Genomic DNA, 57,671 nt, shown 5'->3' with positions numbered 1-57,671 from the left:
AGCCGCCCCGGGGGCACGCCCGAGCCGCCCCGGGGCTCCGGGCCGAACCCGTCCGTACCTTGCCTCGCTCCCCGCCCCGGCCGCATCCGCCGTACCGTCCGGCGAGGCCACGGCGACGCCGGGGCGCGTCAGCCGGGGGCGGCCGCCACCAGGACGCTGTCGGAGGTCCGGGCCACCACGTAGGGCGCCCCGCCGGGGAGGGGGACGCGGTGCTCCCCCGGCTCCAGGACCTCGTCGAGGACCTCGTGGACGCGCGGGCGCCGCAGCCGGTCCACGCGGTACGCCGTGAGGCGGACCCGGCACGGGGACGTGACCCGCGCGACCGCCGCCCCGTCCGCGACCGCGAGCCGGGCGAGGCGGCGCCGTCGTACCGATCCCCGGTCCAGGGCGCACTCGGTCTGCGCGACGAGCAGCGGCACGATCGGCGCGAGCCCGTCGACCTGGGCGGCCTCGACCCCGGCCCGCTCGAACGCGTCGAGCACGCCCCGCCGCACCCGCTCCGGCACCGCCCGGCCGAACACCACGGCGCCGTACGTGCGCAGCTCCTCCGCGGGGACGTCCGCCGCGTCCGCGGCGATCTCCGCGCCGATGCCGATGCCGCGCAGCGCCGCCGCGAGCCGCGCGAGCAGCGCGACGCGCGCGCCGATGAGCAGCGCCCGGCGCCGCTCGGCCCCCGGGTCGTCACCGGTGAGCAGCCGGCCGAGCTGCTCGCGGTACTCCCCGCCGCGGAAGCGGAACGGGCCCATGCCGTGGTAGCCGTTCAGCGCCAGGTCGGCGTGGTCGGACGTCTGCCAGGCGAAGTCCCGCCACACGTAGTCGTCCCCGGCGCGCTCGATGACCGCGGTGACCGCGCCGCACTCCAGGCTCTCGCACTCGGGGCAGCCGTAGATGACGTGCCGCCCGTCGCGCAGCGGCGGCTCCGCCTCCAGGAGCAGCCCGCGCACGTGCGCGGTGAAGATGGCGGGCGGGACGTCGGACGCGAGCGGGGACACGGCGTCGAGGTCGGCGAGCCGGAACAGCAGCGGTCGCCCGTCCACGACGAAGTCGACGAAGTCGCGGTGCGCTTGGCGGGCGCCGTCGGCGAGGACCCCGCCGGCGCGCATCGCCGGTGCCAGGCCGAAGGTCGCGTACTCGGCGGACATGCTGTGAGTATCCCCGGTCGCGGGGGGAGTGCGCGCGGGGCGTGACGTGTTCCGCTACGTTGCCGGGATGACGCAGGGCGATGACACGGATGTGATCGTGGTGGGCGGCGGTGTCGCCGGACTGACCACCGCCATGGTGCTCGCACGGCGCGGTGAGCGCGTGCGGGTGTGGACGCGGGAGCCCGCGGAGCGGACGACCTCGGCCGTCGCGGGGGGCCTGTGGTGGCCCTACCGCATCGAGCCGGAGGACCGCGTCGGCGACTGGTCGCTGCGATCCCTGGAGGCGTACGGGGAGTTGGCGGCGGACGGCCCGCACACGGGCGTACGCCTGGTCGAGGGCGTACACGCCGAGACCCGCCTGGACACGCTCGGCCCCTGGGCGGGGCGCGTACCGGGGCTGCGGGCGGCGACGGCCGCCGAGACGCACGGGTACCCGGGGCCCGGCGTGTGGGGGCGGCTGCCGCTGATCGACATGCCGGCGCATCTGGCGTGGCTGCGCGAGGAGTTGCGCGCGCTGGGCGTGGCCGTCGAGGTGCGGACGGTGGCGTCGCTCGCCGAGCCGCTCGCGCGGGCGCCGCGCGTCGTCAACTGCTCGGGGCTCGGCGCCCGGGACCTGGTGCCGGACGACTCGGTGCGGCCGGTGCGGGGGCAGCTCGTGCTGGTGGAGAACCCGGGGATCCGTACGTGGTTCACGGCCGCGGACGGCGCGTCGCAGGAGACGACGTACTTCCTGCCGCAGCCCGCCGGCCTGGTCCTGGGCGGCACGGCCGACGACGGCGACTGGTCCCTCACCCCGGACCCGGCGGTGGCGGAGGCGATCGTGGCGCGCTGCGCCCGGGTGCGCCCCGAGATAGCCGGGGCCCGGATCATCGGCCACCGGGTGGGACTGCGCCCCGTGCGCCCCGCCGTACGCCTGCAACGGGAGCGCGCGCACGGCGGCTGGGTGGTGCACAACTACGGGCACGGCGGAGCAGGCATCACGGTCGCCTGGGGCTGCGCCCAGGAGGCGGCCCGCCTGGTCACGGAGGCTGACGGGGCTTGAGGCGGTCCCTGCGGGGCCTGGCGGGGAGCGGGGCCGACGCGGGACGGGCCACGCGGCCGGGGCCCCGGCACGGAACGGTCCTGCCACGATTCGGCCCCCTCCCCCAGCACACCTAGGACGGTGAGCCGGGCGGGGTCAGACACGCGAAGGGCGGGGTGCGCCGCACGGCACACCCCGCCCGAACCCTGCTCCTGCTGAGTCCCGCCGGGCCCCGCCCGGCGCGCGGCTCAGCTCACGGGTCAGCGCACGGGATCAGGCTGCGGCGACGCGCCGCCCCCCGGACCCGTGCCGCCGTCGGCACCGCCGCCACCGGCACCGCTGCCGGGGTCGCCGTCAGCACCGCTGGAGGGGCCACCGCCCCCGGCGCCGGGCCCCCCGGGGCCGCCGGGCCCCCCGGAGTCGCCGGGGCCCCCGAGGCCAGGGCCCCCGCTGCCGGGGCCGCCCCCCTCCATGCCGTCGTCGACGTCCTCCGCCGGCTTGATCTGGATCTCGAACTCGCCCTCGTACTGCTCGTGGCCGGCGATGACGGCGCGTTCCACGGCCTCGATGCCGTGCTCGCCGCGCACGATGAGCGGGTCGTGCCGCAGGTCCCGCATGAGGGCCACGCACATGCCGATCATCACCAGGGTGAAGGGCGCGGCCACGAGGATCGTCAGGTTCTGCAGGCCGGTGAGGGCGTTGTCCTTGCCGTCGCCGATGAGCAGCATGATCGCGGCGACCGCGCCGGTGACCACGCCCCAGAAGATCACGACCAGGCGGCCGGGCTCCATGGAGCCCTTCTGGGAGAGCGTGCCCATGACGATGGACGCCGCGTCCGCGCCGGACACGAAGAAGATGCCGACGAGGATCATCACGAGCAGGCTCGTGACGGTGGCGATCGGGTACTCGTGCAGCAGGCCGAAGAGCTGGGCCTCCGGGGTGTCGTCGCCCTTGAGGCCGCCGTCCTGCTTCACGTGCATCGAGCTGCCGCCGAAGACGGCGAACCACAGCAGGCTGACCGTGCTCGGCACCAGGATGACGCCGCCCACGAACTGCCGGATCGTACGGCCCCGGCTGATGCGGGCGATGAACATGCCGACGAACGGCGTCCAGGAGATCCACCAGGCCCAGTAGAAGACCGTCCAGCTCCCCAGCCAGTCCGAGACGCCTTCCCCGCTGGACGCCTCGGTACGGCCGATGAGCTGGGGCAGTTCGTTCAGGTAGGAGCCGATGGAAGTGGGCAGCAGGTCGAGCATGATGACGGTCGGGCCCGCGACGAACACGAAGAGGACCAGGAGCAGCGCGAGCACCATGTTGATGTTCGACAGCCACTGGATGCCCTTCTCGACGCCGGACACCGCGGACGCCACGAACGCGACCGTGAGGACCGCGATGATGGCGACGAGCAGGCCCGTGCCGGCGTTGTCCATCCAGTCCAGTTCCTCGAAGCCGCTGCCGATCTGGAGCGCACCGAGGCCCAGGGAGGCGGCGGAGCCGAAGAGGGTGGCGAAGATGGCGAGGATGTCGATGACCCGGCCCCACGCGCCGTGGGCGTGCTTCTCGCCGATGAGCGGGACGAAGACGGAGCTGATGGTCTGCCGCCGGCGCCGCCGGAACGTGTTGTACGCGATGGCGAGGCCCACGACGGCGTAGATCGCCCAGGGGTGGAGCGTCCAGTGGAACAGCGTCGTCGCCATGGAGATCTCCATGGCGGCGGCGTCGTCGGCCGGGTCGGTGCCGGGCGGTGGCGTGGTGAAGTGGGCGAGCGGCTCGCTCACGCCGTAGAACATCAGGCCGATGCCCATGCCCGCGCTGAACATCATCGCGACCCAGGACACGGTGCGGAACTCGGGCTCCTCGCCCTCCTGGCCCAGCGTGATCTTCCCGTACCGGCTGACGGCGAGCCACAGGGCGAAGACCACGAAGCCCGTCGCGGCGAGCATGAAGGCCCAGCCGCCGTTGTGGATGAGGCCTTCGAGCATGTCCGTGGAGACGCTCTCGAGGCTGTCCGTCGCGACGCCGCCCCACACCACGAAGGCGAGGGTGAGCACGGCCGTGACGCCGAACACGATCCGGTCGGTCTGGGGTGAGCGGCCGCCGGAGTGGCCCCCCACCGACAGTGGCGGGCCTCCTCCGACGTCCGGCTTCTGGGGTTCCTGCGTCACAAGTGGCACCTTTCGCGAGGCGGTCACGGACTGACTGATCGTCGGTTTCTTGTTTCCGCTAACCCCCTACCACATGTGACATGCCGGAAGAGGGCTCAACAGTCGGTGTCGGGCTGCCCGCTGACGAGGTGGTAGGGCGCCCGGCCGTCGAGCAGCAGCGGGACCAGGGCGCGCGCGGACTGCCGCAGCGGTACGAGCACACCCCCGTCGCCTCCGCGGCGCACGGTCACGCCGTGCAGGCCCAGCTCGTCCCCGACCTCGGCGTACTGCTGCTTGGTGAGCCGGTAGCCGCAGGCCGGGTCCTGGAGGGTCTCGCCGGGCTCGGCCGGGTCGTTGTCGGCGCCGCCGAGGTAGACCGGGCCCCGGTCGCGCAGGCCCGCGAGGCGCGCGGCGGTCGTGGCGGCCTCCAGGCGCCACCGGTGCTCGTCGGCGTAGCGGAACAGGCCCTTGAGCGCGGAGAGCTGGGAGTGGACGCGGCGGCGGTTGTTGAGGGCCGGGTCGTTCTTCTCGGCGTCCGTGAGCGGGTCGACGCGGCTCTCGATGAGCAGGCCCGCGGCGTGCTTGATGCCGGACATGTTGCGCAGGATGCGCTCCTGGCCGTCGCCCGCGACCTGTCTGATCGGCTCGCCCGTGACGGGGTCGGTCCAGATGCCGTACGTGCCGACGGTGTGGCCGTCGGCGGTCGCGGCGGGACGGACGTAGGACCCCGACAAGGTCTTGGCCTCCCGGTGCACCGCGTCATGGGTGTTGAGGTTGCGCGGCCACAGGTCGAACAGGTCCTTGTCGTAGTACCGGGGCGTGGCCCCGTACTCGTGCAGGTCGTAGATCGCGTCGGGCTTCCGGTCGCGGATGACGGCGGCCATGGCGCGGCCCTCGGCGGTCTTCAGGGCGAGGTGGTCGCGGTTGACGTCGACGCCGTCGGCGTTGCCGCGGGTGTCGGCGGCGCGGCCGTCCGGGTTGGCGGTGGGTATCACGAGCAGCGTGGTGCGGGACAGGAACCGGCGGGTGGCCTTGTCCCGGGCGTAGGCGAGGTCGCGGACGGTGCTGAGGCAGGCCTCGCGTCCTGAGGGCTCGTCGCCGTGCTGGCTGCACACGAGCAGCACGGTGCTCGCGGTGCGGCGTTCGCCGACGCGGACGAGCTGGAGGGGCCGGTTCTGCGCGGTGGTGCCGATGCGGGAGACGGTGACCCGGTCGCTCGCCTTGTCGACGGTCGCGAGCAGCCGCTGCTCCTCGGGCTGGCTGGTCCAGCGCGCGCCGTCGCTCTCCTCGAAGCCGGTGCGCGGCGGGGCCGGGGCCGCGGGCGCGGCCTGGGCGGGGGCCGTCAGGAGCGGGGCGGCGAGCGCGGCGCAGGCGGCGGCGAGGGCGAGGGCGCGGATGCGGGGTGTCATGAGGTACGGCCTCCCGGTACGGGGACGATCGGGCGTGCGGGGGCGACGCCGTCGAGGCGGGACGTGCCCGGCGCGGTGGCGTGCGGGGTGGTGGCGAAGGCCTTGGCGCCGCCGACGAGCGGCAGCCGGGCGGCGGTCCTGGCGAGGTCGACGGTGAGCGTCGGGGTGTCGGCGGGCGGGGTGATGAGGTTGCGGTCGGTGCCGCCGATGACGAGCGCGAGCCGGTGGCCCTTCGGTACGACGTGGTCGCTCGCGGCGAGGTCGAGGGTGATCGTGACGGGCTCGCCGGGGGTGAGCGGGCGGCCGTGGCGGGGGTCGGCGTGGTGGCCGAGGTCGGCCCAGCCGCGGCTGAAGACGGTGAAGTCGACGTCGGCGGTCCTGGCGACGGTGTCCTTGAAGCAGGAGCTGTCGCCGGGGGTGCTCGCGCCCCAGCAACTGCGCCCGGGCAGCGTGGTGATGCCTTCGTCGTCGTGCGCGTAGTCGCGGATGGTGGCGGGGCCGATGTCGGCGAGGACGGCGGTCAGGTGCGCGGTGGGGGTCGTCGGCGTCACGGTGACGGTGACGGTCGAGGAGCCGGACAGGCGCAGGTCGCGGGCGAGCGGCCGGGTGGTGAAGCCCGCTTTGGACGACGTGGGGACGTCGATGGCGGAGGCCCATGCGATCTCGCCGATGCGCCGGTCGTCCGTGAACGTCTCGGTGCCCTTGCCGCGGCGGGTGCCGAGGGTGCCGACGCCGGGGGCGGCGCCCTTGGCCGGGCGCAGGGTGACGGTGTCCGTGGCGCGCGGCGGCCAGGTGCGGTCGGTGGTCCAGCGGTCGGGGGCGCGCTCGATGTCGGCCATGGGTTCGCGGTCGACGCCGTTGGCGTAGCCGAGGAGTTCGTGGTCGAACCAGCGGTGCAGGGTGCGCACCCAGTGGGCGCGGCGGAAGTCGAAGGGGTCGACGTGTCCTGCCTGGCTCAGCCACAGCTTGCGCTGCATGCCCGCTTCGCCGAGGGCCTGCCACCACTGCCCGAAGTGCTTCATGCGCACGTTCAGGTCCTGCGCGCCGTGCACGGCGAACACGCTGGCCCGCACCTTGCGGGCGTCCGGCACGTGGTCGCGCTCGGTCCACAGCGGGGTCCAGTCGCCGCTGCGGGGCGCGCCCTCGACGAGCCGCTGCTTCACGTGGCCGCAGCGGGCGCGGCCCTCGGGGCTCTCCACCGCGCGGGCGAGGCCGTCGGGGCCGCTGTTGAACAGCGGGGCGCCCTTGGCGAAGTAGTAGTCGTACCAGGAGGAGATGGCGCCGATCGGCACGATGGTCTTCAGGTTCCTGACGCCGGTCGCGGCGACGCCGTTGGCGACGGTGCCGTCGTAGCTCTTGCCGATCATGCCGGTGCGGCCGTTGGTCCAGGTGGCGCGCACGCGTTCGCCGCCGGTGGGCGCGGTGTACGCGCGGGCCCGGCCGCCCAGCCAGTCCACGACGGCCTTGGCGGACCGGACGTCGGAGCGCCCGCCGACGTCGACGCAGCCCGTGGAGCGGTTCGTGCCGGCGAGGTCGACGGCGACGTACGCGTAGCCGCGGGGCACGAAGTAGTTGTCGTAGTACAGCGGGAACTGCACCGGCCGGCCCTGCGCGTCGTACGTCTTCTTCTGGCTCTCGTTGCCGCGGCCGCAGCAGGCGTAGTACGGGCTGGCGTCCATGATGACGGGGATCTTCCGCCCCTGGGCCGCGGGTTCGCGGGGCCGGACGACGTCGACGGCGACGCGGTCGGCCGTGCCGTCCGCGTCGCCGTCGAGGCCGGTGTCCACCCACACGGACTCGCGTATCGCGTCCGCGTAGGAGTGGACGGGTCTGCTCTCCCGGGGCGTGTCGTACGCGGCCGGGGCGCCGGGCGCGGACCGCGCGGCGCCCGGGGACAGGAGGGTGGCGAGCAGGGCGGTGAGGGCCGCCGTCGAGAGCGTTCTCCACATCGGCGGGCGGGTGCGCGCGGGTATCGGCATGGCGCGGAAGGTACACCGGTCAACAGCGGCCGGAAAGAGGGCCGTACGGGGCTCGCGGCGCGGGCCGCGCACGGTGGTGAAAGGTGCGTCGGTCATGGTCGCACATGTCGGCCGAATGGCGATCGTGTGACATATGCGGCCATGGACATGACCGGGAGTGGCGGGGCTCAATAGGGTCGACCGCATCGCGAGGTGCCCGGCACCCCGGCCCCCGACCGGGGCCGGGTGCCGGGCGCAACGACCCGCACCGCCTACCCACTTGGAGATACACGTGCACCGCAGCAGACTCATCGCCCCGGGCGCGCTCGCCGCCTCCCTCCTGCTGGCGATCCCGGCGACGGCGGCCGACTTCACGCCCGGGGCCCCCGGCGTGGGCGACTCCTACTACCCGGACCACGGCAACGGCGGCTACGACGTCTCGCACTACGACCTGCGCCTGAAGTACCAGCCGACGACCGACCTGCTGGAGGGCACGGCGACCATCACCGCCACCACCACGCAGGACCTGTCGCGCTTCAACCTCGACTTCGGCCTGAAGGTGAGCGAGGTGCGCGTCAACGGCAAGAAGGCCGCGTTCGCGCGCTCCGGCGAGCAGGAGCTGGAGATCACGCCCAAGTCGGGGCTGCCGAAGGGCAGTTCCGTGACGATCGTCGTGCGGTACGCGGGCAAGCCGTCCGAGGTGAAGATACACGGCTTCACCGCCTGGCAGCGCACGCCCGACGGGGGCGTCGCCGCGCAGGAGCCGGAGTCGGCGGCCTGGTGGTTCCCCGCCAACGACCACCCGCGCGACAAGGCCACGTTCGACGTGTCGGTGGCCGTGCCGGACGGCTCCCAGGCCATCTCCAACGGCGTGCTCCAGCGGCAGACCTCGCGCCTCGGCTGGACCCGCTTCGACTGGCGCTCCAACAAGCCGCAGGCGCCGTACCTGGCGACGCTCGCCGTCGGCAAGTTCGACATCACGACGGACAAGACCGAGAACGGCCTGCCCGTCCTGAACGCCTACAGCAAGGACCTCGGCGACAACGCGGGCGCCGCCCGCGCCAGCATCGAGCGCACCACCGAGGTGGCCGAGTGGCTGGAGGAGGTGTTCGGCCCCTACCCCTTCAACGCGCTCGGCGGCTACGTCCCGAACGTCCCCGCGAGCTACGCCCTGGAGACCCAGACGCGCCCGTTCTACGGCCCCCGGGCCTTCGCCAACGGCTCGAACGTCTCCATCGTCGTGCACGAGATCGCCCACCAGTGGTACGGCGACAGCGTCTCCGTGGAGAACTGGAAGGACATCTGGATCAACGAGGGCTTCGCGCGCTACAGCCAGTGGCTGTGGTCCGAGAAGGAGGGCGAGGGCACGGCGCAGGAACTCGCCGACTACGCCTACGCCTCCCGCCCCGCGACCGACCCCTTCTGGCAGGTCAAGCCGGGCGACCCGGGCCCCGACAACCAGTTCCACGCCGCCGTCTACGACCGCGGGGCCCTCGCCCTGCAGGCGCTGCGGAACAAGGTCGGCGACAAGACCTTCTTCAAGATCCTGAAGGGCTGGCCGACGGAGCGGGCGCACGGCAACGCGTCCGTGCGGGACTTCGTGTCCTACGCCGAGGAGGTCAGCGGCAAGCCGCTGAGCGGCCTCTTCGACACGTGGCTGTACAAGGCGGGCAAGCCGGGCGCTCCGGCCGCGCGGGGGGCGGGGGTCGCTCGGGCCGCGGGGGAGAAGGCTCCGGCGAAGCCGAAGTCCTGGAAGAAGATCACCGCGACGAACACCCTCCACGACCACCACTGACCACCTCCGGCGAGCCCGGGCGGAACCGCTCCGCCCGGGCTCGCGCGGGTTGGTCTGGCTTTCCGCCCGGGCTGGTCCGGCTCCGCTTGGCCTGCGGCTGGGCTCGGGCGGGTCGGCTTGGCCTGGGGCCGGGCTCGGGCTTGGTCGCCGCTTGGCCTGGGCCCGGCCGGCCTGGCTCCGCTTTGGCGCTTGGGCTCGGGGGCGTCTTTGTCCGTCGCTGGGGTGGTGGTTCGCTGATCCGCCGCTTCGCGACGGATGTTCCCCCGCCCGCCCGCCCCCTCCGGGGCGGACCGGCCGGGGGGGTCTGGTTGGCCTCACCCGACGCGGGCTCGGGCCCATCCAGCTTCGCTTGGCCTGGGCCCGGGCTTGGTTGGCTCCGCTCGGCCCGAGCCTGGGCTCGCGCGGCTCCGCCTGTCCTGGGCCCGGGCCCATCTGGCACCGCTTGGCCCTGGCTCGGGCTTGGTCGGCTTCGCTTGACCCGCGCGGCTCCGCTCGGCCTGTGCTCGGGCCCACCCGGCTCCGCTTGGCTCCGCTCAGGCTTGCTCGCTCCACTTGGCCTGCGCTCGGGCCTGGTCGGCTCCGTTTGGCCTGAGCCTGGGCTCGCGCGGCTCCGCCTGGCCTGGGCCCCGGGCACATCTGACGCCGCTTGGCCCTGGCTGGGGCTTGGTCGGCTCCGCTTGACTTGGGCCCGGGCTCGCGCGGCTCCGCTTGGCCTGGGCCCGGCTCGGTTTCATCTGGATCTGCTTCGGCGCCTGGGCTTGAGGTCGTCTTCGTCCGTCGCTGCGGTGATGGTTCGCTGATCCGCCGCTCCGCGACGGATGTACCCCCGCCCGCCCGCCCCCTCCGGGGCGGACCGGCCGGGAGGGTCTGGCTGGCCTCACCCGGCGCGCGCTTGGTTGCCCCACGTGGCCATCGCATGAGCCCGCCCGCCCCTTCTTCGGCGCCTGGGCTCAGGTTTCGCGTTCGTCCCTCGCCGGGATGGCGGTCCCCTGAGCCGCCGCTTCGCGACGGATGTTCCCCCCCCACCCGTCCGCCCCCTCCGCGGCGGACCGGCCGGGGGGCCGGTGGGGGCGGGGGATCTCGCCGCCGGGAGGCTGGGAGCCAAGGGCCCGAGCGCGGGGCCGAGGAGGTCTGGGTACTGCGGCGAGCCGGGCAGGGGGCTGAAAGCTCGCCGACCGAGCCCGGTCACCAGGGTGGTACGGGCGGGCGGGTCAGCAGGTTTGGCTCGCTGCCGCGCGGAGTGGTGGCCAGGGTGCTTACGGGTCGGACGGGAGGGCTCGCCTCGCTGCCGCGAGAGTTGTCGGCTGGGGCTCAAGGTCCACCACGCCCGGTCGAACCTGGCCACCAGGGCGGCACGGGCGGGCGGGTGGGAAAGCCCGGCTCACTGCCGCCAGAGGTGTCGGCCAGGGCTCAAGGTCCACCACGCCCGGTCGAGCCTGGCCACCAGGGCGGCACGGGCGGGCGGGTGGGAAAGCCCGGCTCACTGCCGCGAGAGGTGTCGGCCAGGGCCCAACGGCCACCAAGCCCGACCCAGCCCGGTCACCAGGGCGGTACGGGCGGGCGGGTGGGAAAGGCTGGGGGTGCCGCCGCCAGGCCCCTGTGCCGACGGGCGGCACCCGCGTGGGGTACCGCCCGTCGGCGCAGGGGCAAGGGCTCGCTGCCCAGTCACCCCGGAGGGCCGGGGCAAGGGCTCGCTGCCCGGTCCCCCCGGAGGACCGGGGCCCGGTGGCCGGAAGGCCAGGGCCGGGGCCCGGTGGCTGGAAGGCCAGGGCCGGGGCCCGGTGGCTGGAAGGCCAGGGCAGGGGCCCGGTGGCTGGAAGGCCGGGGTAGGGGACCGGGGCCTCGGTTACTTGGTGAGGGGGGCTGCCTCGCGGGCGGCCTTGCGCTTGATCCCGTACCAACCCGCGACCAGCGCCGCAGCCACCACCGGAATCAGGAACAGCGTCTTGCGCCCCACCTCCGCGTCCTTCCACATCAGGCCGAGCACGGCCAGCAGGAAGGCGATGGTGACGTACTCCGTGACCCCGCTGCCGGGCAGCCGGAACGACGGCCGGGTGATGTGCCCCTCCTTGGCCCGCTTCACGAACGCCAGGTGGCACACCATGATGCTGATCCAGGTGCCGATGATGCCGAGCGAGGCGACGTTCAGGACGATCTCGAACGCCTGGTCCGGGACCACGCGGTTCAGCGCGACGCCGAGGACGCCGATGCTCGCGGTGAGCAGGATGCCGCCGTAGGGCACCTGGTTGCGGTTCATCTTCGCGGTGAACTTCGGGGCGGAGCCCGCCATCGCCATGGAGCGCAGGATGCGGCCGGTGGAGTACAGGCCGGAGTTCAGCGAGGACATGGCGGCGGTGAGGACGACGAAGTTCATCACGTCGCCGGCGCCCGAGACGCCGATCTTCGACAGGACCGTCACGAACGGGCTCTGGTCGGCCGAGTACACCGACCCGGGCAGCAGCAGCGCGAGCAGCACGACCGAGCCGACGTAGAACAGGCCCACGCGCCACATGATCGAGTTCACGGCGCGCGGTACGACCTTCTGCGGGTCCTTGGTCTCGCCCGCCGCGACGCCGACCAGCTCCAGGGAGGCGTACGCGAAGACGACGCCCTGGAGGACGATCACGACCGGCATCACGCCGTTCGGCAGGAAGCCGCCGTGGTCGGTGATCATGCTCAGGCCGGGCGTCTCGCCGCCCACGTCGTGCTGCGTCGCCACCAGGAAGATGCCGATGAACATGAACGCCACGAGCGCCGCGACCTTGATGATCGCGAACCAGAACTCCATCTCGCCGAAGTACTTCACCGAGATCAGGTTCACCGCGAGGACGACGGCGAGGGCGATCAGCGCGAGCACCCACTGCGGGATGTCGGTGAAGAAGCTCCAGTAGTGCGTGTAGAGGGCGATCGCCGTGATGTCGGCGATGCAGGTCGTCGACCAGTTGAGGAAGTACATCCAGCCGGCGACGTAGGCGCCCTTCTCGCCGAGGAACTCGCGCGCGTAACTGACGAAGGAGCCGGACGAGGGCCGGTACAGGACCATCTCGCCGAGGGCGCGCACGACGAAGAACGCGATGACGCCGCACACGAGGTAGGCGAGGGCGAGCGCGGGGCCCGCCGAGTGGAGGCGGCCACCCGCCCCGAGGAAGAGGCCGGTGCCGATCGCGCCACCGATGGCGATCATGTTGACGTGGCGGGCCTTGAGGTCCTTGCTGTAACCGGCGTCGCCCGCGTCCGCGGGGGCCTGGGACGCAGCGGTGCGGCTGGCGTCCACGGCCGTGTCTACGGCGTCGTTGCTCACGTGGAAGGTCCACTCTGTGGTGCCCGGAAAGAGCTCCCGGGGTCCGGATGTGCTCCGGTCCGCAGTACCCCTGACGGACCACGGACCGACCCGACACCTTCCCTTACGCAACGCCCGGAACGCGGTGGCGCACGTCACATAGCGGTACTTCTCACATGGTGAGAGGCACATGTACATCCGTGGGTCACGCGGTGTAAAGGCTCTCGATGAGGTGGCGGTGTTTCGCCGTGACGACCCGGCGGCGCAGCTTCAGCGTGGGGGTGAGCTCGCCGGTCTCCGGGCCCCACTCCTCGGTCAGCAGCAGGTGGCGCTTGATCTGCTCGGTGCGGTTGAGGCGCGCGTTGGCCGCCTCGACGGCCCGGGCGACCTCGGCCCGGACCTCGGGGCTGGCCCCCGGGTCGCCCTCGATGCCGCGTGCGGCGGCCCAGGCCGCGGCCGTCTCCGGGTCAAGGACGAGCAGCGCCACCAGGTACGAGCGGCCGTCGCCGTACACCAGCGCCTGGCCGACGAGGGGGTGCTCCTTGAGGGCGCACTCGACCAGCGCGGGAGCGACGTTCTTGCCGGTGGAGGTGACGATCAGCTCCTTCTTGCGGTCGGTGAGCCACAGGAAGCCGTCCTCGTCGAGCCGCCCGACGTCGCCGGTGGCGAACCAGCCGTCCGCGTCGCGGACGTCGTCGATGCCGCCGTCGGCCCGCAGATAGCCTTCGCACACGATGTCGCCGCGGACGAGGATCTCCCCGTCGTCGGCGATGCGTAACTCCACGCCGGGCAGCGGTCTGCCCACCGAGCCGAGCCGGAACGCCTCCGGGCTGTTCGCCGTGACCACGCCGCTCGTCTCGCTCAGCCCCCAGGCGTCCATGATCACCACGCCGAACCCCGCCCAGAACCGGGCCACCTCCACCGGCATCGGCGCCGCGGCGCTCGCCGCCCGGCTCAGCCGGTCGAGGCCGGCGTACGCCAGGAGCGGGTCGAGCACGCGCTCCTTGGCCTCGCGGTACGCCGCCTCCAGGTCGGGGGGCGGGCTCTCGCCGCGCTCGCGGCAGGCCACGTGCGCGCGGGCCGTGCCGGTGGCGGCCTCGACGGCGCGCCGCCGCTGTTCGGGCAGGCCGGCGAGGGCCGCCCGGAAGGACGCGGCGAGCTTCTCCCACACGCGCGGGACCCCGAAGAACTGCTCGGGGCGCAGCTCCCGCGCCGCCTCGGCGACCTTGGCCGGGTCGTCGCACAGGTACACCCGCGACGCTCGGTACAGCGGCAGGTAGATGCCGAGCATGCGCTCCGCGATGTGGGCGAACGGCAGGTAGCACAGGTGGCCGGAGGGCACCGCCAGGCCGGTGACCTCGGCGACGCGGACGGCGTCGTGCAGGACGCCGCGGTGGGTGAGGCACACGCCCTTGGGGTCGCCGGTGGTGCCGGAGGTGTAGACGACGGTCAGCGGGTCGGTGGCGCGGACCTCGCGCCAGGTCTTCTCGAAGATCTCGGTGCGGTGCAGCCGGGCCCCGCTCGCGCGCACCGACGCGTAGGAGCGGTGGTCGCCCGCGGCGGCCGGGTCGACGACGACCAGGTGCGCGAGGCGCACCGCGGTGTCGGAGAGCAGCGGCTCCCAGCGGGCGAGCTCGCCCGCGCCCTCGACGACGGCCACGCGGGCGCGGCTGTGCCGGGCGATGTGGGCGACCTGCTCGGGCGCCGAGGTGCCGTACACGGTGACGGGCACGGCGCCGAGGTGGGTCAGGGCGAGGTCGCTGAGCCAGTGCTCGGGGCGGTTGGCCATCATCATGAGGACGTGCTCGCCGCGGCGGACGCCGAGCGCCGCGTACCCGGCGGCGAGCAGCGCGACCTCGCGCCGCACCTCGGCCCAGGTCAGCGTGGTCCACGCGGCGCCCTCGCGCCAGGAGAGCGCGGGCCCGCCGGGGTGGTCCTCGGCGTTGCGGCGCAGCAGGGCGGGGAAGGTGATGTCGGTGGGGTTCCCGGGAAGCCGCGGGGTCGTGGTCATGAAACCGCCTCCTGGCACCGTCGGTCCGTACCGTCGGTTCGTACCGTCGGTTCGTCATCGGCTACGTGGCGTGACTGCCCCGGAGGCTTTCACAGCGGCGGTGGTACAGCAATACTGTTGCACCGCATTGCCGCACGACCGGGGAGGCGACGCACCGCCATGGCGACGGACACGGAGGCATCCGCCGACGACGCGACGGCCGACGTCGTGGGCGACGCACGGGACGCGGATTACGCGGTGGACGCGGAATGCGCGGTGGACGCGTCCGCTGTGGCGACGTACACGGTGGACGAGCTGGCCGCGCGCGCGGGCGTCACGGTCCGCACCATCCGCTTCTACAGCACCAAGGGCCTGCTGCCGCCGCCCGTGATCGGTCCGCGCCGGGTGGGGCTCTACGGCCCCGGGCACCTCTCCCGGCTCGCCCTCATCGAGGAGTTGCAGCACCAGGGCATGACGCTCGCGGCCATCGAGCGGTACCTGGAGCAGTTGCCGCCTGACCTGAGCGCGCACGACCTGGCCATCCACCGCGCGGTGGTCGCCTCGTGGGCGCCGGAGGGCGCGGAGGAGATGTCCCGGGCGGAGCTGGAGCGCCGGGCGGGCCGGGCCCTGCCGGCGGAGGAGGTGGAGCGCCTGGCGGCCATGGGCGTCGTCGCGTACGACGCGGCGGCGGACCGCTGCCGGGTGGACCCCGGGCTGCTGCGGCTCGGGGTGCGGCTGCTCGACGTACCGATCGCGCACGAGACGATCCTGGCCGCGCGCACCGTACTGATGGAGCACACGCGCTCGGCGGCGCGTGAGCTGTCGCGGCTCTTCCGCGACGAGGTGTGGGACCCCTACCGCGAGCGGGAGAGCGACCCCGGGCACGTGGCGGCGATGCGGTCGCTGTCGGCGCACATGCAGCCGCTGGTGGTGCAGGCGCTGGTGACGGCGTTCCAGCGGTCGCTGAAGGAGGAGCTGAGGGAGTGGCTCACGGAGCCCTGAGCAGCACCTGCTCGCGGCCCCGCGCCCACTCCCCCACGCGCGTCGCGCCCGCTCCCTCACGCACGTCGCGGCCCCTCCCCACACGCCTCGCGGCCACTCCCTCGCGCGTGTCGCGGCCTCCCCACGCGCCTCGCGGCCACTCCCCACGCCCGTCGCGGCCCGAGGCCCGCGGCCACCTCCGCCCGCGCCGCACGGCCACTCCCCACACGCGTCGCGGCCCAGGACCCGTGGCCGCTCCCCCACGCGCGTCGGGCCCAAGGCCCGCGGTCACTGACTCACGCGCCGCACGGCCCGCGGCCACCGCTCACGCGGCCCGCGGCCCGCGGCCGCTCCCCCGCGCGCCCCGCGCCCCGCCCGCCTCAGCCGTCGCGGAACGTCTCTCCCCGCTCCGCCTTCTCCACGAGCAGCGCGGGCGGCGTGAACCGCTCGCCGTAGCGTTCGGCCAGCTCCCGTGCGCGGGCCACGAACGCGGGCAGGCCGGCGCCGTCGTCGTAGCCGTTGATGTACTGGAGCACGCCGCCGGTCCAGCCGGGGAAGCCGATGCCGAAGATGGAGCCGATGTTGGCGTCGGCGACCGAGGTGAGGACGCCCTCCTCCAGGAGGCGCACGGTGTCGAGCGCCTCGGCGAACAGCATCCGCTCCTTCATGTCCTCGAACGGGATGGTGTGCCCGGGCTGGGTGAAGTGCTCGCGCAGGCCCGGCCACAGGCCGGTGCGCCTGCCGTCGTCGCCGTAGTCGTAGAAGCCCTTGCCGCCGCTGCGGCCGGTGCGGCCGAACTCGTCGACCATGCGGTCGATGACGGCCTCGGCGGGGTGGACGGCCCAGGTGCCGCCCGCCTCCTCGACGGCGCGCCGGGTCTCGTTGCGGATCTTGCGGGGCAGCGTGAGGGTCAGCTCGTCCATCAGGGACAGGACCTTCGCGGGGTAGCCGGCCTGGGCGGCGGCCTGTTCGACGGAGGCGGGCTCGATGCCCTCGCCGACCATCGCGACGCCTTCGTTGATGAAGTGGCCGATGACGCGCGAGGTGAAGAAGCCGCGCGAGTCGTTGACGACGATCGGCGTCTTGTTGATCTGCCGGACGAGGTCGAAGGCGCGGGCCAGCGCCTCCTGGCCGGTGCGCTCGCCCTTGATGATCTCGACGAGCGGCATCTTGTCGACGGGCGAGAAGAAGTGCAGGCCGATGAAGTCGGCGGGCCGGGTGACGCCCTCGGCGAGCAGGGTGATGGGCAGGGTGGAGGTGTTGGAGCACAGCAGCGCGTCGGGCGCGACGACGTCCTGGACCTCCTGGAACACCTTGTGCTTGAGCGCGGTGTCCTCGAAGACCGCCTCGATCACGGCGTCGCAGCCCGCGAGGTCGGCCGCGTCGGCGGTGGGCGTGATGCGGGCGAGCAGCGCGTCCGCCTTCTCCCGGGTGGTGCGGCCGCGGGAGACGGCCTTCTCGCACAGCTTCTCCGAGTAGGCCTTGCCCTTGGCCGCGGCCTCGGCGGAGACGTCCTTGAGGACGACGTCGATCCCCGCGCGGGCGCAGGAGTAGGCGATGCCCGCGCCCATCATCCCGGCGCCGAGCACGGCGACCTTGCGGACCTGACGCGGCTCGACGCCCTTGGGGCGGTTGGCGCCGGAGTTGACGGCCTGGAGGTCGAAGAAGAAGGCCTGGATCATGTTCTTCGAGGTCTGGCCGGTGACCAGCTCGGTGAAGTACCGGGCCTCGATGGTCAGCGCGGTCTCGAAGTCCACCTGGGAGCCCTCGACGGCGGCCGCGAGGATGTTGCGCGGGGCCGGGTAGGGGGCGCCGTTGAGCTGCTTCCTCAGGTTGGCCGGGAAGGCGGGGAGGTTGGCGGCGAACTTCGGGTTCGCCGGGGTGCCGCCCGGGATGCGGTAGCCGGGCACGTCCCAGGGCTGCTGCGACTCGGGGTGGGCGTCGATGAAGGCGCGGGCCTTCTCGATCATCTCCTCGGGGGTGGCGGCCAGCTCGTGCACCAGGCCGTTCTCCAGGGCGCGCCTCGGGTTGTACTGGGTGCCCTGGAGCAGCACCTTCAGCAGGGCGTCGGCGATGCCCATGAGGCGGACGGTGCGGGTGACGCCGCCGCCCGCGGGCAGCAGGCCGAGCGTGACCTCGGGCAGGCCGATCTTGCTGCCGGGCGCGTCGAGCGCGATCCGGTGGTGGCTGGCCAGCGCGATCTCGTAACCGCCGCCGAGGGCCGCGCCGTTGAGCGCGGCGACGACGGGCTTGCCGAGCGTCTCGATGCGGCGCAGCGCGTTCTTGATGGCGGTGCCGGTCTCGAACGCCACCTGGGCGTTCTCGGGGCCGACCCGGATCATCTCCTTGAGGTCGCCGCCCGCGAAGAAGGTCTTCTTGGCGGAGGTGTAGACGATCCCGCGGATGGACTCCTTCTCGGCCTCGGCGCGGTCGGCGATCGCGATGATGGAGTCCTTGAACGCCTGGTTCATGGTGTTCGCGGACTGGTGGGGGTCGTCGAGGACGAGCGTGACGACGCCGGTGTCGTCCTGTTCCCAGCGGATGGTGGTGCTTGCGGTCATGTCGGTGTCTCCGTGAAGTCTGTGGCGGGCGGAATCCGGGGAGGGCGGCTGCTGCGCCCTTGAGGCACGCGGGGTGCGCCTTCAGGGGCGCCGGGTACGCCTTCGTGGGCGCGGGGTGCGCCCTTCGGGGGCGCGGGATGCGCCTTCAGGGGCGCCGGGTACGCCTTCGCGAGCGCGGGGCGCGCCCTTCGGGGGCGCGGGGAACTGCGCGAGCGACCACGGCGCACCCGCGGACGGCGACACGCCCCGAGCCCCTGCGGCGCGCGGCCCTACAGCCGCTCGACGATCGTGGCGATGCCCATGCCCCCGCCCACGCACAGCGTGGCGAGGCCGTACCGGAGGTCCCGCCGCTCCAGTTCGTCGACGAGCGTGCCGAGGATCATCGCGCCGGTGGCGCCGAGGGGGTGGCCGAGGGCGATGGCGCCGCCGTTGACGTTGACCTTGTCCAGGCTCAGGCCCATGTCCTTGACGAAGCGCAGGACCACCGCGGCGAAGGCCTCGTTGATCTCGACGAGGTCGATGTCGTCGATGGTCAGACCGGCCTTGGCGAGGGCCTTGCGGGTGGCGGGGGCGGGCCCGGTGAGCATGATGGTGGGCTCGGAGCCGGAGACCGCCGCGGAGACGATCCGGGCGCGCGGGGTGAGGCCGTGGCGCTCGCCCACCTCCTTGCTGCCGATGGCGACCAGGGCGGCGCCGTCCACGATGCCGGAGGAGTTGCCCGCGTGGTGGACGTGGTCGATCCGCTCCACCCAGTGGTACTTCTGCAGCGCCACGGCGTCGAAGCCGCCGAGGTCGCCGATGTCCTTGAAGGACGGCTTCAGCTTGGCGAGGGAGTCGGCGGTGGTGCCGGGCCGCATGTGCTCGTCGTGGTCGAGGACGGTGAGGCCGCTGCGGTCCCTCACCGGTACGACGGACTTCTCGAAGCGGCCCTCCTTCCAGGCGGTGGCGGCGCGCTCCTGGGACAGCGCGGCGTACTCGTCGACGTCGCGCCGGGTGAAGCCCTCCAGGGTGGCGATGAGGTCGGCGCCGATGCCCTGCGGGACGAAGCCGGTGTCGAGGTTGGTCATCGGGTCGTTGAACCAGGCGCCGCCGTCGGAGGCCATCGGCACCCGGGACATCGACTCGACGCCGCCGGCGAGCACCAGGTCCTCCCAGCCTGAGCGGACCTTCATCGCCGCCATGTTGACGGCCTCCAGGCCCGAGGCGCAGAAGCGGTTCTCCTGGACGCCGGCGACCGTGTCCGGGAGTCCGGCCGCGATGGCCGCGATGCGGGCGATGTCGGACCCCTGGTCGCCGACGGGCCCGACGACGCCGAGGACGACGTCGTCGACCGCCGCCGGGTCGAGGTCCGGCAGGCGGCGCTGGATCTCGCGCATCAGACCGGTCACGAGGTCGATCGGCTTGGTGCCGTGCAGGGCGCCGTTCGCCTTGCCGCGGCCGCGCGGGGTGCGGATCGCGTCGTACACGTACGCTTCGGAGCTCACTGGAACGCCTTTCGGGGAGGTCGGGGAGGGTCGGCGGGGGCTGCCTGGGCTGATGGGTCTGCCGGATCTGCCTGGGTCGGCGGTCGCGCCGGGGCCGGCGGGCGGGAGGGGTGCGTCGGGTCAGTCGAGGAGGGCACGGCCGATGATCTCCTTCATGATCTCGGTCGTGCCGCCGTAGATGGTCTGGATGCGGCCGTCGGTGAACGCCTTCGCGACGCGGTACTCCGTCATGTAGCCGTAGCCGCCGTGCAGTTGCAGGCAGCGGTCGGCGACCCGCTTCTGGAGCTCCGTGGCCCACCACTTGGCCATGGAGGCGTGCACCGGGTCGAGCTGCCCGTTCGAGTGATCCACGACGCAGCGGTCGAGGAACGTGCGGGTGACGGCGCACTCGGTGGCCATCTCGGCGATCTCGAACCGGACGTGCTGGAGCTTGCCGAGCGGCCGCCCGAAGGCCTCGCGCTCCTTGACGTACGCCGTGGTGATCTCCAGGAGGTGCTCGGCCGCGGCGATCCCGGCGACGGCGATGGCCATGCGCTCCTGCGCGAGGTTCGTCATCAGGTGCACGAAGGCGCCGTTCAGCTCGCCGAGGAGGTTCTCCTTGGGCACGCGCACGTCGTGGAAGAACAGCTCGGCCGTGTCCTGGGCCTTCTGGCCGATCTTGTCGAGGTTGCGGCCGCGCTCGAAGCCCGGCATGTCCCGCTCGACGACGAGCAGCGACAGGCCGTGCGCGCCGCCCTCGGGGGTGGTCCGGGCGACCACGACGACGAGGTCGGCGAGGATGCCGTTCGAGATGAACGTCTTCGAGCCGTTGAGCAGCCAGTGGTCGCCCCGGTCCTCGGCGGTGGTGCGGATGCCCTGGAGGTCGGAGCCCGCGCCCGGCTCCGTCATGGCGATGGCGGTGATCAGCGAGCCGTCGCAGAAGCCGGGCAGCCAGCGCCGCTTCTGCTCCTCGGTGCCGAGGCCGGTCAGGTACGGGCCGACGATGTCGTTGTGCAGGCCGATCGCCAGGCCCGCGGCGCCCGCCCGGGTGAACTCCTCGGCCAGGACGACGGCGTGGCGGAAGTCCGCGTTCCCGCCCCCGCCGTACTCCTCGGGCACGGCGACCCCGAGCAGTCCCTGCTTGCCCGCGGCGCGCCACGCGCCCCGGGACACGATGCCGTCCCGCTCCCACTGCTCGTAGTGGGGTACGACCTCCTTGGCCAGGAAGGTGCGCACGGTTTCGCGGAACGCGTCGTGCTCGGCGTCGAAGATCTGCCGTTCCATGGTCATCCGTTCCGTCGTGGTGGCGGGTGCCGAAGGGGTGGGTGCCGAAGCGGTGGGTGCCTGTTCGGACCGTGCTTTCCAGGGTGCTCGGGGCGTTCAGGCCGTCCCGTCGTCGAGCAGGGCGGGCACGTCCCAGTCGCGGGCGACGTCCTCGGTGTCGGCGCCCGGCCGCGCGGGTCCGGAGCGCACGGCGGTGGGCGTGGCGGAGAAGCGGGGCGCGGGCGCGGGCTGGGTGAGGCCGCCGTGGTCGGTGAAGGTCCCGCGGGCCGCCAGGTGCGGGTGGTGCGGGGCCTCGCGCAGCGAGAGCACGGGGGCCACGCAGGCGTCCGAGCCCTCGAACACGGCCGTCCACTCCGCGCGCGTACGGGACTTGAAGCGGGCGGCGACGGCGGCGCGCAGCTCGCCCCAGCGGGCGGGGTCCGCGCGCGCCCCGGCGGCCTCCGCAAGACCGAGGAGGGCCGCGAACTCGTCGTAGAACCGCTGTTCCAGGGCGCCCACGGCCATGTGGCCGCCGTCCACCGTCTCGTACGTGCCGTAGAACGGGCAGCCGCCGTCCAGGAGGTTGGCGCCCCTGCGGTCCTGCCAGCCGCCCGCCGCGAGCATGCCGTGGATCATCGTGGCCAGGTGCGCGGCCCCGTCCACGATCGCGGCGTCCACGACCTGCCCGGTGCCGTGCGCGCGGGCGTGGTGCAGCGCGGCCAGCACGCCGGTCACCAGGTACAGCGAGCCGCCCGCGTAGTCCCCGACGAGGTTGGCCGGGACCGTGGGCGGCTCGCCGGGCCCGCCGATCATGCCGAGGGTGCCGGTGACGGCGATGTACGCGACGTCGTGCCCGGCGCGCGGCGCCAGCGGCCCGTCCTGGCCCCAGCCGGTCATGCGGCCGTAGACGAGCCGGGGGTTGCGGGCGTGGCAGGCCTCGGGCCCCACGCCGAGGCGCTCGGCGACCCCGGGGCGGTAGCCCTCGACGAGCACGTCGGCGCGCTCGACGAGGTCCAGGACGCGGGCCGGCCCCTCCGGGGCCTTGAGGTCGACGAGCACACTGCGCTTGTTGCGGTTCGTGAGGTCGTACGCCGGGTCGATGCCGAGCCCGGCGCCGCCGGGCCGGTCGACGCGCACGACGTCCGCGCCGAGGTCGGCGAGGAGCATGGCGGCGAACGGGCCGGGGCCGATGCCCGCGAGCTCGACCACGCGGACGCCGTCGAGCGGCCCCCGAACACCCTTGTGCGGCACTGTCATGGCGCCCCCAGCGCGCTCTGCCACAGCTACGACACCGCTCCGCCACCGCTATGACACAACCGATGTAACACCAGTGATGCTAAGAACGTGTTCCACCGCGCACAAGCCCCGGGCGAGCAAGCGCTTAGCCGATTGTGACGCGTTAACCTCTGGCCATGGACTCCGTACTGGTCAGCGCGTGCCTGCGGGGAGTGCCCTGCCGGTTCGACGGGCGGGACACGGCCTCCGCCGCGGTGGACGCGGCGCTCGCGGGCCGCCGCGCGGTGCCGTTCTGCCCGGAGGCGGCGGGCGGTCTGCCCACGCCGCGCCGCCCCGCCGAACTCGTCGGGGGCGACGGTCACGCCGTCCTCGACGGCACCGCGCGCGTGGTCGACGACACCGGCCGGGACGTGACGGCCGCGTTCGTCGACGGCGCCCGGCGCACGCTCGCCGCCGCCCGCCGGGGCGGCTGCGCCGAGGCCGTGCTGATGCCGCGCAGCCCGTCGTGCGGCCGGGGCGCCGTGTACGACGGGACGTTCAGCGGGGAGCTGACGGCGGGCGACGGCGTGACGGCGGCCCTCCTGGAGCGCAACGGCGTCACGGTGCGGCCGGCGCCGGGGGTGTGACCTCGGGCGACCGGGGTGTTGACCGCGCGCCCCGGCCGGGCGCGCTAGCCTCAGCCGTCCGCGTCGACGCCGTACCACCCGAGCAGGACCCGAGTGAGAGGTGCCAAGACCGCCATGACTCCCCAGGACGCCCGGAACGCTCAGGACAGCAACGACAGCCGGGCCGCTCAGGACAGCGACGAAAGCCGGGACACCCGGGGCCCGCGGAACAGGGAACTCCCGTACGACATCGTGCTCTTCGGGGCGGCGAGCTTCGTCGGGGCGCTCACCGCCGAGTACCTCGCCGCGCACGCGCCCGAGGGGGTGCGCTGGGCGATCGCGGGGCGGGACACGGCGAAGCTGGAGCGGCTGCGGGAGCGTCTGGCCGCCGATTGGCCCGCGTGCGCCGAACTGCCGCTGCTGCGCGCGGACGCCGGCGACCCGGCGTCCCTGCGCGAACTGGCCGCCTCCGCCCGCGTCGTGGCCACCACCGTGGGCCCGTACCTGACGTACGGTCAGGAGCTGGTGGCGGCCTGCGCGGACGCCGGGACGGACTACCTGGACCTGTCCGGCGAGCCCGAGTTCGTGGACCGGATGTACGTGCGGCACGACGCCCGCGCGCGGGAGACCGGGGCGCGCCTGCTGCACGCCGCCGGCTTCGACTCCGTCCCGCACGACCTGGGCGTGCGCTACACGGTCCTCCAGCTCCCGGAGGACGTACCGCTGCGCGTCGACGGCTTCGTCCGCGTGCACGCGCGCTTCTCCGGCGGCACGTTCGCCTCCGCGCTCCAGCAGCTCGCGCGCGGGCGGCAGTTGCTGGCCGCCGCCCGCGAACGGCGGCACCACGAGCCGCGCCCGGCGGACCGTACGGCGTACGCGCCGCCGGGCGCGCCCCGGTACGCCGGGGAGGTCGGCGCGTGGGCGCTGCCCCTGCCGACGATCGACGCGCGGGTCGTCGAGCGCTCCGCGCGGGCGCTGCCGCGCTACGGGCCCGACTTCCGCTACCGGCACTACGCCGCCGTGAAGTCGCTGCCCGCGGCCGTGGGCGGGGTCGTGGCGGCCGGGACGCTGCTCGCCGCCGCGCAGGTGCCGCCCGCGCGGCGCCTGCTGTCGGGCCTGGTGAAGCCGGGCGACGGGCCGGACGCGGCGCGGCGCGCGGAGAGCTGGTTCTCGGTGCGGTTCGTCGGCGAGGGCGGCGGGCGGCGGGTGTTCACCGAGGTGACGGGCGGCGACCCCGGCTACGGCGAGACCGCGACGATCTTCGCGGAGGCGGCGCTGTGCCTCGCCCTGGACGACCTGCCCGAAACCGCGGGCCAGGTCACCTCCGCCGTCGCCATGGGCGAGGCACTGACCGCCCGGCTCACGACGGCGGGCATCGGCTTCCGGGTGGCGGCTGTGCGCTGAGGCTCGGCCGGGGGGCGGGGGGGCCGCGTGGTGTGACCACCGGGGGAAGTGCGTGGGTGGCGGCGTGACCGGCCGCCGGTGGCGGCGTGACCGGCCGGTGGCGGCGTGGTCAAGTCGGTTACCGCGTAACCCGGTGGATCGCGGCGCGGCCCGGGCGGTCGCCGTGCGGCCCGGTCAGGTACCGCGCGGCCCGGGGGGGGTGGCGGTGCCGCCCCGTCGGTGGCGGCGTGATCGAGGGTGGCCGCGCGGCTCAGCCCGTTGCCTCGCGCAGGGCCGCACGGCACAGCGCGTCCGCCCTGCGGGTGGTCTCCGGCAGCCGGTAGCGCGGGGTGAGGTGCAGCACGTGGGCGTACGCCGTCTCCAGGGACACGCGGTGGCCGACCGACACGAACACCGGCTTCACGCCGTCGCGGGTGCGCAGCGCCCCGCCCACCTCCTCCGTGCCGTCGCGCAGCGGCGCCACGCTGCCGCGCGCGGCGCCGGGCGCCTCGTACGCGAAGGTGAAGGGGTTCTTCGCGACGCCGATCGTGGGGCGGCCGGTCAGCACGCCGAGGTGGCTGGCGAGCCCGAAGCGGCGCGGGTGCGCGATGCCGTAGCCGTCGCACACGACCAGGCCGGGGTCCGCGGTGAGCGCGTCCAGCGCGGCGAGCACGGCGGGCAGTTCGCGGAAGGCCAGCAGTCCGGGCACGTACGGGAACGCGACGCGGCCCACCGCCGTCGCCTCCTCGACGACCGAGAGGTCCGCCGCGTCCAGGACGACGACGGCCGCGGCGACCACGTCCCGCTCGTCGTCGTACGCCACGTCCACGCCCGTGACGTGTCCCGCACCGGGCGGCGGCCCCGGCTCGTCGCGCACCACCCGGCCGCGCAGTCCGTCCTGGACGGCACGGGCCGCGGCCTCGTCGGCGGGCCAGTCGGCGGGCAGGGGCGGGATGGTGACGGCGGTCGTGTTCATGGTGAGCCCCAGCCTAGAGCCCGCGCGAAGCCCGTCCCGGACCCGTCCCAGGAACCGTCCGGGACCCACCTGGAACCCGCCCGGAGCCCGTCCCAGGAACCGTCCGGGACCCACCCGGACCCGCCCGGAGCCCGTCCGGAACCCGCCCAGGACCCGTCCGGAACCCCTTCGCGCGGGCGGAGTAGCCTCCTGATCATGTTTGTCATGGAGCTGACCTACACCGCCCCGCTCGACCGCGTCGACGCCCTGCTCGCCGAGCACGTCGCCTGGCTCGACGCGCAGTACGCCGCGGGCGTCGTCCTCGCCTCCGGGCGGAAGAACCCCCGTGACGGCGGGGTGATCCTCGCCGTCGGGGACAGCCGGGAGCGGATCGAGGAGCTGGCGGCCGGGGACCCGTTCGTCGTCGGCGGGGTGTGCGAGTACCGGATCACCGAGTTCCTGGCCACGAAGACGGCTCCGGCCCTCGCCGCGTACCGGCAGGAACTGCCCGCCTAGCCAGGGCGGCGGCGCGTCAGCGGGGCTCCAGGCGTGCCACGCGGCCCTTCTCGCCCGCCGCCCAGCAGCCGAGGTCGCGCGCGCAGTCCACGGTGTCGTACGAGCCGCCGTCGACGGTGCGCCAGGTGCGCCCGGCGTCCGTGGTGAGGTCCGTGCCGGTCGGGCCGACCGCGAGGGCCAGGGCGCGGCTGTGCGGCAGCCAGGCCACGCCGGAGCGGTAGGCGGGCGCGGGGCGCGCGGAGGGCCGCCAGGTGCGGCCGCCGTCGCCGGTCACGGCGGAGGCCGTGGGCGACGGCTGCCCGGGCCGGTAGTCGCCGCCGACCGCGAGCCCGTGCGCGCGGTCCCGGAAGGCCAGGCCGAAGACGCCCCGCGCCGGGTCCCCCGCGGGGATCGGCGCGTCGGTGACCCGCCAGGTCAGGCCCCGGTCCGCCGAGTGCAGGACGCGGGCGCGCGCGGCCCCGCCCGTGGCCAGCCAGACGTCGCGCGGCCCCGCGCTCACCAGGCACTGGCCGCTCGCGGCGAAGGCCGCCTCACCGTCCTGGGCGGCGGGCATGCCCCGGTCCGGCAGCACCTTCCAGGAGCGGCCGCCGTCCGCGGTGGACAGCATGCGGTACCTGCCGTCCACCGGGTCGCTCACCGCCAGGCCGTGGCGGCGGTCGAAGAACGTCATGCAGTCGTAGAAGGCCCGGGGGTCGGGGTTGCGGAAGGCCTCGGTCCAGGTCGCGCCGCCGTCCGCCGTGCGGTAGACCCGGGACGCCTCGCCCTCGCCGATCGCGAGCACCACGGCCCGCCGCCCGTCGAACGCCTCCACGTCACGGAACTCCAGGCCCGCCGCCCCGGGCGGCGACACGTCGCGCCAGCTCCTGCCGCCGTCGGCGGTGCGCAGGACCGTGCCGCGCGACCCGGCCGCCCACGCGGTGGACCGGCTGACGGCGGCGAGCCCCCGGAACCGGGCGTCGGTGCCGGTGTCCTTGAGGTCCCAGCCGACGCCGCTCAAGGCCCCGCTGCCCGAACCCGCGCCGGTCCCGGGTGCCACCACGGGCGCGGGCGCGGCCACGGCACCGGGTGCCGCGAGCGCCGTCGCCGCGAGCGCGGTCACGCCGAGCGCCAGCGCGCCGAGCACCCCCGCCCGACCGGTCGCCCCGCTCCCGCGGCCCGTACGCCGCTCCGCCGTCCGCCCCGGCTTCCGTCCCGTCCGCACCACGCGCCCCCTGACGTCCGCCTGCCCCATGCGCCTCATGGCGGGCGAAGCTAGCCCACCGGGCCGGTGCCGTCCAGAGGCCCGTACGCGCGCGGGCGTGCGACGGACGGAGGGTGTCGCGCGGCGGTTCGCGGGGACGCGGTGACGGAGGTCACTCCGTCCGACCGGGTCCGCGCGTGCACGGATTCGCCGATTCCCACGTCTATTCAAGTGCCCGACCCCGGTCGTGCACACCCCGGTCGTCCAGTCGCCAGAGTCAAGGGAGCAGGCCTTGTCCACTGTCATCGAGCAAGCCGTCGAGGCCCGCCTGGTCGCCGCCGCGCCCCGGATGCCGACCATCCCGGCGACGCTCCACTACGACCGGCGCGACCCCTTCGCCGTCCGCATGAGCTTCCCGGCCCCGGCGACGCTGGAAGGCGTCGAGGTGCACTGGACGTTCGCCCGCGAGCTGCTCGCGCAGGGCGTGGAGCAGGCGGCGGGCGACGGCGACGTCCGGGTCCGCCCCTACGGGTACGAGCGCACGGTCCTGGAGTTCCACGCCCCCGAGGGCACGGCCATCGTGCACGTCCGCACCGGCGACGTGCGCCGGTTCCTGCACCGCACCACGGTCCTCGTACCGGTGGGCCAGGAGCACCGGCACGTGGACCTGGACCGGGATCTGGCCGACCTGATGCGGGACGCCTGCTGACACCGGGGCGTCTGCCGACATTTGGGGTGCCTGCTGACTCCAGGGTGCCTGCCGACCTTTGGGGTGCCTGCTGACTCCGGGGTGCCTGCTGACTCTAGGGTGCCTGCTGGTCCTGGGGCGCCCGTTGTCTCAGTGACCTCTGCTGTCTCAGTGGCTCCCGTTGTCTCGGTGACTCCCGTTGTCTCGGTGACTCCTGTCGTCTCGGTGGCTGCGTCCCGGGGACAGCGGGCGTTACGGAGACGACAGGAACGCACCGCGGCCTCAGCCGCCACGCCCCCCGACGCGCGGCGCCCAAGCCCCGGCTCCGGCCCCCGCCCCGGCCCCCGCCGGCCTCACCGCCCGAACAACCCGTTCAGCTCCCCGAAGTCCAGCCCGCCCGTCAGCGACTCGTACGTCCCCTCGACGAGCAGTTCCCGCGCCGCCGCCCGCACCAGTGCGTGGGCCGCCTGCGCGATGCCCGAGCCGACGCTGATCCGCGCGACACCGAGTTCGGCGAGCCGGGCGACCGGCGGTGCCCCGGGTCCCGCCATCACGTTGACCGGCCCGTCGACCTTCGCGACCAGGGCCGCCACCGTCTCCGGGTCCACGACGCCCGGCACGAAGACGCCGTCGGCCCCGGCGGCGAGGAACGCGGCCGCCCGCTCCAGGGTCAGCGCGAGCCGCTCCCGCGGCCCCTCCCCCACGCCCCGCAGATAGGTGTCGATCCGCGCGTTCACGAACAGCGGCACGCCCGCCGCGTCCGCTGCGCCGCGCGCCGCCGTGAGGCGCTCGGCCTGTTCGGCGACGGGCCGCAGCGGCGCGTCCCCGCCGTGCGGGGCGTCCTCGATGTTCACGCCGACCGCGCCCGCGGCAAGGACCGCCCGGACGGTGTCGGCGACGCCCGCGGCGTCCGCGGCGTAGCCGCTCTCGACGTCGGCGGTCACGGGCACGGAGACCGTGTCCGCGATCCGGGCCACGACGCCGAGCGCCTGGTCGCGGGTGAGCCGGTCGCCGTCCCCGGCGCCGAGCGCCCAGGCGAGCCCGGCGCTGGTGGTGGCGACGGCCGCGGCCCCGGCCGTCTCGACGAGGCGGGCGCTCGCGGCGTCCCAGGCGTTCGGCAGGACCAGCGGGTTCCCGGGGACGTGCAGGTCACGGAAGACCGTCGCGGTGTCGTACTGCTGTGTCATGCGCAGCACTCAACCAGCCCGCGCGCCACCGGGTCTGGCAGGAATCCGACACCTACGCCGGGCGCCGCGCGGCCCCCGCCGGAGCCACCGCCACAACCCTCGCGAGCCCTGGCCCCGTCGGCCGCGACGGCCCGACGAAAAGACGTTGACACCCCTCCCAGGCCTCCTTACGTTGGACAACGGTTCTGTTGCCGTCGAACGGAGAAGGACGTTGCTCGTCTGAGGTCTTGAGACACCGCGTCACACAGCTCTCGATCGCTGTGTGCGTCGCGTGCGACCTCGGCGTACGAGCCGTCCGCCCCGGCACAGGGCCCTCTTCCACGGCCCGGCCGCGCCCCTCGGGGCCCGAGCGGTGTGCACGCCTCCTCGCGGTGTCTCCCACGCGTTGCACCCGACCACGCCCCAGCCAGCAACCGCGAGGCCGCCTTATGTCTACTTCCCCCACCCCGTCCATCGCCTGTACGTCGCTGACCTTCGCCTGGCCCGACGGCACGCCCGTCTTCGACGGCCTCCAGGTCGCCTTCGGGCCCGGCAGGACCGGCCTCATCGGCCGCAACGGCTCGGGCAAGTCCACGCTCCTGAAGCTGATCGCCGGGGAACTCACCCCGCACGAGGGCACGGTGCGCACCGCCGACGAGATCGGCTACCTGCCGCAGAACGTCACCCTCGACACCGGCCTGCGCGTCGACGAGGTCCTCGGCATCGCCGGGACGCGCGCCGCGCTGCACGCCATCGAGGCCGGTGACGTGCGCGAGGAGCACTTCGCCGCCGTCGGTGACGACTGGGACGTCGAGGAGCGCGCCACGGCGACGCTCGACCAGCTCGGCCTCGGCCACATCGGCCTCGACCGCACCACGGGCGAGGTGTCCGGCGGCGAGTCGGTCCTGCTGCGCCTGGCCGCGCTGCTGCTGCGCAGGCCCGGCGTGCTGCTGCTCGACGAGCCCACCAACAACCTGGACCTGTACGCGAGGCAGCGCCTGTACGCGGCCGTCGACGCCTGGTCCGGCGTCCTCGTCGTGGTCAGCCACGACCGGCAGCTGCTCGACCGCGTCGACCACATCGCCGACCTGCGGGACGGCGAGGTCGCCTGGTACGGCGGCAACTTCTCCGCGTACGAGGAGGCGCTGGCCGTGGAGCAGGAGGCGGCCGAGCGCATGGTGCGCGCCGCCGAGGCCGATCTGCGCAAGCAGAAGCGCGAACTGGTCGAGGCGGAGGTCAAGCTGGCCCGCCGCAAGCGCTACGGGCAGAAGATGTGGGACCAGAAGCGCGAGCCGAAGATCGTGATGGGCAACCGCAAGCGGGCGGCGCAGGAGTCCGCCGGCAAGCACCGCACCCTGCACGAGGGCAAGCTCGCCGGGGCCAGGGAACGCCTCGACGAGGCCGTCGAGGCGGTACGGGACGACGACGAGATCCGCGTCGACCTGCCGTACACGGCGGTCCCGCCGGGGCGCACCGTCCTGACCCTGAGCAACCTGACGCTGCGTTACGGGGCGTCCGTACAGGGCGAGTTCGAGCTGCGCGGCCCGGAGCGGATCGCGCTCGTGGGCCGCAACGGCGCGGGCAAGACCACGCTCCTGCGGACCATCGGCGGTGACCTCGCGCCGGTCGCGGGAGAGGTGCGGGCCCACGTGCCGCTGCGCTTTTTGCCGCAGCGCCTCGACGTGCTCGACGACGAGCTGACCGTGGCCGAGAACGTGGCGCGCCAGGCCCCGGACGCGACCAACAACCGGGTCCGGGCGCGTCTCGCCCGCTTCCTGTTCCGGGGCGCCAAGGCCGACCAGCGGGCGGGCACCCTGTCGGGCGGCGAGCGGTTCCGGGCGGCGCTCGCGGCGCTCATGCTGGCCGAGCCCGCGCCGCAGCTCCTGCTGCTCGACGAGCCGACGAACAACCTCGACATGGCGAGCGTCCGGCAGCTTTCCTCGGCCCTGGAGTCGTACGAAGGCACGCTGCTCGTGGCCAGCCACGACCTGCCGTTCCTGGAGTCCCTCGGCATCACCCGCTGGCTGCTGCTCGACGGGCGGCTCCGGGAGATCGCGGACCCGGCGGAGATGGCGGACGGCCACGCCGGGGCCGCCCGGAACACCCCGGAGACCCCCTCCGGAAACGCTTCGCGCAAGGCCTGCGGGAACGCCTCCAGGAACGCCTCGGAAAACAGGACAGAGGCTGTCGGGTATTCCGCCTAGCGTCGGGTGCATGCACGCAGCACTCACGCACGACCACATCACCGTCACCGGAGCCCGCGAGAACAACCTGAAGGAGGTGAGCCTGCGCATTCCGAAGGGCCGCCTGACGGTCTTCACCGGGGTGTCAGGATCGGGGAAGTCGTCGGTCGTCTTCGACACCATCGCGGTGGAGTCGCAGCGCCAGCTCAACGAGACGTTCACGTGGTTCGTCCGCAACCGGCTGCCGAAGTACGAGCGGCCGCACGCGGACGCCATCGAGGACCTGGCGCCCGCGATCGTGGTGGACCAGAAGCCGATCGGCGGCCACTCCCGGTCCACCGTCGGCACGATGACGGACATCTACGCGGTGATCCGGGTCCTGTTCTCCCGGCACGGCACGCCGAGCGCGGGCCCGGCCACCGCGTACTCCTTCAACGACCCGAGCGGCATGTGCCCCGAGTGCGACGGGCTCGGCCGCACCGTGCGGCCCGACTACGACCGCATCCTGGACCCGGCCAGGTCCCTGGCGGACGGCGCGATCCTCTTCCCGCCGTTCGCCGCCGGGACCTGGCACGGCCAGACGTACACCAACAGCGCGGACCTGGACCCGCACAAGCCGGTCGGCGACTTCACCGCCGAGGAGCGGCGGTACCTGCTGCGCGGGCGCCCCGGCGGGAAGGTCACCGTCGACAACACCGGCGGGGCGCGGGACATCGACTTCGAGGGGCTCGCCGACCGCTTCGAACGCCTCTACCTCAACCGCGACCTGTCCGCCCTGTCGCAGAAGACCCGCGACCTGGTGGAGGCGTTCCTCACCGAGGCCCGCTGCCCCGCCTGCGACGGCGCGCGCCTGAACCCCGCCGCGCTCGCCACCCGGATCAACGGCCTGTCCATCGCCGACTGCGCCCGGATGGAGGTCACCGATCTGATCGCGGAGCTCGGCCGCGTCGACGACCCGGTCGCGGGGCCCGTCGCGGCGGCCGCCGTCGCCGCGCTCGAACGCGTCGAGGCCATCGGGCTCGGCTACCTCAGCCTGGACCGCGAGACGTCCACGCTCTCCGGCGGCGAGGGCCAGCGCCTGAAGATGGTCCGGCACCTGGGCTCCAGCCTGACCGGCATGACGTACATCTTCGACGAGCCGAGCGTCGGGCTGCACCCGCGGGACGTGGGCCGGCTCAACGACCTGCTGCTGCGCCTGCGCGACAAGGGCAACACCGTCCTCGTCGTCGAGCACGACCCGGACGTGATCGCGGTCGCCGACCACGTCGTCGACATGGGCCCGGCCGCGGGCACCCACGGCGGCCACGTCGTCTTCGAGGGCACCCCCGCGGAGCTGCGCGCCGCCGACACCCTCACCGGCCGCGCCCTGCGCCGCGCCACGGGCGTGAAGGAGCACCCGCGCGAACCGTCCGGCGAGCTGTGGATCAAGGACGCCGGGCTGCACAACCTCAAGGACGTCACCGTCCGCCTGCCCGCGGGCGTGCTCACGGTCGTCACCGGCGTCGCCGGCTCGGGCAAGAGCACGCTCGTCTCCGAGGTGTTCACCGCGCAGCACCCGGACGCCGTGGTCGTCGACCAGTCGTCCATCGGGATCTCGGGCCGGTCCACCCCGGCCACGTATCTGGGGATCATGGACCGGGTGCGTGCGCTGTTCGCCCGGCACACGGGCGCGGAGGCCGGGCTGTTCAGCTTCAACTCCAGCGGCGCGTGCGAGGGTTGCCGGGGCCGCGGCGTCATCCACAGCGACCTGGCCTTCATGGACCCGGTCACGACGACCTGCGAGCGGTGCGCGGGGCGGCGCTTCAAGGAGGAGGTGCTGCGCCTCACCGTGGGCGGGCGCTCGGTCGTGGACGTCCTGGACATGACCGCCGAGGACGCGCTGGCGTTCCTGGAGGACTTCCCGGACGCGGCGGTGCGCCGCCGCCTCGGGGCCCTGCGGGACGTGGGGCTCACGTACCTCACCCTCGGGCAGCCGCTGAGCACCCTCTCCGGCGGCGAGCGCCAGCGCATCAAGCTCGCCACGCAGCTCCACCGGACCGGCACGACGTACGTCCTGGACGAGCCGACGACCGGCCTGCACATGGCGGACGTCGCCGGGCTCCTCGCGCTGCTCGACCGGATCGTCGACGCCGGGAACACCGTCCTGGTCGTCGAGCACAACCTGGACGTCGTCAAGCACGCGGACTGGGTCGTCGACCTCGGGCCCGACGGCGGCAAGCACGGCGGCCGGATCGTCTTCGAGGGGACGCCGCGCGAACTGCTCGCCGCACGGGACTCGTTCACCGCGGAGCACCTGCGGCGGGCGGTGGCCGCGTAGGCGTCACCGCGGCCCGGCGGGCGCCGGGCCGCGGTCCTGGTTCACCTGCCGGGATAGATGGCCACGTCCGTGATGTTCACGGGGAAGCGGCCGATGACGCCGGTCTCACCGGTGAACAGGTTGACGTTGTAGAGGCTCGGATTGCCGGTGCCGGACGCGGGGCCGAGGATGGCGAAGCCCGCGTTCGAGACCGTCTTGCCGCCCGAGAGGGTGCTGTAGATGTCGAGGCCCGCGTTGGGCCCCGCGTCGACCCCGAGGGAACCGACCGGCGACAGGGTGCCGTTGTTGGCCGGGGCCTGGACGACGAGCTGGTCGTTCTTGGTGTCGATGTCGAACAGGAGGGTACCGGTGGCCCCGTTGAGGTCGTTGTTCGTGTACCCGGCCGCGCTGACGCCCCGCGTCCACCCGGTGATGGGCGGAGTGGTGAGGGCGATGTCTTCCTCCGTGGTGTGGGTGTTCAGGTTGTGCCGCAGGTTCTGGGCGCCGTCGCTGATCACCCTCAGCCGGTCGGCCGCCGGGTTGAAGTCGACGCCGAAGTTGGTGCCGAGCAGGTCGAACTGGAGCTGGGAGACCTTGGTGGCGGTCGGTTCCGGCACGTCCGGCGGCCACTTGAACGTGTAGATGCCGCCCTTGTCGCCGACCCCGTACAACTGGCCGTCCTGGACCCGGAAGTCGATGCCGACCACCTTCTGGTCGCCCTTGAGGCCGGTGATCTCCCGCACCCAGTCCAGTTGCTGCGGCTTGTCGGTCTTGAACGCGGCCATCAGGAGGCCGTCGCCGCTGATCCCGAACGCCTGCAGGCTGGGCGTGACGGCGGGCGCCGCCGAGCCGGTGCCGGGCGCCCCCATCATGAGCGCCGTCGACGCGGTGAGCACCGCGACCGCCGCCGCGCATCTCCTCCTGGCGCGCGATCTGCTGGAAACCTTCATGGTGTCTTCCCTCCCGTTGTGCCGGACTGCGTCGTGCCGGACTGCGTCTTGGGGCGGATGCGGGTTCTCCCGATCGCCACGGTGTTCCCCCCACGGGCGGGTACGCGGTTCCCATTAAGCCCAGGTCACCGGGGGCCGACAAGCGGATGCGGGGACAAGGCCGGCGCAGCCGGGGAACTTTGCGCACGGTGACAAACCGCGGCCCGCCCTCCCGGGTTATATGTGCGCGACATGTGCACGGCGACCGGTTCCCGCCTGTCGGGCCGTTCGCGCGCGGTGGGATGCTCGCGGCCATGAGGAGCCTCTTCGCCGAGCTGGCCCGGCAAGCGGCGGCCAGCGCACGCCGGGAGGTCGAGGCGTACGCGCGCGAGATCCCGGAGTTCGCCTCCCTGGACACCGACGCCCGCGCCCGGGCCGAGACACTGGAGTACGCGGTGTGGCTGCGCCGCCGCACGCTCGAACTCGCCCCGCACAACGCTCCGTTGACGCCGGACGACCTCGCCGCCATCGCCGCCATGGGCGAGGTGCGGGGCGGCTCGGGCATGTCCCTGGAGTCACGGCAGCGCGTCCTGCGCCTGCACACCGCGCTGATGCTGCGCGACATCCACGAGGCGGTCGACGCCCAGCGCGGCGGCGCAGCCCAGGAACTCCTGCGCGTCATGGGCTGGTTCGCCCCGCAGGGCGAGCGCGGCATCGGCGCCTACTGCCAGGGCTTCGTGACCGCCCTGCGCCACCGCCTGCCGTACGTCGAGCAGGTCGCCCTGCTCGCCAGGTCGCTCCTCACCCACGACCCCCTGGCGGCGGAGCTCGCCCCGGCCGTGGGCATGGAGCTGCCCCGGTGCTGCGCGGTGACGGTGATCCGGGTGGCGGACGGGACCGGCGGACACGGCGGGCCGCAGCGCGAGGTCGAGCACCTGGTGAAGGCCCACCGGGTGCCCATGGTGTGGTGCCCGGCGGGCGACGGGGGCGGGGAGCTGATCGCCCTGGTCCCCGCCACCGAGGAGACGCCGAAGCCACCCGGCGCGACCGGAGGGGCGTCCCCGCTCACCCCCGCCCCCGGCCGCACGCCCGCTGCGGCGCCCGCCTCCGGCCGCACACGCCCCGCGCTCGCCCTTGGCCGCACGCCCCCCGCGCCCGCATCGGGCCGCAGACGCCCTGCCACCACCCCCGGCCGCAGACCCCCCGTGCCCGCATCCGACCCTCCTCCCGATCACCCTCCCCCCGCTCCCCCGCCCGCCCACGAGCCCGGCCCGCCGCCCGACCCCGCGCCGGACCTCACCCCCGGCCCCTCACCCCGCCCCGCCTCCGACCCCGCGCCGGACCTCACCTCCGCCCCCGTACCCGACCTCACCTTCGAGGCCGTGCCCGACCTCGCCCGTGACCTCGTACGGGACTTCGCCGGTGCCGTCGGCCGCGCCTGCGCCGCGGGCATCGCCACCGCGCCGCTCGCGGAGCTCGCCGGCGCCCTCACCCGGGCCCGGCGGATCAGCAGGGCGGCGCCGCTGCGGCGCGCGCCCGCCAGGCCGCGGCCGCACACCACCGCGGACGTCTTCGTCGAACTCGCCGTCGCGGACGTACCCCTCGTCGACGCCTGGCTGGCCACCGTGGCCGGGCGCCTCGAACCCGGACCGGACCTCGTCGTCACCCTCGACGCGTACTACCGCCACGACATGGACCGGAGCGCCACGGCGGCCGCGCTCAACGTCCACCCCCGCACCCTGGACTACCGGCTGCGCCGGGTGCGGGAGCTCACCGGCCTCCCGCCGGGTTCGACGCGCGGCGTACGCATCCTCAGCGCGGCCGTCACCCGGCGCCTGGCGATGCGCTGAGCCACCGCCGCGCGCCCCCGCACGCCAGGTCAGCCACCACGCGCCCCCCGCCCGCCGGGACCAGGGGCCGGCTGCCACCGGCCCCTGAGACCACCGTCACACCTTTACGTCGGGTTTAACCTACGGAAACGTAACCTACGATGCCGTAGGTAACCTTGTTCGCGGTGACCGGTGCCGCGGGCCCCCCGCGCACCGTCCCGCCCGTCCCCACCCCACGCGTATGTCGTCCCCCCATTCCCCCTCTTCTGGAGCCCCTGTGACGCTCACCTCTCCCCACCTCGGCAGCCCGGACACCTGGACCGACGCCCGGTTGCTGTACGCGCTGGAGGAGGTGGTCGAGAAAGAGCTCAACCGCCACCTGAAGGTCGCCAAGGACTGGATGCCGCACGAGTACGTGCCGTTCTCCGACGCCCGCAACTTCCCCGGCCTGTTCGAGGACGGCGAGGCCTGGGAGCTGTCCCAGTCCCCCGTCACCGACGTCGGCCGGATCGCTCTCGTCGTCAACCTCCTGACCGAGGACAACCTGCCGAGCTACCACCACGAGATCGCCTCACTCTTCGGCCGCGACGGGGCGTGGGGCACGTGGGTGCACCGCTGGACGGCCGAGGAGGGCCGCCACGGCATCGTGATGCGGGACTACCTGCTCGCGTCCCGGGCCGTGGACCCGGACCAGCTTGAACGTTTCCGTATGTCGCACATGAGCGAGGGGTTCGAGTCCGACAACCGGCACTCGATGCTGCACTCCGTCGCCTACGTGGCGTTCCAGGAGCTGGCCACCCGCATCTCCCACCGCAACACCGGACACCAGTCCGGCGACCCGGTCTGCGACCGGATGCTGGCCCGCATCGCCACCGACGAGAACCTGCACATGGTCTTCTACCGCAACCTCCTCAAGGCCGCCTTCGAGCTCGCGCCCGACGCGACGATGCGCGCGGTGCGGGACGTGGTGGTCGACTTCCGCATGCCCGGCCACGGCATCCCCGGCTTCGAGCGGGCCGCCGCGAAGATGGCCATCGGCGGCGTCTACAACCTGCGCATCCACCACGACGACGTCCTCCAGCCCGTCCTGCGCTTCCTCAAGGTCATGGAGGTGCCGGGGCTCGGCCCCGACGGCATCCGCGCGCAGGAGGAGCTGGGCCTCTACCTCGACGGCCTCGACACGGAGGCCCGCCGCTTCGACGAACGCCTCGCCGCCCGCCGGGCCCGCATGGCCGCACGGGGCTGAGGGGCGCCGCCCCCGGACCGGGCCAGCCCCGGACCAGGCCGTCGGCGCAGCCGCGCCGGCGGCCCCGGGCGCGCGACACCGCCCCCTTCGGCGACGCCCTCCGTCCACCGCCAGCCGCACCGATGTACGACCCCCCGCCCCGGTGCCATGGTGGGCGGACGAGGCACCGTCGTCGACCCCTGGGGGTGGATGGGAGTGGCACAGTCGCACGAGTGGATGTTCTACGAGGTCATGTGGCGCGGGTGGGCCGACCGGGCGCGGGTGCCGTATCCCGTGCCGTGGTGGGCGCAGGCCGCGTTCCGGCGCTGGAGCGACGACTTCGACCGGGGTACGTACGCGTCGAAGGAGGCCGCCTTCGCCTCCAACGCCCTGTACCGGTACTGGCACATGGTGGGGGTGAAGGACCACCGCCAGGAGTCGCTGATCGGGCAGGCGGGCGAGATCGAGCCGGTCTACGACAAGTACAGCCTGACGTTCTTCCTGTACGACCCGGCGGCGGGCACGCTGAGCCTGCCGCAGCTCGCGGCGGGCGGCACGGTGGAGCAGCGGATCGAGGCGCCGCACCTGCCCGCGGTCGTCACGGCGTTCCGGGCGCCGGGCGGGGCCGCGTACGAGCAGCGGACCTTCGCGGCGGCGGTCGGCGCCCGGCAGCGGGACCTGGCCGTGACGCGCCTGGCCGTGCGCAGCCCGGACGGGCGCCCGCGCGAGGGCTGGCTGTGCGCGGCGGTGCTGCCCGCCGGCCCGAGCGGCTTCCAGCGCCACGACCGGCGCGGCGAGCAGATCACCGACCGCAGGCTGACGTTCCTGCGCTACCTGCCCGACGAGGCCCGCGTGGAGACCAACAGCGGCTGGGGCCCGGTGTTCGACACCCCGCCGGAGCACCACGGCGTGTACGGCAACCCGGACTTCACCCATGACCCGGCGGCGTACCTGCTGCGCAACCCGTTCCACGACCTGGCCACCGGCGGCAAGCTGAACGCGGCGCTCCAGGCGCAGGACCAGGTCGCGGGCCTGTGCAGCGCGGCGTTCGCGTGGCCGTTCCGGGTGGCGGGCGAGGAGGAGTTCACGCTGGACGCCCGGCTGCCCGTCGACCTGTACAGCGGGGCCGACGACCTGGCGGAACTGCGCGCCACGCCCGCCGACGCCCTGGAGGAGGCGCACCACGCGTTCTGGGCGGCGAAACTGCTCGGCCAGGGCGTGCAGCCCGACCTGCCCGGGCCGGTGGCGCATCTGACGGACCAGTTCCGGCAGGCGCGGGCCCAGTTGCTGGTGCTCTCCGACCACGGCGAGATCCACCCGGGCCCGACGGTGTACGACTCGTTCTGGATCCGGGACTCGTCGGTGGAGGCCACCGCGTGCTCCCTCGTGGGCGACACGGCCCTCGCGGAACACCAGTTGGGCACGCACTACCCGCTGCGGTTCAACCGCGGCACGGGCCGGATCGGGCCGTGCGCCGAGTACGGCTTCTACGGCGGCCCGCACGAGAAGGACGACCGCGAGTGGGACAGCAACGGCCAGGCGCTGTGGGCGATCGGCCGCTTCGACCGCACGCGCGGCCGGGACGCGGCGTTCGGCGCGAAGCTGTACACGCCGTACGTCGTCGACGCCGCGCGCTGGCTGCGCGACAACCGCGACGGGTACGGCCTGCTGCACAGCGGCTGGAGCGCCGAGCACCTCGGCGAGCGCGACAAGCCGCACTACTGGGACGACCTGTGGGGCATCGCGGGGCTGTACGAGGCCGCGCGCCTCGCCGAGCGCCTCGGCACCCCGGAGACGGAGGAACTGTGGGCCGCCTACGACGACCTGAAGGAGGCCACGGCCGCGTCCGTCCGCTGGGTGCTGGCCGAGCAGCGCCGCCGCGGCGAGTGGGAGACGTACATCCCGACCGGGCCCGGCGACGTCGGGCGGCGCGACTCGACGATGATCGGCGCGGCGGCGTACTTCCACCCGCTGCGGCTGCACATGGGCGCCAAGCTGGGCGGCGACATCGACCGGGCGGCCCGGTACACGCTCGACACGATGTACGCCCGCTTCGTCACCGGGGGCTTCCGGCACGAGGCGGCCTGGAACGCCTACGGCCCCTACCTCACCCTGCAGTTGGCGCACGCCTACCTGCTGGCCGGGGACCCGGGGCGGATGGACGCGCTGCTCGGCTGGACCGTGGCCGCCGCGTCGCCGCGCGCGGAGGACCGGGCCGTGGCGCTCGGCGCCTGGAACGAGCAGCACGCCTTCCCCATCGCCTCCGACTACGGCGAAGTGCCGCACCGGCACTGGTACATGGGCGACATCCCGCACGGCTGGGCGGCGGCGGAGTACCTGCTCCTGGTCCGCGACATCCTCTTCTTCGAGGCCGACGAGGACCGCGACCCGCACCTGTACGTCGCGCCGGGCGTGCGCCCGCACTGGGTGCCGGACGGCGGCACGGTGGCCGTGGCGGAGGCGCCGACGCTGTTCGGCGCGCCGTTCGGCTACCGGCTCGGGCACGACGCGGGTGAGCGCACGGTGACCGTGGACGTCACCCGGGCCCCGGAGGGCGTCCGGTTCGTCTACCCGTGCCGGTTCGGCCCGGTGCGGGCGGCCACGGCGGACGGGCGCGCGCTGCCGGTGTCCGGCGACGACGTGCGCGTACCGGCCGGGACGGGCCGGTTCACGGTCACGTACGGCTGAGTGCGGACGCGGCTCGCGCGGAGGCGGCGTGCGCGGCCGCGGCTTGCACGGACGCGAGCGGCCCGACGGGGGGCGGGCCGGGCCGGGCGCTCAGGCACGGCGTGCGGCCTTCTCACGGCGCAGGTTCTGCCGCTCCTTCTCGGAGAGCCCGCCCCACACGCCGAACCGCTCGTCGTTGTCCAGCGCGTAGGCCAGGCAGGCGGTGCGCATGTCGCAGAGGCGGCAGATGTTCTTGGCCTCGCGCACCGAGCTGCCGGGTTCGGGGAAGAAGAACTCCGGTCCGGTCTGTGCGCACAGGGCCTGCTCCTGCCAGGCGAGTTCGGTCTCGGTCACGATGGTGTCGAAGTGCATGCCGTGATCCTGGTGGGCGGAGCGAAACAACGGATCAACGTTCGCTCAACGGGGCGCGCGGGACCCGCCCGCGCGCGGCGTACCGGGGCCGATCGGCACCGCCCACGGTACGGGCCCACGCCGTGGCCCGTACCGGCTTACCGGTCCATGGGCGCGTCGCCCTCCAGGACCGCCGCGGCGCGACCACCGGGGCAGGGCCGCCCCTGCGAGGCCGCCCGCAGCGCGCCGGGCGGTGTCGGGGCTCAGCCCCGCTCGGGCTGCATCAGCGCGAACCGCGCCCCGTACGGATCGGCGAGCTTGGCGAAGGCGCCCACCTCCTTGAGGTCCATCCGCTCGGCCCGGACCGTGCCGCCCGTGGCGCGGGCCTGCTCCACCACCGCGTCGATGTCGTCCACCTGGAAGTACGGCATCCAGCAGGCGCCCGCCTCCCGCTCGACCGGGTCCTCGTCCAGCGGCCACACGCCGCCGAACATGTCGTCCGCGGAGCCCGCGCCCGGGTACACCATCGTGTACGTGCCGCCCTCGAAGGGCTGGCCGAGGGTCCGCCAGCCGAACACCGTGCCGTAGAAGGCCGCGGCCGCCTCGACGTCCGGCGCGTACAGCTCCGTCCACACCAGGGCGCCGGGGGCGTCCACCAGCTCCAGGCCCGGGTTCCGTCCCGGCTGCCAGACGGAGAACGCGGCCCCGCCGGGGTCGGTGAAGCCCGCCGTGCGGCCGAGGTCGAGGACGTCCGCCGGCTCCCAGGTGGTGCGCCCGCCCGCCTGCTCGACCTGCCGGGCGGTGGCGTCCGCGTCCGGTGCCCGGAAGTACACCGACCAGGCGGGCGCGCCCAGCTCGGGGGTGACGGTCATGCCGCCCGCGACCGTCCTGCCGTCACGCCGGAACAGGCCGTACCCGCCGACCTCCTCGCCGCCCTTCTCGAAGTCCCAGCCGAAGAGGCCGCGGTAGAACGCGGCGGCTCCGTCGATGTCCGTCGTCCCCAGGTCCACCCAGACCGGTGCCCCGGTGACATCGCGAGTGCTGAGCATGATCGACTCCTTTGTCGCACCCTGCCGTCTCCCTTCCGAGTCTCGCACCGGGCACTGACAATCCGCGCGCGTCGACCGGCACCCGACGCCGAAGCCCCGGCGCCCGTCGGCGGCCCCCACGCCCCGGTGCCCGTCGGCCGTCGCCGCGCCATGACCCGACGCGCCCGCCCAGCCGCCCGCGCTCCGCCGCGCCCGCGCGCGGCCGCCTCGCCCCAGGGCGATTTCCCGTCACCCTCCGCACAGCCCCGTCATCACCTTGTGAAGACGGACAAGATTCTGAGAGCGCTCTCAGTCACACCTCTTGACGTCTCGTTTTCCCGGCCGCGACAGTGGGGGCACCTTGAGGCACCACCGCGCTCCCGGGCCGCGCTCCTGCTCCCCTCCCCCCACGTTCCCGCCAGGAGAGATGCCGTGATCTCGCGCAGAGTGTTCCTGACGTCCACCGTCGCCGCCACCAGCGCCCTCACCTACCCGCTCTGGGGCGCCGCCCTCGGCCCGCGCGCTGCTGCGGCCCCCGCCACCTGCGAACTCGCCCTGCGCAACGCCTCGTTGCCCGGGCAGGTCCGCGCGTACGTCACGGGCCACGAGCCGGGCACCGGTCGCTGGCTGCTGCTCACGGCGGACGGCGGGGTCTACCGCCCCGCGTCCCCGCCGGCCCCGCGGACGCCGCTGCCCGTCGACTGCTCCATCCCGCTGGGCCCCGCGGGGTCGGCCCCCAAGGTGCTGACGCTGCCGCAGATGTACGGCGCCCGCGTGTACTTCGTGCGCGACGACAAGCTCGACTTCTTCCTGAACCCGGGCCCCGCCCTCGTCGAGCCCGCCTTCGCCACCCCGGCCGACCCGAACCACGGCCGCACCTGGTCGTTCTGCGAGTTCACCTTCAACAGCACCCAGTTGTACGCGAACATCAGCTACGTCGACCTGGTCACCGCCCTGCCCATCGGCCTGACCCTGGAGGGCGACGCGACCCACACCGTGGCGCCGCTGCCCGACGGCGCCGTCGACAGGATCGCCGCCGGCCTCGTGGCGCAGGCGGGCAAGGACGGCCGGCCGTGGGACAAGCTGGTGATCCGCCGCGAGGGGCGCGTCCTGCGGGTCGTGTCGCCGCAGAACGTCATGGCCCCGTACGCCGACCGGCCCGACCAGATGCCGTTCCGCGACTACTGGAGCGCCTACGTGGACCAGGTCTGGGAGAAGTACCGCGCCACCGACCTGCGCATCGACCTGCAGGGCGGGCGCGGCGTCCGCGCGGGCCGGGTCAGCGGGAACACCCTCACCTTCGAGGGCGGGCACACCTTCGCCAAGCCCACGTCGCGGGACGTCTTCACCTGCGACCACGGCCCGTTCGCCAACAACCCCGGCGACCCCGACGACAAGAAGGCGATCCTCGCCCGCCTCGCCGCCGGGTTCAACCGCGGCCTCATGCTCAGCCACCCCTCCCAGCCCAACGGCACCACCGCGGGCGACTACTACCGGAGCGCCGTCACCAACCACTGGGCGCGCCTGGTCCACGCCCACTCCCCCATCGGGTACGCGTTCCCGTACGACGACGTGCGCCCGGACGGCCAGCCGGACGTGTCGGGCGCCGCCCACGACGGCAACCCGCGGCGGTTCACGGTGACCGTGGGCGCCTGAGGGCCCCTCAGCCGCGGTCCTGCCGGTCAGCGCCCGGCCCGCGCACCACGGTGAGCAGGCCGTCGTGCCCGGCCACCGCCTCCAGGGCCAGCGTGCGGTACCCGGCCTGCTCGAAGAGGACCGTGATGCGGTCCTTGTCCTCGCTCAGCACCACGCCGTCGCCCCACTGCTCGTGGCGTACCTCGCTCCCGACGGGGTAGCGGGCCGCCGCCGGGTGCGTGGGGCGCTCGGCGGCCGGGTCCTCCGTACCGCTCTCGTCGCACCGGTCGCAGTTCCCGCACGGAGCCGGGTGGTCCTCGCCGAAGTAGCCGAGCAGGAGGCGGCGCCGGCAGCCCGTCGTCTCGGCGTACGCGCGGGCCATCTCCACCCGTGACCGGTCGGTGCGCCGGTGCGCCTGTGCCGCCCGCTCGGCCTCCTCGACCGCCTCGTCGGCCGAGACGCCGGGGGCCGGACGGACCTCTCCCTCCTCGCCCGTGGTGACGGCGTCGGCCTCCTCCATCAGATTGACCGCCGCGGTGACCCGGTTCCCGGACAGGCCCGTGTCCGCGCGCAGACCGGCCAGGTCCGCCGGGTCGTCGTCGTGGTCGCGGTCGTGGACGGCGTCGGCCACGGCGGACAGCGTGTCGTGGCCGGGGACGCGCCCGGCGAAATACGTCTGCATGCCGGTGTCCTCCGACCGGTGGTGCAGGACGGCGAGAGCCGGGCGCCCGTCCCTGCCGCCGCGGCCGATCTCCTGGTAGTAGGCGTCCAGGGAGCCCGGCAGCGCCGCGTGCAGCACGAACCGTACGTCCTCCTTGTCGATGCCCATGCCGAACGCCGAGGTCGCCACCACGACGTCCGCCGCGCCGGAGAGGAAGGCGTCGTGGATCCTGGTGCGCTCACCGGCGCGCAGCCCGGCGTGGTACGCCTCGGCGGCGAGCCCCAGGGCGGACAGCTCCTGCGCGTACTCCTCGCAGGCCTTGCGCGTGGCGGCGTAGACGATGCCCGGTTTGGGTTCGGCGGCGGCCCGTTCGACCACCGCGCGGCGCCGGTCGTCCTCGTCCAGGAAGCGGTCCGCCTCCAGCCTGATGTTCGGCCGGTCGAAACCGGTGACCAGCAGCCGGGGCTCGCGCATGCCGAGGCGCTCGACGATCTCCTTGCGCACCGGCGGGGCCGCGGTCGCCGTCAGGGCCAGCACCGGGGGCCCGCCCACGCGGCGCACCGCCGCCTCCAGGCGCCGGTAGTCGGGGCGGAAGTCGTGGCCCCAGGACGCCACGCACTGGGCCTCGTCCACCACGAACAGGGACGGGCCGGCCTCGGCGAGGCGCGCCAGCACCTCGTCCTTGGCCAGTTGCTCGGGCGACAGGTACACCAGCCGCGCCTGGCCGGCGCGCACCTTCTCCCAGGCCTCCTCCGTCCGCGCCGCACCGAGGTCGGAGTTGACGGCGACGGCGCCGGGGGCGCCCTCGCCCTCCGGGAGGCCTTCGATCTGGTCCCGCTGGAGGGCCAGCAGCGGCGAGACGACCACGACCGGGCCGGGCAGCAGGACGGCGGGGAGCTGGTAGACGGCGGACTTCCCGGACCCGGTCGCCATGACGACCAGCACGTCCTCACCGTCGAGCACCCACTCCATGGCGGTGAGCTGCTCGGGCAGGAGGCTGTCCCAGCCGAACACGTCGGCGGCGATCTCCCGCAGGCGCGCGCTCCGGTCCCGCTCCGCCCGTGACGCCTTTCGCCCCATGGCCCTCTCTCCTCACCGTCCGCTCGACTCTTCGCTGCTTCACTGCGGGCAACACCCCCCGGGGCCCTTCCCCGGGCTCCGGCACACCACGGCCGCCGAGCGGTTCGTCGGCGGCCGGTCAGTGGTGCGCGGCGGAACTACTACTTCCGCTCCTGTTCCTCGAAGTCCTCGGGGCGGACCCCGGCCTCCTCCATCGCCTCGCGGACGGTGCGCCCGGTCCCGCCCGCGGTGGACTCGTCCGCGGTGTCCGTGGCGTCCGTGTCGAAGACGGTGTCGTCGGTGGTCCCGGTCTTCGGCCGGTTCTCCTCAGGGACGGTCATGACTCTTCCCCTCACCTTCTGTCTGCTGTCTGCGCTGCCTGCTGTCTGCGCTGTTTGCGTCTGTGGGACGTCCGCCCGCGGGGTGTCCGCCGCTTCGGCTCGCCGCACCGTCGGACCGTCGCGCGGCTGCGCCCGCGGAAACGGCGTCCGTTACGCCCGTGGAATCCGTACGGAAGCCTGTACGTGGAAGCGCCGCGGAACGGACGGTCGACCCCTGTCCGGGGCCTTTCCCGAGGGGACGGCGCTCGACCGGTCCCGGTCGGCAGGGGCGGGGCACCGGCCCTGGGCCGAGGACGGCCTCGTCGTTCCCATCGTAGGAGGCGCGGGGTGGGCGGGCACGCGGACGAGATCTCCGCGTGCGCCCGGTACGCCGCTCACGCCCTCGGCGCGCCCCGCTCCCGCCCCGACGGCTAGGCGTGGGCGTGCCCGCGCCGGTGCCCCCGGCCGGTGAGCATCCGGTACAGCGCGAGGAGGATGACCGAGCCGACGACGGCCGCGACCCAGGTCGACAGCTCGAAGAAGCCGTCGATCGAGTCGACCCCGAAGATCACCTTGCCGAGGAAGCCGCCGAGCAGGCCTCCGGCGATGCCGATGAGCATGGTGACGATGATCCCGCCCGGGTCCTTGCCCGGCATGATCGCCTTGGCGACGGCTCCCGCGAGCAGCCCGACGACTATCCACCCGATAACGCCCATAGCGGTGTTTCTCCCTTGCAATCGATTCACCGCTCGTGTTTCCCGGCAGCACCGTGCGAAACGGGCGTGAGGGTCCGGATATCGAACGTACGGCGGCACGCGCCCGCGGCGGGGCCGCCCGTCGCCCTAGTCGAGCCGTTGGTGGTCGAGGACGTGCTCGGCGGTGCGCAGCAGGGGCTGGTTGTGACGGAAGGAGTGGGCGCGGAGGCGGGCCAGGGCGTCGTCCGGGGTGATGTCGTAGGCGGCGGCGAGGACGCCCGCGGCCATGTGGACGGTGGGCGGGTAGCCCTGCGGTCCGCGCCGGGCGGGCCGCGTGGGCAAGGCGGTGAGCAGGTGCGGGTGCTCCTCCAGGGCGAGCACGGCCAGGATGCGGGCGTACGCGGTGGCCCGGGTCTTCTCGGCCGCGGTGAACGGAGTGGGCGCGCAGCGGTAGAGGTCCACGGCGCCGACGGCGAGGACGCCGATGGTCAGGGGCAGGGCCAGGACGCCGTGCGCGCCCTGTTCCACGGCGAGGGGGGCGAAGGCGGGCCACCTGCCGCTCGCCCGGCCGAGCTCCGCCTCTTCGACGGGGGCCCGGCGGACGTAGGCGTCGGTGCAGGGCCCCTCGCCCGTGACGAGCTGCGCGTCCTCCACGGCCCTCGCGCGCTCGTCGGTCGCCGCGCCCATCAGCCGCAGCTCCCCGGCGGTGACCAGGGTGGCACCGGCGAAGTCGGCGCCCAGGTCGTCGGCGCAGACCTCACAGGCGCTGACGAGGGAGAGGCCGGCGGTGGAGGCGACGGAGCTGATGCGTTGCCACGCCGCGGCGTGGTGGTCGTTGTCCATCGGACCTCTGTCGCTCGGAGGAGGTGCCCGGGCGGCCCCCGGGACCGGCGCCGCGAAGCGTGTGCCGGCCCGGGGCGGCCGGTCAGGGGCGCTGGATGACGCGTACCACGTCCGACCCGTCGATCACCTGCCGGGACGGCGCGGTCAGCCGGAACTGATGGGCACGGGCGTGCCGGCGCGGGGCCCCGAACGCCTCGTCGGGGGTGGCCTGCCGGCGTTCGGCCAGGATGCCCTTGGCCTGCTCGATGACGACGCGGCTCGACAGGGCGGCCTTCGTCTGCGCCCGCTCGACGTCCGTGTGCACGAGGGTGCGGTGCTGCAGTACGGCGATGGTCGCCACGTCCGCCAGCGCCTGCGCCACGCGCGCGTCGGTCTCGCTGAGCTCCTGCTCCCGGGTGTCGAAGAGGTTCAGCGCGCCCACGACCCGCCTGCGCACCCGCATCGGCAGGGCGTGGCCGGTGACGAAGTCGCCCTGGCGGGCGCGTTCGGCGAAGCGCGGGAAGGCCGACACCTGGGAGGGGACCCGGAGGTCGATGTTGAGCCGGGCGGTGCCGGTGCGGTAGCACTCCACGCAGGGGCCTTCGTCGGTTGGCAGGGCGAAGAGTTCCAGCAGCCCGGTGTGCTCGTCGGAGGCCGCGATGAGCTGTAGTTTGCCGGTCGGGGCGGAGAGCATGACGCCCACGGCCGGCACGTCGAGCAGCTCGGTGCAGCGGTCGCACAGGTGGCGCAGGAAATCGATCAGGTCGACATCGTCCACCAGGGTGTCGACGACCTCGACCATGGCCGCCGGCCACTGTTCCGCACGGTTCATGGCCTTCCAGTCCCTTCGCCGGCTCCTGTCTCCGGCCCGTTCTCAGCGTCTCGGAAGTGAAGTCGCCTGGCCGTCACGTCCTCCGCGACCTCGGCGACCGTCCGCCCGTGCCGGAAGGCGTGGGCACGCAGGCGCAGCAACGCCTGCGCCAGGGGCACCGACGCCTGGACGCTGACCATGCCGGTGGCCTGGTGGACGACGGCACCGTAGAAGTCCGAGGTCTCGCCCGCGGCGAAGGCCTCCTGCTGCGGGCCGCCCCGCAGGAGGACGGCGGACAGGGCGTCGGCCACGAGCCACGCGTCGGTCATCGCGGAGTCCGGCAGCGGGCCGGGCACCGTGCGGTGCAGGGTCAGCGTGCCCAGGCAGGCGGACCCGACGCTCAGCGGGAAGCAGAAGACGGCGGCGATGCCCGTGGCCACGACCTCGGGCAGCAGCGCGGGCCACCGTCCGGGCGGCAGGCGCGACAGGTCCGGTGCGAACACCGGCGCGCAGGACGCTGCCACGTCGAGGCACGGGCCCTGCCCGAGGGTGTACTGGACGTCCGCCAGCCACGCCCCGGTGCCCCCGGTGGACCACAGCAGCTCACCGGGACCGCCGTCGGTCAGCACGCAGACAGCGACGCCGTCCACGCCCAGGAGCTGGGCGCACAGGTACGGGTCGGCGCTGATCAGGCCCGTGTCCCCGGGGGACGGCTGCAGGCTCTCCAGCACGGCAGCCAGGTTGTTGTCGGTCCCCACCGGCCCTCACCTCCGGCCCGTCCTCCTGCCGGGAAAGACGACCGCACACCCATGGGTCCCCAGCCCTCCCAGTCTAGGCACCACGCGCGCGGGGAGAGTCACTTCCGTCGGCCATGGTGGCCCGGGTGGCGGGCACCTGGCCGGGGCGGGGCGAGGTCCGCCGCCCGGCGGGGCCGCCGGGAGCGCGGGGACCTCCCTGACGCGCGGGGCGCGCCCCGCGCGCCCGCTACGCGGACTCGCGCCGCACCAGCTCCGTGGGCAGCACGACGCTCGCCGTCTCGTCGGCGTCGTCGGTCTCCGGGTGCCGTCCGGACCCCCGCGGCCGGCCGCGCAGCAGCATCGCCGCCATCAGGCGCCCCATCTCCTCGATGTCCTGACGGACCGTGGTCAGCGGCGGGTCGGCCTGTTCGGCGACGGGCAGCATGTCGTCGAAGCCGACCACGGCGACGTCGTCCGGTACGCGCCGTCCCGCCGCGCGCAGCACGCGCAGCGCCCCCGCCGCCGACAGGTCGTTCGCGGCGAACACCGCGTCGAGGTCGGGGCACCGGTCGAGCAGGTGCCGCATGGCGAGTTCGCCGCCCGCGGGGGAGAAGTCGCCCTCGGCGACGAGCCGCGCGTCCGGGGAGGGCAGCACGTCCCGGAAGCCCTCCAGGCGGTCGACGGCCGACGTCTGGTCGAGGGCGCCGGTGATGTGCGCGATCCGCGTGCGGCCGAGTCCGGCGAGGTGGCGCACGGCCGCGCGGGCGCCGCCGCGGTTGTCGCAGTCGACGTACCGGGCGTCGGCGCCGCCCGCCCAGCCGGGCCGGCCGCCGAACACCGTGGGCACGCCCGCGCCCTGGACGAGGCCCGGCAGCGGGTCGTCCAGGTGCAGCGAGAAGACGAGCGCGCCGTCGACGTGGCCGCCGGAGAGGTAGCGCCCCACGCGCGCGTGGTCGGCGCGGCCCTCGGTGAGCAGCAGCACCAGTTGGACGTCGTGCGCGGTCAGTTCCTTGCTGATGCCGCGCAGTTGGAGCGCGAAGAACGGGTCGGCGAACACGCGCGTCTCCGGTTCGGCTATCACGACCGCGACGGCGTCGTGGCGGCGGGTGACGAGGCTGCGGGCGGCCCGGTTGGGGACGTAGCCGAGCTCCTCCACGGCCCGTCTCACCTTCGCCGCGAGGGCTTCCCGCACCCCCGCCTCACCGTTCACGACCCGGGACACCGTCGCCCGCGAGACACCGGCCCGCGCGGCCACGGCCTCCAGGGTGGGACGCGCCACTGCCTCGCTCACCTTCGGGACTCCTCATCGGCGGTTGCCGGTCAGGATAGCCGCGGCGCACGCCCGTCCCGTACGCCCCCGAGCCACGTTCGCGCCGGGGGCGCCGCTCCGCCGTCCGGACGACAACGGGCGTCGGCGGGCCTGTCCCGGGAGGCGCTCGGCCCCGCTAGTGGTGTGGCTGTGCCCGTCCGCGGTGTGCCTGCTTCCGCTTCTTTGCCGCGCCTTCCCGTGTGCGGTGGGGGTGGTGCGGCTCGTAGTCGGGGATCGTGCCGTCCGGCTTCCTGACCAGGAACAGGCCCACCATCCCCATGTCCGAGTGGCTCTGCACGTGACAGTGGTACATCCACGCGCCCGCGCCGACTCCCTCTCCCGCGATCACCTGGAACCCGAACGAGTCACCCGGCCCGGTGATCTTGTCGTCGAGGATCTGGCTGGGGTCGTCGGGGCCGGTGAGCATGCCGGTGCGATTGTCGGCCCAGCGGTGACCGTGGAGGTGGAACGTGTGGTAGTACTCGCCGTGCGTGATGGACACGAACTCAACCCGCTCCCCCACGGTGGCCTCGAAGTGGGGGCCGGAGTGGGCGGGCCTGTTGTTGATCAGCATGTCGTTGAAGACGACCACGAAGGTCTTGTCGGGCAGGACGTCGCCCTCGCGGCGCACGATCACCGCCCCGTAGAGGCCCTTGCGGAGGCCGCCCGTGCCGTGGTCGGTGCCGACCACGTGGTCGTGGTAGTGCCAGTACCCGGCGGTGCCGGGGCGCCAGGTGCCGTCCTTGCGGCGGCCGGGCCGGTGCGTGCGCCAGGTGTAGGTGCGCCTCTTGCCGGGCGCCACGTGGGACGTGGTGTGCCGGGTGCCGTCGCTGGAGATCTCGTAGTCCATGCCGTGGACGTGCAGGCTGACGTCGGCGTCCGTGGTGTTCTCGACGTCGATGTGCAGCGTGTCGCCCTCGTTGAGCTCGATCAGCGGGCCGGGGACCGTCGCCCCGCCCTTCTCCAGGCCGTAGCCGAGCTGCCCGTCGGGGAGCTTCTCGGCGTACAGGGTGATGCGCCGGACCTCGCCGCCCGCCGGGGCCCTCGGGGGCGGCTTTTCGGCCGGTACGGCTTCGGGCGCCAGGGCCGACATCGATGTCACCCCGGTCGCGGCGGCCGCCCCTCCCGCGAGCATCCGCCGGTTGAAGCTGCGTCTGTCCATGCCGAACTCCCCCATGTCGTAGGGCGATTGGCTCCGCGTACGGGCGCGGTCGCGGCGCGCGAGGTGTGGGATCCGGCCACACGCTAGCGGCAGGCCCCGCGTTTATCCACACACAGGACAAAGGTCGACGGAGTCATGTCATAGCTCTTGGCCAGCCGTCGAAAGAGGGCTAGCTTCAGCGGCGCCGTTGCTGTATCCGCCAGAGCCGTGACCGACGAGGGGTGGGTTGCTCATGCGGCTGACACCGCATCACACGCCCCCAACCGTACGCAGGTTGGGCAGAACCAGGCACAGAGCGTCCAGAGCGCGCAGCACGTCGGGAGCACACAGGTCCGCGCGCCGCGCCGGGGCGGCCGCCCTGGTCGCGGGCGCACTTCTCACGGGCGCCCTGTCGGGCCCCGCCTCGTCCGCGCGGCCCTTCCCCGAACCCGTGCGGACAACGATGTCGCTGCCGTCCCCGCCGGGCGGCGCGGCCGTGCGCGTGCTCGTCTTCCACGGCTCCGCCGCGCCCGGTGACGAGTCGCCCGTCGTGGACGCCGCCATCGCCGCGATCGAGGCGATCGGCCGGTCGGGCCCGGCCGCCGAGCGGTTCGCGGTGACGGCGACCGACGACCCGGCCGTGTTCACCGACGCCCGGCGGCTCGGCAGGTTCCACGCGGTCGCCTTCGTGACCGGCGGCGGCGACGTGCTCGACGCCGAGCAGGAGGCGGGCCTTGAGGCCTACATGGAGGCCGGCGGCGGCTTCCTCGGCCTGCACGACGCGGCCCGCGCGGAGCCCTACTCGAGCTGGTTCACCGGGCTGATCGGCGCCCGCCCGAAGGACGAGGACCCGCCGGCCGCGCAGCGCGCGACCGTCGAGGTCGGCGACCGGCGCCACCCGGCCACCAAGGACCTGCCGCTGGAGTGGAAGCGCCCCGACCGGTGGCTGAACTGGGAGACCAACCCCTCGGGCGGCGTGCACACCGTGGCGCGCGTACGCGAGTCGACGTACAGGCCGGGCGCCGGCGCCAACGGCTGGGACCACCCGGTCTCCTGGTGCCGCGACTACGACGGCGGCCGCTCCTTCTACACCGGCATGGGCGGCACCCCCGACGCGTACGACGAGACGGACTTCCGGGCGCATCTGCGCGGCGCCCTGCTGTGGACCACCCGCCTTGCGCGCGCCGACTGCAAGGCCACCATCACCGCCCACTACAAGGCCGAGCGCGTGACCCGGCCCAACCAGCCAGGGCAGAACGACCGGATCGGCGAGCCGCACGGCCTGGTGACGGCGCCCGACGGCACGGTGTTCACCATCGGCCGCGGCGGCGCCGACTCCTCCCGGCCCGTGGTCACCGACTGGAACGACCCGGACGTCGGCAAGGGCCGCGGCGAGATCCACGTCCACGACCCGCGCACCAAGGAGTCGACGCTCGCGGGCGCCGTCACCGTCTTCGGCAACAAGGGCGGCGGCGGTGAGCTGGTCAAGAACGAGGAGGGCCTGCTCGGCATCGAGCTGGACCCGCGGTTCGAGGACAACGGCTGGGTGTACCTGCACTACACGCCGCACGCCCGCATCAACCGCGACACGCACATGGGCGAGCGCTACGTCTCCCGCTTCACGTACGACAAGGGCACGCGGAAGCTCGCCATGGACAGCGAGAAGGTACTGCTCAAGTGGCCGGTGCAGATCCACAGTTGCTGCCACGCGGGCGGCGGGATGACCTGGGACTCCCGGGGGAACCTGTACATCGCCACCGGTGACAACAACTCCTCCGGCTTCAGCGAGGGCTACGCGGGCAACAACCCGCAGCCGAACTTCAAGGGCGTCTCCTTCGCCGACGCCCGCCGCACCGCGGGCAACACCAACAACCTCAACGGCAAGATCCTGCGCATCCACCCCGAGCCCGACGGCACGTACACGCTTCCCGAGGGCAATCTCTTCACCGGCAGGGAGCCGGACGAGGGCGGCGGCAGGACGCGCGGCGAGATCTACGTGATGGGCGTCAGGAACCCGGCGCGCATCTTCGTCGACAAGAAGACCGACATCCTCTACGCGGGCTGGGTGGGACCCGACGCGAGCCGGCCGTCGACGACGTGGGGCCCCGCGAAGTACGACACGTTCGCGGCGATCACGCACGCCTCCAACCGCGGCTGGCCGTACTGCATGGGCAACAACCAGCCCTACCGCGACCGCAACCTGCCGGACCCGGCCAAGCCGCTGGGCTGGTACGACTGCCGGAACCTGCGCAACGAGTCGCCGAACAACGACGGCCTGGTGAAGATCCCGCCCGCCGAGCCCAACACCATCTGGTACTCCCCCCAGGGCGGCGGCATCGACTACCCCCGCGACGCGAACGGCGTCCCCAGCTACGAGACGTCCGAGCAGAGGCAGCTCCTGCCGTGGCTCAAGGGCGGCGGCCAGGCCACGATGAACGGCCCCGTCCACCGCCACGACCCGGCGGGCGCGGGGCCCGGAGCCTGGCCCGCGTACTGGGACGGCAAGTGGTTCGTCGGTGACTTCTACGACGGCGAGCAGCCGCGGCACGCGGTGCTCACCGACCCGAAGACGGTCGGCAAGGGCGGGCTCCCGGTGCACGCCGAGTCCCTGCGCAAGATCGTTCCCGTGGGCGACGACGGCATCAAGAACCTCATGGACTGGAAGTTCGCGCCGGACGGCTCGCTGTACGTCCTCGACTACGGGCGCGGCTTCTTCACCTCGGACGCCAAGTCGGCGCTGTGGCGCGTGACGTACACCGGCGGCGAGGCCACCCCGGCCGCGGGCGACCTGGCCAGGAAGGCGCGACGATGAGAACCGCTCCCCCACGCGTGTGGCCGGTGCTGCTCGCGGCGCTCGCGCTGGTGCTCGGCCTGGTCCCGGCGGCCACCGCCCGGCCGGACGAGCCCCGGCTCCAGCAGCAGACCCTGACCTGGACCGCAGACAACGACATCGACGCGTACCGGTCCGCGCCGACGACGGCGGTCGCGGGCCGGACCACGATCGTCTTCGAGAACAGCGTGGCGACCGGCAACACCACCGGCATGCCGCACACGCTGACGTTCGACGTGTCCGACCCGGAGTACAACGACGACGTCGCGCTGAACATCCTCGCCAACCCCGGCGACGACCGGGGCGGCAGGCACACCGCCGAGGTCACCCTCACCCCCGGCCGTTACCGCTACTACTGCACCATCCCCGGGCACGGGGCGATGCAGGGCGTCCTCGTCGTGACCGAGGACGGCGGGCAGGACACGACCGCGCCCGAGACGAAGGCGCAGGTCGACGGCGCGACCGACGGCGACGGCGCGTACGTCGGCTCGGCGACGGTCACGGTGACGGCCACCGACGCGGGCTCGGGCGTCGACAAGGTCGAGTACGCCCTCGGCGCGGACGGCGCGTGGCAGCCGTACACCGCCCCGGTGGTCGTGAACACGGTCGGCGCCCACAAGGTCCGCTACCGCGCGAGCGACAAGGCGGGCAACGTGGCCGCAGAGAAGGCGGTGGACTTCCGCGTCGTCGCGCCGCCGAACGACGACAGGACGCCTCCGGAGACCTCCGCCACCGTCACCGGCGAGCAGAACGGGCAGGGCCAGTACGTCGGCATGGCGACGGTCACGGTGGCGGCCTCCGACGCGGGCTCCGGCCTAAACACGGTCGAGTACGCGCTCGGCGACGGCGCCTGGACCGCGTACACCGCGCCGGTGATGGTGCACGCGCCCGGCTCCCACACGGTGCGCTACCGGGCGTCCGACAAGGCCGGGAACGTGGCGCCCGAGAAGTCGGTCGCGTTCACGGTGGTCGCCCCGCCCGCGGAGGACAGGACGCCGCCCCAGACCTCGGCGAAGGTCGAGGGCGACAAGAACTCCGACGGCGCCTACGTCGGCCGGGCGAAGGTGACGGTCACCGCCACCGACGCGGGCTCGGGCGTCGACAAGGTCGAGTACTCCCTGGACGGCGGCCCCTACGTCGCGTACGCGGCCCCCGTGGTCGTCGACCGCGTCGGGCGGCACACCGTGGCGTACCGGGCGAGCGACAAGGCGGGCAACACGGCGCCCGCGAAGTCGGTGGCGTTCACCGTCGCCCAGGGCGGCGGAGTGCCGGGTCCCGCCTGCCCCGAGTACGACGAGCGGTCGACGGTCTTCGTCGGCACGGTCGACACGGGCATCCCGAACCGGGTCACCGACAACCGCTGCCGGATCGGCGAACTGATCGAGGACGAGAAGGACTGGTCGTCGCACGCGCTGTTCCTCAAGCACGTCAAGGCGGTCACGGACCGGCTGAGGAGGGCGGGCGAGATCGACCGGCGCGAGCACACCGCGATCAACCGCGCGGCGAAGGACTCCGGCATCGGCGAGCCCGGCCAGACCGAGGGCTACCGCCCCCTCTTCGACGGTACGCGGCAGTCGTTCGCCAGGTGGCAGCATGTGGGCGGCGGTTCGTTCGAGCTGAACGCCGACGGCACCATGACGTCGGGCACCACCAGGAGCGGTCTCGGCATGCTGTGGTTCCCCGCGCGCAAGTACGGCGACTTCTCGCTGAAGCTCCAGTGGCGCGACGACGCGCCCGGCCAGGGCAACGCCAACTCCGGTGTCTTCGTGCGCTTCCCGCAGGTCCACGACCACCCGGAGGAGCCGCGCCCGGAGTGGGTGGCCATCAAGTACGGCCACGAGGTCCAGGTCCTCGACCGCCCCGACGGCGACATGTACAAGACCGGGTCGGTCTACGGCTTCGACCGCGTCGGCCTCGCGGGCGCGGGCGTGACGCCGAAGGGCACCTGGAACGACTACGAGATCCGCGTGGTCGGCCAGCACTACGCGGTGTACCGCAACGGCGTGCTGATCAACGAGTTCGAGAACGGCGGCGGCCAGGTCTTCGAGCCGCCGCGCGCCGACGACCCCGGCACGGACGGCCGCCGCTACGCGACCGGCTACGTGGGCCTCCAGGTCCACGGGGTCACCGACGTGGTGTCGTACCGCGACATCCGGATCAAGGAGCTGTGACCGCTCGGGGCGTCAGGGCGGGTTCAGCCGTCGTGCCGGGCACGGCTCGGCTGGACCCGCTTCGGCTCGCCGGGCATCTTCGGGTACTCCGGCGGATAGGGCAGGTCGCCGAGGCCGTGGTCGTGCTCGTCGCGGTCGGCCCGCTCCAGGAGCTTCTCCAGCGAGTAGGCGTGCTCGTCCATGTCGCGGTGCAGGTCGCCGAGTTCGGCGAAGCGCGCGGGCATCGTCCCGAGGTCGAAGTCCCGGGGCACGGCGTCGTCCAGCTCGTCCCAGCGCAGCGGCGCGGAGACCGGGGCGTGGGGGCGGGCACGGACGGAGTAGGCGGAGGCGATGGTGCGGTCGCGGGCGGTCTGGTTGTAGTCGACGAAGATCCGCTCGCCGCGCTCCTCCTTCCACCAGGCGGTCGTCACCTTCCCCGGCATGCGCCGCTCCAGCTCCCGGCCGCAGGTGATCGCGGCCCGGCGGACCTCGGTGAACGTCCAGCGCGGCGCGATCGGCACGAACACGTGCAGGCCCCGGCCGCCGGAGGTCTTCGGCCAGCCGCGCAGGCCGAACTCGTCGAGCAGCGCGCGCAGTTCGTGGGCCGCGCGGACGGCGTCGGCGTAGTCCGTGCCGGGCTGCGGGTCGAGGTCCAGGCGCAGCTCGTCGGGGTGGTCGAGGTCGCCACGGCGCACCGGCCAGGGGTGGAAGGTGAGGGTGCCGTACTGCGCGGCCCACACGACGGCGCCGACCTCGGTGGGGCACATCTCGTCTGCGGTGCGGCCGCTGGGGAAGGCGATGGTGGCGGTCGGGATCCAGTCCGGGCGGTTCTTGGGGGCGCGCTTCTGGAAGAAGTGCTCGCCGGTGACGCCCTCCGGGTAGCGCTCCAGGGTGGTGGGCCGGTCGCGCAGCGCGCGCAGGATGCCGTCGCCCACGGCGAGGAAGTACTCCGCCAGGTCCCGCTTGGTGAAGCCGCGCTCGGGGAACAGCACCCGGTCCGGGCTGGAGAGCCGTACCGTCCGCTCGCCCGCCGTCAGCTCGATCGCCGCGCCCGCACCCATGCGGCCACGGTAGACGGGCCGCCCGAAGAGCGCATATCGGGCGGTTTCCCCCACCTCGGCGCAGAATCGGATCATGGACCTGCCGGTGATGCCGCCCGTGAAGCCCATGCTCGCCAAGTCCGTGGCGAAGATCCCGCCGGGCATGCAGTACGAGGCGAAGTGGGACGGCTTCCGCGCGATCGTCTTCCGGGACGGCCCCGACGTCGAGATCGGCAGCCGCGGCGCGAAGCCGCTGACCCGCTACTTCCCGGAGCTGGTGGAGGCGGTGCGGGAGCGGCTGCCGCAGCGGTGCGTCCTGGACGGCGAGATCGTCATCGCGCGCGGCGGGCGGCTCGACTTCGACGCCCTCACCGAGCGCATCCACCCGGCTCAGTCCCGGGTGCGGACGCTCGCGGAGCGGACCCCGGCGTCGTTCGTCGCCTTCGACGTGCTCGCCCTCTTCGACGAGGCGCTGTGGGACGTGCCGCTGCGCGACCGCCGCCGCCTCCTGGTCAAGGCGCTGGAGGGCGTCACGGCCCCGGTCCACCTGGCGCCCGCGACGCTGGACCGGGAGGTGGCGCGGGAGTGGTTCGAGAGCTTCGAGGGGGCGGGCCTGGACGGGGTGGTCGCGAAGCCCCTGGACCTCGCCTACCGGCAGAACGAGCGCCTCATGTACAAGGTCAAGCACGAGCGGACGGCGGACTGCGTGGTCGCCGGGTTCCGCTACCACAAAAGCGGCCCGGTGGTCGGCTCGCTGCTGCTCGGCCTGTACGACGACGCGGGTGCGCTCCAGCACGTCGGGGTGTGCGCCGCGTTCTCCATGAGGCGGCGCGAACAGCTCGTGGCCGAGCTGGAGCCGCTGCGGATGGACTCCGCCGCGGAGCACCCGTGGGCCGCCTGGACGGACGAGGCCGCCCACGAGAGCGCGCGGCTGCCCGGCGCGGTGAGCCGGTGGACGGGCAAGAAGGACCTGTCGTGGGTGCCGCTGCGCCCGGAGCGGGTGTGCGAGGTGGCGTACGACCACATGGAGAACGGGGCGCGCTTCCGGCACACGGCCCAGTTCCGCACCTGGCGGCCGGACCGCGACCCCGCCTCGTGCACGTACGCCCAACTGGAGGAACCGCCCCGCTACGATCTGGCCGAGGTGCTGGGGTCGCCGCCGGGCGGTGCCGCCGGGCGGAGCCGCGGGGCCCGGCCGCCGGGCGGGGGCGGTGCCG

41 protein-coding genes are annotated in these 57,671 nt (G+C 73.9%); 16 read left to right on the top strand and 25 right to left on the bottom strand.

Annotation, left to right across the window (positions count from 1 at the left end; all coding sequences use genetic code 11):
* Positions 1 to 128: 128 nt before the first annotated feature.
* Positions 129 to 1,142 carry an oxidoreductase gene (locus IE330_RS11165; RefSeq protein ID WP_190135757.1) on the bottom strand — a complete coding sequence of 338 codons (1,014 nt, stop codon included), beginning with the start codon at positions 1,140 to 1,142 and terminating at the stop codon, positions 129 to 131.
* A gap of 67 nt (positions 1,143 to 1,209) precedes the next feature.
* On the opposite strand from IE330_RS11165, the gene IE330_RS11160 reads away from it, so the two are divergent.
* The gene (locus IE330_RS11160) at positions 1,210 to 2,184 is read left to right on the top strand and encodes an FAD-dependent oxidoreductase (RefSeq protein ID WP_190135756.1); all 975 of its coding nucleotides are present in this window, start codon (positions 1,210 to 1,212) and stop codon (positions 2,182 to 2,184) included.
* A gap of 239 nt (positions 2,185 to 2,423) precedes the next feature.
* Here the strand turns inward: IE330_RS11160 and IE330_RS11155 are convergent, their stop codons facing one another.
* From IE330_RS11155 to IE330_RS11145, 3 genes are all read right to left on the bottom strand, one after another.
* Positions 2,424 to 4,337 carry a BCCT family transporter gene (locus tag IE330_RS11155; protein WP_373314622.1) on the bottom strand — a complete coding sequence of 638 codons (1,914 nt, stop codon included), beginning with the start codon at positions 4,335 to 4,337 and terminating at the stop codon, positions 2,424 to 2,426.
* An 86-nt stretch (positions 4,338 to 4,423) separates the two neighbouring features.
* Positions 4,424 to 5,716, bottom strand: a complete 1,293-nt coding sequence (locus tag IE330_RS11150) for a M14 family metallopeptidase (RefSeq protein WP_190135755.1) — start codon at positions 5,714 to 5,716, stop codon at positions 4,424 to 4,426.
* The gene (locus IE330_RS11145; RefSeq protein ID WP_229925555.1) at positions 5,713 to 7,695 is read right to left on the bottom strand and encodes a Xaa-Pro dipeptidyl-peptidase; all 1,983 of its coding nucleotides are present in this window, start codon (positions 7,693 to 7,695) and stop codon (positions 5,713 to 5,715) included. Before IE330_RS11145 ends, IE330_RS11150 begins: the two co-directional genes overlap by 4 nt.
* 271 nt (positions 7,696 to 7,966) lie before the next feature.
* On the opposite strand from IE330_RS11145, the gene IE330_RS11140 reads away from it, so the two are divergent.
* A complete protein-coding gene (locus IE330_RS11140; RefSeq protein WP_190135754.1) occupies positions 7,967 to 9,469 on the top strand; it encodes a M1 family metallopeptidase in 1,503 nt (500 codons plus the stop codon).
* A gap of 1,846 nt (positions 9,470 to 11,315) precedes the next feature.
* Here IE330_RS11140 and IE330_RS11135 read toward each other — a convergent pair.
* Both IE330_RS11135 and IE330_RS11130 read right to left on the bottom strand, forming a co-directional pair.
* A complete protein-coding gene (locus IE330_RS11135) occupies positions 11,316 to 12,770 on the bottom strand; it encodes an amino acid permease (RefSeq protein ID WP_190135753.1) in 1,455 nt (484 codons plus the stop codon).
* 184 nt (positions 12,771 to 12,954) lie between these two features.
* Complete coding sequence (locus tag IE330_RS11130) at positions 12,955 to 14,760, bottom strand: AMP-dependent synthetase/ligase (RefSeq protein WP_190135752.1); 1,806 nt, start codon at positions 14,758 to 14,760, stop codon at positions 12,955 to 12,957.
* A gap of 159 nt (positions 14,761 to 14,919) precedes the next feature.
* Here IE330_RS11130 and IE330_RS11125 point away from each other — a divergent pair, with 159 nt between their 5' ends.
* Entirely contained in the window at positions 14,920 to 15,741 is an 822-nt protein-coding gene (locus IE330_RS11125; protein ID WP_190135751.1) for a MerR family transcriptional regulator, read from the top strand.
* A 359-nt stretch (positions 15,742 to 16,100) separates the two neighbouring features.
* Here the strand turns inward: IE330_RS11125 and IE330_RS11120 are convergent, their stop codons facing one another.
* From IE330_RS11120 to IE330_RS11105, 4 genes are all read right to left on the bottom strand, one after another.
* Positions 16,101 to 18,281 (bottom strand): 3-hydroxyacyl-CoA dehydrogenase NAD-binding domain-containing protein, encoded by a 2,181-nt coding sequence (locus IE330_RS11120; RefSeq protein WP_190135750.1) that lies wholly within the window; start codon positions 18,279 to 18,281, stop codon positions 16,101 to 16,103.
* A 269-nt stretch (positions 18,282 to 18,550) separates the two neighbouring features.
* A complete protein-coding gene (locus tag IE330_RS11115) occupies positions 18,551 to 19,765 on the bottom strand; it encodes an acetyl-CoA C-acetyltransferase (RefSeq protein WP_190135749.1) in 1,215 nt (404 codons plus the stop codon).
* Between the two features lie 120 nt (positions 19,766 to 19,885).
* Positions 19,886 to 21,028 (bottom strand): acyl-CoA dehydrogenase family protein, encoded by a 1,143-nt coding sequence (locus IE330_RS11110; RefSeq protein WP_190135772.1) that lies wholly within the window; start codon positions 21,026 to 21,028, stop codon positions 19,886 to 19,888.
* Positions 21,029 to 21,124: 96 nt separating this feature from the next.
* The gene (locus IE330_RS11105; protein WP_190135748.1) at positions 21,125 to 22,264 is read right to left on the bottom strand and encodes a CaiB/BaiF CoA transferase family protein; all 1,140 of its coding nucleotides are present in this window, start codon (positions 22,262 to 22,264) and stop codon (positions 21,125 to 21,127) included.
* Between the two features lie 155 nt (positions 22,265 to 22,419).
* Here IE330_RS11105 and IE330_RS11100 point away from each other — a divergent pair, with 155 nt between their 5' ends.
* Together IE330_RS11100 and IE330_RS11095 are read left to right on the top strand one after the other, a co-directional pair.
* The gene (locus IE330_RS11100; RefSeq protein ID WP_190135747.1) at positions 22,420 to 22,869 is read left to right on the top strand and encodes a 2-thiouracil desulfurase family protein; all 450 of its coding nucleotides are present in this window, start codon (positions 22,420 to 22,422) and stop codon (positions 22,867 to 22,869) included.
* Between the two features lie 114 nt (positions 22,870 to 22,983).
* The gene (locus IE330_RS11095) at positions 22,984 to 24,252 is read left to right on the top strand and encodes a saccharopine dehydrogenase family protein (RefSeq protein WP_190135746.1); all 1,269 of its coding nucleotides are present in this window, start codon (positions 22,984 to 22,986) and stop codon (positions 24,250 to 24,252) included.
* A gap of 250 nt (positions 24,253 to 24,502) precedes the next feature.
* On the opposite strand, the gene nfi is transcribed toward IE330_RS11095, so the two are convergent.
* The gene (gene nfi / locus IE330_RS11090) at positions 24,503 to 25,207 is read right to left on the bottom strand and encodes a deoxyribonuclease V (protein WP_190135745.1); all 705 of its coding nucleotides are present in this window, start codon (positions 25,205 to 25,207) and stop codon (positions 24,503 to 24,505) included.
* A 195-nt stretch (positions 25,208 to 25,402) separates the two neighbouring features.
* Between nfi and IE330_RS11085 the strand changes: the two genes are divergently transcribed.
* Complete coding sequence (locus IE330_RS11085) at positions 25,403 to 25,702, top strand: YciI family protein (RefSeq protein ID WP_190135744.1); 300 nt, start codon at positions 25,403 to 25,405, stop codon at positions 25,700 to 25,702.
* Between the two features lie 16 nt (positions 25,703 to 25,718).
* On the opposite strand, the gene IE330_RS11080 is transcribed toward IE330_RS11085, so the two are convergent.
* Positions 25,719 to 26,942: a WD40/YVTN/BNR-like repeat-containing protein gene (locus IE330_RS11080; protein ID WP_229925554.1), complete on the bottom strand. Its 1,224-nt coding sequence runs from the start codon at positions 26,940 to 26,942 to the stop codon at positions 25,719 to 25,721.
* A gap of 232 nt (positions 26,943 to 27,174) precedes the next feature.
* Here IE330_RS11080 and ssgD point away from each other — a divergent pair, with 232 nt between their 5' ends.
* Positions 27,175 to 27,591: a spore wall synthesis regulator SsgD gene (gene ssgD / locus IE330_RS11075; protein ID WP_190135743.1), complete on the top strand. Its 417-nt coding sequence runs from the start codon at positions 27,175 to 27,177 to the stop codon at positions 27,589 to 27,591.
* Between the two features lie 332 nt (positions 27,592 to 27,923).
* Here ssgD and IE330_RS11070 read toward each other — a convergent pair whose 3' ends face one another.
* Positions 27,924 to 28,757, bottom strand: a complete 834-nt coding sequence (locus tag IE330_RS11070) for an isocitrate lyase/PEP mutase family protein (RefSeq protein ID WP_190135742.1) — start codon at positions 28,755 to 28,757, stop codon at positions 27,924 to 27,926.
* 428 nt (positions 28,758 to 29,185) lie between these two features.
* Here IE330_RS11070 and IE330_RS11065 point away from each other — a divergent pair, with 428 nt between their 5' ends.
* A complete protein-coding gene (locus tag IE330_RS11065; RefSeq protein ID WP_190135741.1) occupies positions 29,186 to 30,940 on the top strand; it encodes an ABC-F family ATP-binding cassette domain-containing protein in 1,755 nt (584 codons plus the stop codon).
* A gap of 10 nt (positions 30,941 to 30,950) precedes the next feature.
* Positions 30,951 to 33,236, top strand: a complete 2,286-nt coding sequence (locus IE330_RS11060) for an ATP-binding cassette domain-containing protein (RefSeq protein ID WP_190135740.1) — start codon at positions 30,951 to 30,953, stop codon at positions 33,234 to 33,236.
* Positions 33,237 to 33,277: 41 nt separating this feature from the next.
* Here IE330_RS11060 and IE330_RS11055 read toward each other — a convergent pair whose 3' ends face one another.
* On the bottom strand, positions 33,278 to 34,165 hold the full coding sequence (locus tag IE330_RS11055) for a DUF4394 domain-containing protein (protein WP_229925553.1): 888 nt from the start codon (positions 34,163 to 34,165) through the stop codon (positions 33,278 to 33,280).
* 293 nt (positions 34,166 to 34,458) lie between these two features.
* On the opposite strand from IE330_RS11055, the gene IE330_RS11050 reads away from it, so the two are divergent.
* From IE330_RS11050 to IE330_RS11040, 3 genes are all read left to right on the top strand, one after another.
* On the top strand, positions 34,459 to 35,994 hold the full coding sequence (locus IE330_RS11050) for a PucR family transcriptional regulator (protein ID WP_229925552.1): 1,536 nt from the start codon (positions 34,459 to 34,461) through the stop codon (positions 35,992 to 35,994).
* Positions 35,995 to 36,250: 256 nt separating this feature from the next.
* A complete protein-coding gene (locus tag IE330_RS11045; protein ID WP_190135739.1) occupies positions 36,251 to 37,219 on the top strand; it encodes an acyl-ACP desaturase in 969 nt (322 codons plus the stop codon).
* 195 nt (positions 37,220 to 37,414) lie between these two features.
* The gene (locus tag IE330_RS11040) at positions 37,415 to 39,886 is read left to right on the top strand and encodes a glucosidase family protein (RefSeq protein ID WP_229925551.1); all 2,472 of its coding nucleotides are present in this window, start codon (positions 37,415 to 37,417) and stop codon (positions 39,884 to 39,886) included.
* A gap of 90 nt (positions 39,887 to 39,976) precedes the next feature.
* Here IE330_RS11040 and IE330_RS11035 read toward each other — a convergent pair whose 3' ends face one another.
* Positions 39,977 to 40,237, bottom strand: coding sequence for a WhiB family transcriptional regulator (locus tag IE330_RS11035; RefSeq protein ID WP_190135738.1), 261 nt, complete (start codon positions 40,235 to 40,237; stop codon positions 39,977 to 39,979).
* 242 nt (positions 40,238 to 40,479) lie between these two features.
* The gene (locus IE330_RS11030; protein ID WP_190135737.1) at positions 40,480 to 41,265 is read right to left on the bottom strand and encodes a VOC family protein; all 786 of its coding nucleotides are present in this window, start codon (positions 41,263 to 41,265) and stop codon (positions 40,480 to 40,482) included.
* A 411-nt stretch (positions 41,266 to 41,676) separates the two neighbouring features.
* Between IE330_RS11030 and IE330_RS11025 the strand changes: the two genes are divergently transcribed.
* Positions 41,677 to 42,900 (top strand): glycoside hydrolase family 64 protein, encoded by a 1,224-nt coding sequence (locus tag IE330_RS11025; protein WP_190135736.1) that lies wholly within the window; start codon positions 41,677 to 41,679, stop codon positions 42,898 to 42,900.
* A 7-nt stretch (positions 42,901 to 42,907) separates the two neighbouring features.
* Here IE330_RS11025 and IE330_RS11020 read toward each other — a convergent pair whose 3' ends face one another.
* The 8 genes from IE330_RS11020 to IE330_RS10985 all read right to left on the bottom strand — a co-directional run bounded on the left by IE330_RS11020 (position 42,908) and on the right by IE330_RS10985 (position 50,455).
* Complete coding sequence (locus IE330_RS11020; RefSeq protein ID WP_190135735.1) at positions 42,908 to 44,620, bottom strand: RecQ family ATP-dependent DNA helicase; 1,713 nt, start codon at positions 44,618 to 44,620, stop codon at positions 42,908 to 42,910.
* 140 nt (positions 44,621 to 44,760) lie between these two features.
* Positions 44,761 to 44,940 carry a hypothetical protein gene (locus IE330_RS11015; protein WP_190135734.1) on the bottom strand — a complete coding sequence of 60 codons (180 nt, stop codon included), beginning with the start codon at positions 44,938 to 44,940 and terminating at the stop codon, positions 44,761 to 44,763.
* A gap of 410 nt (positions 44,941 to 45,350) precedes the next feature.
* Positions 45,351 to 45,635, bottom strand: a complete 285-nt coding sequence (locus tag IE330_RS11010) for a GlsB/YeaQ/YmgE family stress response membrane protein (RefSeq protein WP_190135733.1) — start codon at positions 45,633 to 45,635, stop codon at positions 45,351 to 45,353.
* A gap of 126 nt (positions 45,636 to 45,761) precedes the next feature.
* Positions 45,762 to 46,457, bottom strand: a complete 696-nt coding sequence (locus IE330_RS11005) for an ANTAR domain-containing protein (RefSeq protein ID WP_190135732.1) — start codon at positions 46,455 to 46,457, stop codon at positions 45,762 to 45,764.
* An 82-nt stretch (positions 46,458 to 46,539) separates the two neighbouring features.
* Positions 46,540 to 47,268 carry a GAF and ANTAR domain-containing protein gene (locus IE330_RS11000; RefSeq protein ID WP_190135731.1) on the bottom strand — a complete coding sequence of 243 codons (729 nt, stop codon included), beginning with the start codon at positions 47,266 to 47,268 and terminating at the stop codon, positions 46,540 to 46,542.
* Complete coding sequence (locus tag IE330_RS10995) at positions 47,265 to 48,005, bottom strand: GAF and ANTAR domain-containing protein (RefSeq protein WP_190135730.1); 741 nt, start codon at positions 48,003 to 48,005, stop codon at positions 47,265 to 47,267. Before IE330_RS10995 ends, IE330_RS11000 begins: the two co-directional genes overlap by 4 nt.
* A gap of 226 nt (positions 48,006 to 48,231) precedes the next feature.
* On the bottom strand, positions 48,232 to 49,275 hold the full coding sequence (locus IE330_RS10990; RefSeq protein ID WP_190135729.1) for a LacI family DNA-binding transcriptional regulator: 1,044 nt from the start codon (positions 49,273 to 49,275) through the stop codon (positions 48,232 to 48,234).
* 154 nt (positions 49,276 to 49,429) lie between these two features.
* Positions 49,430 to 50,455, bottom strand: a complete 1,026-nt coding sequence (locus IE330_RS10985; protein WP_190135728.1) for a multicopper oxidase domain-containing protein — start codon at positions 50,453 to 50,455, stop codon at positions 49,430 to 49,432.
* Between the two features lie 232 nt (positions 50,456 to 50,687).
* Here IE330_RS10985 and IE330_RS10980 point away from each other — a divergent pair, with 232 nt between their 5' ends.
* Together IE330_RS10980 and IE330_RS10975 are read left to right on the top strand one after the other, a co-directional pair.
* A complete protein-coding gene (locus tag IE330_RS10980; RefSeq protein ID WP_190135727.1) occupies positions 50,688 to 53,246 on the top strand; it encodes a ThuA domain-containing protein in 2,559 nt (852 codons plus the stop codon).
* Positions 53,243 to 55,435: an OmpL47-type beta-barrel domain-containing protein gene (locus tag IE330_RS10975; RefSeq protein WP_190135726.1), complete on the top strand. Its 2,193-nt coding sequence runs from the start codon at positions 53,243 to 53,245 to the stop codon at positions 55,433 to 55,435. Before IE330_RS10980 ends, IE330_RS10975 begins: the two co-directional genes overlap by 4 nt.
* 23 nt (positions 55,436 to 55,458) lie before the next feature.
* Here IE330_RS10975 and ligD read toward each other — a convergent pair whose 3' ends face one another.
* Positions 55,459 to 56,475, bottom strand: a complete 1,017-nt coding sequence (ligD, locus tag IE330_RS10970) for a non-homologous end-joining DNA ligase (RefSeq protein ID WP_190135725.1) — start codon at positions 56,473 to 56,475, stop codon at positions 55,459 to 55,461.
* Between the two features lie 73 nt (positions 56,476 to 56,548).
* Between ligD and IE330_RS10965 the strand changes: the two genes are divergently transcribed.
* Positions 56,549 to 57,671, top strand: a 1,123-nt coding sequence (locus tag IE330_RS10965) for an ATP-dependent DNA ligase (RefSeq protein ID WP_190135724.1), incomplete at its 3' end; no start/stop codon positions are given.

It is taken from the genome of Streptomyces longispororuber, from assembly GCF_014656095.1.
Lineage (GTDB): Bacteria > Actinomycetota > Actinomycetes > Streptomycetales > Streptomycetaceae > Streptomyces > Streptomyces longispororuber.
Note: the sequence above shows the minus strand (reverse complement) of the source record. Positions and strands in the feature narration are given on the sequence as shown.

Bases quoted from the DNA above. Each gene is read 5' to 3' on its own strand.
- IE330_RS11145 (WP_229925555.1), bottom strand. From the start codon at position 7,695: ATGCCGATACCCGCGCGCACCCGCCCGCCGATGTGGAGAACGCTCTCG.
- IE330_RS11085 (WP_190135744.1), top strand. From the start codon at position 25,403: ATGTTTGTCATGGAGCTGACCTACACCGCCCCGCTCGACCGCGTCGAC.
- IE330_RS11030 (WP_190135737.1), bottom strand. From the start codon at position 41,265: ATGCTCAGCACTCGCGATGTCACCGGGGCACCGGTCTGGGTGGACCTG.
- IE330_RS11120 (WP_190135750.1), bottom strand. From the start codon at position 18,281: ATGACCGCAAGCACCACCATCCGCTGGGAACAGGACGACACCGGCGTC.
- ligD (WP_190135725.1), bottom strand. From the start codon at position 56,475: ATGGGTGCGGGCGCGGCGATCGAGCTGACGGCGGGCGAGCGGACGGTA.
- IE330_RS11125 (WP_190135751.1), top strand. From the start codon at position 14,920: ATGGCGACGGACACGGAGGCATCCGCCGACGACGCGACGGCCGACGTC.
- IE330_RS11105 (WP_190135748.1), bottom strand. From the start codon at position 22,264: ATGACAGTGCCGCACAAGGGTGTTCGGGGGCCGCTCGACGGCGTCCGC.
- IE330_RS10980 (WP_190135727.1), top strand. From the start codon at position 50,688: ATGCGGCTGACACCGCATCACACGCCCCCAACCGTACGCAGGTTGGGC.
- IE330_RS11000 (WP_190135731.1), bottom strand. From the start codon at position 47,268: ATGAACCGTGCGGAACAGTGGCCGGCGGCCATGGTCGAGGTCGTCGAC.
- IE330_RS11160 (WP_190135756.1), top strand. From the start codon at position 1,210: ATGACGCAGGGCGATGACACGGATGTGATCGTGGTGGGCGGCGGTGTC.
- IE330_RS11065 (WP_190135741.1), top strand. From the start codon at position 29,186: ATGTCTACTTCCCCCACCCCGTCCATCGCCTGTACGTCGCTGACCTTC.
- IE330_RS11020 (WP_190135735.1), bottom strand. From the start codon at position 44,620: ATGGGGCGAAAGGCGTCACGGGCGGAGCGGGACCGGAGCGCGCGCCTG.
- IE330_RS11100 (WP_190135747.1), top strand. From the start codon at position 22,420: ATGGACTCCGTACTGGTCAGCGCGTGCCTGCGGGGAGTGCCCTGCCGG.
- IE330_RS11005 (WP_190135732.1), bottom strand. From the start codon at position 46,457: ATGGACAACGACCACCACGCCGCGGCGTGGCAACGCATCAGCTCCGTC.
- IE330_RS11080 (WP_229925554.1), bottom strand. From the start codon at position 26,942: ATGAGGCGCATGGGGCAGGCGGACGTCAGGGGGCGCGTGGTGCGGACG.
- nfi (WP_190135745.1), bottom strand. From the start codon at position 25,207: ATGAACACGACCGCCGTCACCATCCCGCCCCTGCCCGCCGACTGGCCC.
- IE330_RS11035 (WP_190135738.1), bottom strand. From the start codon at position 40,237: ATGCACTTCGACACCATCGTGACCGAGACCGAACTCGCCTGGCAGGAG.
- IE330_RS11095 (WP_190135746.1), top strand. From the start codon at position 22,984: ATGACTCCCCAGGACGCCCGGAACGCTCAGGACAGCAACGACAGCCGG.
- IE330_RS10985 (WP_190135728.1), bottom strand. From the start codon at position 50,455: ATGGACAGACGCAGCTTCAACCGGCGGATGCTCGCGGGAGGGGCGGCC.
- IE330_RS11110 (WP_190135772.1), bottom strand. From the start codon at position 21,028: ATGGAACGGCAGATCTTCGACGCCGAGCACGACGCGTTCCGCGAAACC.
- IE330_RS11010 (WP_190135733.1), bottom strand. From the start codon at position 45,635: ATGGGCGTTATCGGGTGGATAGTCGTCGGGCTGCTCGCGGGAGCCGTC.
- IE330_RS11150 (WP_190135755.1), bottom strand. From the start codon at position 5,716: ATGACACCCCGCATCCGCGCCCTCGCCCTCGCCGCCGCCTGCGCCGCG.
- IE330_RS11070 (WP_190135742.1), bottom strand. From the start codon at position 28,757: ATGACACAGCAGTACGACACCGCGACGGTCTTCCGTGACCTGCACGTC.
- IE330_RS11165 (WP_190135757.1), bottom strand. From the start codon at position 1,142: ATGTCCGCCGAGTACGCGACCTTCGGCCTGGCACCGGCGATGCGCGCC.
- IE330_RS11130 (WP_190135752.1), bottom strand. From the start codon at position 14,760: ATGACCACGACCCCGCGGCTTCCCGGGAACCCCACCGACATCACCTTC.
- IE330_RS10975 (WP_190135726.1), top strand. From the start codon at position 53,243: ATGAGAACCGCTCCCCCACGCGTGTGGCCGGTGCTGCTCGCGGCGCTC.
- IE330_RS11055 (WP_229925553.1), bottom strand. From the start codon at position 34,165: ATGAAGGTTTCCAGCAGATCGCGCGCCAGGAGGAGATGCGCGGCGGCG.
- IE330_RS11060 (WP_190135740.1), top strand. From the start codon at position 30,951: ATGCACGCAGCACTCACGCACGACCACATCACCGTCACCGGAGCCCGC.
- IE330_RS11015 (WP_190135734.1), bottom strand. From the start codon at position 44,940: ATGACCGTCCCTGAGGAGAACCGGCCGAAGACCGGGACCACCGACGAC.
- IE330_RS11050 (WP_229925552.1), top strand. From the start codon at position 34,459: ATGAGGAGCCTCTTCGCCGAGCTGGCCCGGCAAGCGGCGGCCAGCGCA.